The sequence below is a fragment of the Eubacterium ramulus ATCC 29099 genome, from assembly GCF_000469345.1.
In the GTDB taxonomy this organism is placed as follows: domain Bacteria; phylum Bacillota; class Clostridia; order Lachnospirales; family Lachnospiraceae; genus Eubacterium_I; species Eubacterium_I ramulus.
In genome coordinates this window covers 53,371-94,267 of the sequence record NZ_KI271092.1, presented here as the reverse complement: position 1 = coordinate 94,267, position 40,897 = coordinate 53,371, and the positions used below count along the sequence as shown (strand labels likewise).

At 46.0% G+C, this 40,897-nt stretch carries 31 protein-coding genes, 1 other RNA gene, 1 pseudogene and 1 riboswitch; of the genes and pseudogenes, 26 read left to right on the top strand and 7 right to left on the bottom strand.

The window, feature by feature from the left end; genetic code table 11:
* Nucleotides 1-299: 299 nt before the first annotated feature.
* Together HMPREF0373_RS02785 and HMPREF0373_RS02780 are read right to left on the bottom strand one after the other, a co-directional pair.
* Nucleotides 300-842, bottom strand: a complete 543-nt coding sequence (locus tag HMPREF0373_RS02785; RefSeq protein ID WP_021738063.1) for an NADH peroxidase — start codon at nucleotides 840-842, stop codon at nucleotides 300-302.
* Between the two features lie 80 nt (nucleotides 843-922).
* Nucleotides 923-1,312, bottom strand: a complete 390-nt coding sequence (locus HMPREF0373_RS02780; RefSeq protein WP_021738062.1) for a Fur family transcriptional regulator — start codon at nucleotides 1,310-1,312, stop codon at nucleotides 923-925.
* 207 nt (nucleotides 1,313-1,519) lie between these two features.
* On the opposite strand from HMPREF0373_RS02780, the gene HMPREF0373_RS02775 reads away from it, so the two are divergent.
* On the top strand, nucleotides 1,520-2,572 hold the full coding sequence (locus HMPREF0373_RS02775) for a DUF6128 domain-containing protein (RefSeq protein ID WP_044962628.1): 1,053 nt from the start codon (nucleotides 1,520-1,522) through the stop codon (nucleotides 2,570-2,572).
* Nucleotides 2,573-2,742: 170 nt separating this feature from the next.
* On the opposite strand, the gene HMPREF0373_RS15925 is transcribed toward HMPREF0373_RS02775, so the two are convergent.
* Both HMPREF0373_RS15925 and HMPREF0373_RS02765 read right to left on the bottom strand, forming a co-directional pair.
* Nucleotides 2,743-4,638, bottom strand: a complete 1,896-nt coding sequence (locus tag HMPREF0373_RS15925) for an NlpC/P60 family protein (protein WP_021738059.1) — start codon at nucleotides 4,636-4,638, stop codon at nucleotides 2,743-2,745.
* Nucleotides 4,639-4,871: 233 nt separating this feature from the next.
* Nucleotides 4,872-5,669: a hypothetical protein gene (locus HMPREF0373_RS02765; RefSeq protein ID WP_022036366.1), complete on the bottom strand. Its 798-nt coding sequence runs from the start codon at nucleotides 5,667-5,669 to the stop codon at nucleotides 4,872-4,874.
* A 325-nt stretch (nucleotides 5,670-5,994) separates the two neighbouring features.
* Here HMPREF0373_RS02765 and HMPREF0373_RS15920 point away from each other — a divergent pair, with 325 nt between their 5' ends.
* The 18 genes and pseudogenes from HMPREF0373_RS15920 to ribH all read left to right on the top strand — a co-directional run bounded on the left by HMPREF0373_RS15920 (nucleotide 5,995) and on the right by ribH (nucleotide 24,362).
* The gene (locus HMPREF0373_RS15920) at nucleotides 5,995-6,780 is read left to right on the top strand and encodes a MerR family DNA-binding transcriptional regulator (protein ID WP_167618616.1); all 786 of its coding nucleotides are present in this window, start codon (nucleotides 5,995-5,997) and stop codon (nucleotides 6,778-6,780) included.
* A gap of 370 nt (nucleotides 6,781-7,150) precedes the next feature.
* Nucleotides 7,151-7,912, top strand: a complete 762-nt coding sequence (locus HMPREF0373_RS02755; RefSeq protein ID WP_021738055.1) for a nucleotide-binding protein — start codon at nucleotides 7,151-7,153, stop codon at nucleotides 7,910-7,912.
* Between the two features lie 41 nt (nucleotides 7,913-7,953).
* Nucleotides 7,954-9,234, top strand: a complete 1,281-nt coding sequence (locus HMPREF0373_RS02750; protein WP_044962661.1) for a nitrogenase component 1 — start codon at nucleotides 7,954-7,956, stop codon at nucleotides 9,232-9,234.
* A gap of 4 nt (nucleotides 9,235-9,238) precedes the next feature.
* Nucleotides 9,239-10,276 (top strand): nitrogenase component 1, encoded by a 1,038-nt coding sequence (locus HMPREF0373_RS02745; RefSeq protein ID WP_021738053.1) that lies wholly within the window; start codon nucleotides 9,239-9,241, stop codon nucleotides 10,274-10,276.
* Nucleotides 10,277-10,333: 57 nt separating this feature from the next.
* Nucleotides 10,334-12,715: a carbamoyltransferase HypF gene (gene hypF, locus HMPREF0373_RS02740; protein WP_021738052.1), complete on the top strand. Its 2,382-nt coding sequence runs from the start codon at nucleotides 10,334-10,336 to the stop codon at nucleotides 12,713-12,715.
* Between the two features lie 446 nt (nucleotides 12,716-13,161).
* A complete protein-coding gene (locus HMPREF0373_RS02735) occupies nucleotides 13,162-13,371 on the top strand; it encodes a HypC/HybG/HupF family hydrogenase formation chaperone (protein ID WP_021738051.1) in 210 nt (69 codons plus the stop codon).
* Nucleotides 13,371-14,426, top strand: a complete 1,056-nt coding sequence (hypD, locus tag HMPREF0373_RS02730) for a hydrogenase formation protein HypD (RefSeq protein ID WP_021738050.1) — start codon at nucleotides 13,371-13,373, stop codon at nucleotides 14,424-14,426. Before HMPREF0373_RS02735 ends, hypD begins: the two co-directional genes overlap by 1 nt.
* A 44-nt stretch (nucleotides 14,427-14,470) precedes the next feature.
* Entirely contained in the window at nucleotides 14,471-15,478 is a 1,008-nt protein-coding gene (hypE, locus tag HMPREF0373_RS02725; RefSeq protein WP_021738049.1) for a hydrogenase expression/formation protein HypE, read from the top strand.
* An 18-nt stretch (nucleotides 15,479-15,496) separates the two neighbouring features.
* On the top strand, nucleotides 15,497-15,769 hold the full coding sequence (locus tag HMPREF0373_RS02720; protein ID WP_021738048.1) for a TM1266 family iron-only hydrogenase system putative regulator: 273 nt from the start codon (nucleotides 15,497-15,499) through the stop codon (nucleotides 15,767-15,769).
* Nucleotides 15,769-16,518 (top strand): annotated as a pseudogene (locus HMPREF0373_RS02715) (nucleotide-binding protein); the annotation flags it as partial. The gene HMPREF0373_RS02720 and the pseudogene HMPREF0373_RS02715, both read left to right, overlap by 1 nt.
* 147 nt (nucleotides 16,519-16,665) lie before the next feature.
* The gene (locus HMPREF0373_RS02710) at nucleotides 16,666-18,003 is read left to right on the top strand and encodes a nitrogenase component 1 (RefSeq protein WP_021738046.1); all 1,338 of its coding nucleotides are present in this window, start codon (nucleotides 16,666-16,668) and stop codon (nucleotides 18,001-18,003) included.
* The gene (locus HMPREF0373_RS02705) at nucleotides 18,000-19,319 is read left to right on the top strand and encodes a nitrogenase component 1 (protein ID WP_021738045.1); all 1,320 of its coding nucleotides are present in this window, start codon (nucleotides 18,000-18,002) and stop codon (nucleotides 19,317-19,319) included. The genes HMPREF0373_RS02710 and HMPREF0373_RS02705 overlap by 4 nt, the downstream gene beginning before the upstream one ends.
* 79 nt (nucleotides 19,320-19,398) lie before the next feature.
* Nucleotides 19,399-19,902: a tRNA adenosine(34) deaminase TadA gene (gene tadA, locus HMPREF0373_RS02700; protein WP_021738044.1), complete on the top strand. Its 504-nt coding sequence runs from the start codon at nucleotides 19,399-19,401 to the stop codon at nucleotides 19,900-19,902.
* 47 nt (nucleotides 19,903-19,949) lie between these two features.
* An RNA gene (gene ffs / locus HMPREF0373_RS16295) (signal recognition particle sRNA large type) lies at nucleotides 19,950-20,211 on the top strand.
* A 55-nt stretch (nucleotides 20,212-20,266) separates the two neighbouring features.
* A riboswitch (FMN riboswitch) is annotated at nucleotides 20,267-20,424 on the top strand.
* 295 nt (nucleotides 20,425-20,719) lie between these two features.
* Nucleotides 20,720-21,823: a bifunctional diaminohydroxyphosphoribosylaminopyrimidine deaminase/5-amino-6-(5-phosphoribosylamino)uracil reductase RibD gene (gene ribD, locus HMPREF0373_RS02695; RefSeq protein WP_081695189.1), complete on the top strand. Its 1,104-nt coding sequence runs from the start codon at nucleotides 20,720-20,722 to the stop codon at nucleotides 21,821-21,823.
* Between the two features lie 38 nt (nucleotides 21,824-21,861).
* Nucleotides 21,862-22,524, top strand: coding sequence for a riboflavin synthase (locus tag HMPREF0373_RS02690; RefSeq protein ID WP_021738042.1), 663 nt, complete (start codon nucleotides 21,862-21,864; stop codon nucleotides 22,522-22,524).
* A 115-nt stretch (nucleotides 22,525-22,639) separates the two neighbouring features.
* A complete protein-coding gene (locus HMPREF0373_RS02685; protein ID WP_022036381.1) occupies nucleotides 22,640-23,845 on the top strand; it encodes a bifunctional 3,4-dihydroxy-2-butanone-4-phosphate synthase/GTP cyclohydrolase II in 1,206 nt (401 codons plus the stop codon).
* Nucleotides 23,846-23,900: 55 nt separating this feature from the next.
* Nucleotides 23,901-24,362, top strand: coding sequence for a 6,7-dimethyl-8-ribityllumazine synthase (gene ribH / locus HMPREF0373_RS02680; RefSeq protein ID WP_022036382.1), 462 nt, complete (start codon nucleotides 23,901-23,903; stop codon nucleotides 24,360-24,362).
* Nucleotides 24,363-24,425: 63 nt separating this feature from the next.
* Here the strand turns inward: ribH and HMPREF0373_RS02675 are convergent, their stop codons facing one another.
* Nucleotides 24,426-25,088, bottom strand: coding sequence for an HAD family hydrolase (locus HMPREF0373_RS02675; RefSeq protein ID WP_021738039.1), 663 nt, complete (start codon nucleotides 25,086-25,088; stop codon nucleotides 24,426-24,428).
* Nucleotides 25,089-25,318: 230 nt separating this feature from the next.
* Here HMPREF0373_RS02675 and HMPREF0373_RS02670 point away from each other — a divergent pair, with 230 nt between their 5' ends.
* The 3 genes from HMPREF0373_RS02670 (at nucleotide 25,319) to HMPREF0373_RS02660 (ending at nucleotide 26,903) form a co-directional block, all read left to right on the top strand.
* A complete protein-coding gene (locus HMPREF0373_RS02670) occupies nucleotides 25,319-25,627 on the top strand; it encodes a PadR family transcriptional regulator (protein ID WP_021738037.1) in 309 nt (102 codons plus the stop codon).
* Between the two features lie 176 nt (nucleotides 25,628-25,803).
* Nucleotides 25,804-26,496: a DUF2812 domain-containing protein gene (locus tag HMPREF0373_RS02665; RefSeq protein ID WP_021738036.1), complete on the top strand. Its 693-nt coding sequence runs from the start codon at nucleotides 25,804-25,806 to the stop codon at nucleotides 26,494-26,496.
* A 17-nt stretch (nucleotides 26,497-26,513) separates the two neighbouring features.
* On the top strand, nucleotides 26,514-26,903 hold the full coding sequence (locus HMPREF0373_RS02660; protein ID WP_021738035.1) for a hypothetical protein: 390 nt from the start codon (nucleotides 26,514-26,516) through the stop codon (nucleotides 26,901-26,903).
* 62 nt (nucleotides 26,904-26,965) lie between these two features.
* Here the strand turns inward: HMPREF0373_RS02660 and HMPREF0373_RS02655 are convergent, their stop codons facing one another.
* Both HMPREF0373_RS02655 and HMPREF0373_RS02650 read right to left on the bottom strand, forming a co-directional pair.
* Nucleotides 26,966-28,492 carry a sodium/proline symporter gene (locus HMPREF0373_RS02655; protein ID WP_021738034.1) on the bottom strand — a complete coding sequence of 509 codons (1,527 nt, stop codon included), beginning with the start codon at nucleotides 28,490-28,492 and terminating at the stop codon, nucleotides 26,966-26,968.
* 198 nt (nucleotides 28,493-28,690) lie between these two features.
* Nucleotides 28,691-29,284 carry a TetR/AcrR family transcriptional regulator gene (locus tag HMPREF0373_RS02650; protein ID WP_021738033.1) on the bottom strand — a complete coding sequence of 198 codons (594 nt, stop codon included), beginning with the start codon at nucleotides 29,282-29,284 and terminating at the stop codon, nucleotides 28,691-28,693.
* A gap of 131 nt (nucleotides 29,285-29,415) precedes the next feature.
* On the opposite strand from HMPREF0373_RS02650, the gene HMPREF0373_RS02645 reads away from it, so the two are divergent.
* From HMPREF0373_RS02645 to HMPREF0373_RS15910, 4 genes are all read left to right on the top strand, one after another.
* A complete protein-coding gene (locus tag HMPREF0373_RS02645; RefSeq protein WP_021738032.1) occupies nucleotides 29,416-30,117 on the top strand; it encodes a hypothetical protein in 702 nt (233 codons plus the stop codon).
* A gap of 3 nt (nucleotides 30,118-30,120) precedes the next feature.
* Nucleotides 30,121-31,023: a cytidylate kinase-like family protein gene (locus HMPREF0373_RS15915; protein WP_021738031.1), complete on the top strand. Its 903-nt coding sequence runs from the start codon at nucleotides 30,121-30,123 to the stop codon at nucleotides 31,021-31,023.
* A 17-nt stretch (nucleotides 31,024-31,040) separates the two neighbouring features.
* Nucleotides 31,041-32,261: a helix-turn-helix domain-containing protein gene (locus HMPREF0373_RS02635; RefSeq protein ID WP_021738030.1), complete on the top strand. Its 1,221-nt coding sequence runs from the start codon at nucleotides 31,041-31,043 to the stop codon at nucleotides 32,259-32,261.
* A gap of 148 nt (nucleotides 32,262-32,409) precedes the next feature.
* Nucleotides 32,410-40,897: family 43 glycosylhydrolase (locus HMPREF0373_RS15910; RefSeq protein WP_021738029.1), on the top strand; the 8,488-nt coding region annotated here is incomplete at its 3' end.

Here is a 40,897-nt window from a genome sequence, read left to right as displayed (position 1 = left end):
GCTGACGCTACTTCCTCATGGACGGCTGTCGCTATTGAGGCTGCGCCGAGCCATTCATAGCCCTTGCGGGCTATTTCATGGAGGGCTGTCGCCCAACACGTCTAAAAAGAAAAGCAAGCCGAGGAGTGAATAAATTCCCTTGCCGCTAATATACGTATACAAGCCATGCACCATTCGGAATCCGCTGACGCTACTTCCTCATGGACGGCTGTCGCCGTATAATAAAAAAGAAGATATCACATCTTGGTGAGCAAGCTCCCCCGATGTGATATCTCCTTTTCTATTGCATGGCTTGTAGCTTAGCCAAAGTATCTCTTAAGCAGTCCTTCGAATGCTTTTCCGTGTCTTGCTTCGTCTCTTGCCATCTCATGAACGGTATCATGGATTGCATCTAAGTTTGCAGCTTTTGCACGTTTTGCAAGGTCAAATTTTCCTTCTGTTGCGCCATGCTCAGCATCTACACGCATTTCAAGGTTTTTCTTTGTGCTGTCTGTTACAACTTCACCAAGTAATTCTGCGAATTTTGCAGCATGCTCAGCTTCTTCGTAAGCTGCTTTCTCCCAGTATAATCCGATTTCCGGATATCCTTCTCTGTGAGCAACTCTTGCCATTGCCAGATACATACCAACTTCAGAGCACTCGCCTTCGAAGTTTGCTCTTAAGTCTGCAAGGATATCTTCGCTAACGCCCTGTGCAACACCTACTACATGCTCAGCAGCCCATACTTTCTCGCCAGTCTGCTCTTTGAATTTCTCAGCAGGAGCTTTACAGATTGGACAGACTTCCGGAGCTTTCTCGCCTTCATAAACATAACCACATACTGTACATACAAATTTTTTCATAATAATTCATTTCCTTTCTTTTGAAATAAGTTTAAATATCATTTTTATTAAAATCAGTCGTTTTCGGCTGGTTTATTCATTTATTGTTGTTCTTTTTTCAGACATTCCGGGCAAATGCCATAGAATAAAATGGAATGTCCTTTGATTAATCCGTCAAATGTCTGGGCGGCGATCTCATCTACATGATCAATACTGTTCATTTGTAAATCTATCATGCTGCCGCATTCATCACACAGAAAATGGTTGTGAGGTTCCGGTCGGCCGTCGAAGCGGTCCGGGCCGTTTCCGGTAGGTATTTTCTGAATATTACCTAATTCGGCAAGCAACGACAGATTGCGGTAAACAGTTGCCAGGCTGATCTTTGGATAGTCTTCCCGCAGATTCAGGTAAACGGTTTCTGCGGTGGGATGATCGTATCTGGTAGCCAGAAATTGTTCAATGGCATCTCGTTGTTTGCTGTGTTTTAACATCTATCTCCTTTTCGAAAATGATAATGATTATTGTTGTTGAAATTAATATAGCATGTGACATCCTGTTTGTCAACAGAATTATCAGAAATTTTCGAAAAAAATTGCAATGATTCAGTGCACCGGATAAGAATAAGCGGGTTATTTCTGAATAATTGAAAAGGAAGTTCATACATTATAGAAAGAGTGTGTTATATGAGGAGTGAACGTATGCCCGGATATCAGAGGTTTGTTACATACATGTTTCGGTACAAAGATGAGAAAAAGCAGGAGAATTGCGGATTTGCCAAAATAGAGATCAGGCAGGGTCACTGCCGGGTGCAGATTCAGATTACGGGAATGAAGGGGAGCGAAGCGGAAGTTTATTTCCTGTCTAAGGATGCGTATGTTCCGGTGGGCATTTATCTGGGAAAATTGCGGATTCAGGAGGGAATTGCCCGCCAGTTTTTCCTGTGCGATGCGGATCATGTCGGGGAGACGGCACATTCCATGCAGGAAATGCGAGGTCTCTATATCTGTCAGCAGGAAGAGCCGGACAGATTCGTTGCCAGTCAGTGGGATGATGTCGGAACGGTGTGGCGGAATTTGAAATTGCAGAAAGGAACAGAGTCAGAAGCAGAAAACCGTGCGGAAAAAGAACCGGTAGAAAATGATGTGGAAAATGAAGAAATGATAAATCAGATTGATCCGATTGGCGGACAGAAGGAAGCTGATACAGAAGAAGAGGGACAAGGAGACTCCGGGGAACCTGCGCAGGAACAGAAAAATCAGTTAACCGGGGAACTTCATGCAACCCAGACGGCAGAGGCGATATCCATACCGGCAGAAAACCGAGATGCGTTATATCAGAAAAATCAACCGTTTCCGCGGACACAGGAGAAGAACCTCTGTCCGGCGGTCGGTGCCTGGGAAAAGCAGTGGGAATGTTTCTGTGCAGCACATCCGTTATGTTGTCCTTTTGATGAGGACGGGAATGTGTATGCCGTGAAGCTGCAGATGCAGGATTTTAAAATTTTGCCAAAGGAATATCAGTATCTGGCAAATAACAGCTTTCTGCTGCATGGCTATTTTAACTATAAAATGGTGCTGTTCGGATATATGGAGGCGGAGCAGCGGCAGTGGTTTCTTGGGGTTCCGGGCGTGTTTTCCAATCAGGAACAACTGATGGCAGGGATTTTCGGATTTCCGGAATTCCGGACAAAACAGATGACCAGGCAGAAGACGGGAGAGTTTGGTTACTGGTATCGATTTATCGAGATTTAGCAAAGAAAGTCAGACCACCTGTTTCTACTACGTAAAATAGTAAGAAGCAGGAAGTAGGAGTCTGTTTTTGACTGAGATAAAAAGATCCCCTGTTTTACCCGGTGCTGACAGAAGCAGGGGATAAAAAATCATTGTGTTAAATTTGATGAATAATGTACCTATGCCGGTATTTAGAAGGCACGTCTGATTTTTACAGTATGGTAACCGCTGATATTTAAGGAGCGGTAGGAAACACCGATGCCCGGCCAGGAATCATAGATGCATCCGTTTCCGGCATAAATAGCAATGTGGCACACGCTGCTTTTACCATTTTTGGCATAAAATACAAGATCGCCCGGTTGCAGATCGTAAGATGCAACTTCAATGCCGAGTCTGTTATCGGCAGCAAGGTTTGCGGATGTATATTCGTAGATGGCAAGGGCATGATCTACAATGTTGGAAGCCGGGTTGATACCTGCTGCGTACAGACACTGGTAGATCAGACCGGAGCAATCTACATAGGTTCCCGGTGTTCCGGAACAGCCGACTTTGTATTTTGTGCCGGCAGATGCATATTCGGCAGCAGTCTGGAGCATCGCATTGATGCGGTACTCACGGGTGGCACCGTTGAATACTTTGATCGGTGTGCGGTAAGTGCCGAGGTTGTACCAGTCATATTCGGAGTACCCCATTGCTTTCCATGTGGTGATGTCTACAATTCCGGTGACACCAAGCCCATGTGTACGCTGGAATGTCTTTACAGCAGATGCGGTGGAAGAAGTATAGCGCTCGCTGCTGTTTCCACATACGGCCTGATTTACTTTGATAACTTTCAGTCCGATATTTGCGGTGGACAGGTTGTAACCGCCGTCCGGCAGAATGATGGATGTCTGTGGCAGGTAGAAGTTGCAGCCGATGACTCTGCCGTTGGAAACATTGTAAGTGCGGATGCCATCCACATAGTTTCCGGTAATAGAAAAATCAAGAAATCCGTTCTGGATATACCACCATCCGTTTTCATTTTCAGCAACACCGGTAAAGCCAAAGTCAACTTTTCCGCCGTTCAGGTAGAACCATCCATGCTCGTTGGATGCAATGCTGTTAAAACTGAAGTCAATCTGACCATTTTTCACACGCCACCAGCCATATTCATTTGGTGCAATTCCTGTGTAATCAAAGTCAACTTTTCCGCCGGTGATCTTCCACCAGGTATCAAAGTAACACATCAGTCCATTATAGGAAAAATCAATCTGACCGTTACGGACATACCACCAGCCAACTTCATTGTTTGCAAGACCGGTAAAACCAAAATCTACTTTGCTGTCGCGGACGTACCACCATCCATATTCATTTTGAGCAAGACCGGTAGCATTGAAATACAGACCGCCGTTTTCGATATACCACCATCCGTACTCGTTTTCTGCGAGGCCGGTGTATTCGAAATCAATCCGTCCGCCGCGCAGATACCACCAACCATATTCACTGTCTACAAGACCGTTGCAGGAAAAATCAACTTTTCCGTCAACGATACGCCACCATCCGGCACCGTTTTCTGCAAGACCGGTGTAGTCTTTTTGAAATTTGCCGTCCACGATATAAAGCCAGCCATTTTCTGTGTCATACAGACCGTTGCATGGCTCAGCCAGTTCGCCGTCTTTGTAAATGTTCCAGGTATCGGTATCTTCATCATAGCAGACACCGTTTTTTACCGTGGTATCCGGTTTTTCCGGATTGGATGGCTCTGTCGGATCTGTTGGTTCAGATGGATCTGTTGGCTCTGTCGGCTCAGATGGCTTCGTTGGATTCGTTGTATCGGTCGGGTCTTCAGACCTTATCGGAGCAGTTTGAACCGCCTGTTCCGGGAAAATAGTTGTATCAGTGGAATCTGTGCTGTTCTGATTTGCGGAATTGCTTTCGGAATCTGTGGCTGTGCCATTCTTCTTAGAGGAGCTGGTCTGCGTGTCAGAAGTGGAATTTGCTGACATGGAAATACCGGTGCCAGTCTGTGCTGCTGACACCGGAGATGTAATTCCTGTTAAAGCAAGTCCGGCAGCCAAACATAATGCTGCAAGTTGCTGTTTTTTCATGAATGTTACTCTCCTTTGTGTATGATTAAACGATATGCTATTCATTTTATCACAAAATGCGGGCAACAGTAAATTATTAATGAAATTTAAGAAAGTATTCTAATAAGCTGTCTTAGAAAAATACGACCTGTCCGTTTACATAGTAGTGAATGTCTAGTGACCCGACAGGATTCTTCCTTTTCGTATTAAATATAAAAAATTAAATTATGCCAAAATCAGTTCCGTCAGGCACACTAGAAAATGCAGCCATCATAGTGTTTCAGCATATTCTGATCCGGCCGTTCCAGAAGGCTTGTGCATACGAAATCTTTCATCGGCTCTACGAATGGGAAAGTATCGCGTGTTGCCCAGGATGGAACCGTCCATGCCGGTGGATTGTTGATAAATGCATTTGTCCATGCAGAGTTGTTCTCAAACCAGAGTTCGCAGACACGATCCCAGCGATGGAAGAAGATATTGTCCTCGCTGACATCTACGAATTCCGGAGTACCGTCGCCTTCCGGAAGCGGAATCGGAGAATACTGTTTGTCATATGCTTTGTGTGAAAAGAAACGAAGCAGTCCCGGCAATTTGCATGCCTCCGGTGCAAAATGATTTAAGAACCAGTCTTCGCCCTCTTCGCGGGAAACGCCCTTTGGATAGGACATCATGTATACAAAACGGATGAATGTTTTTCCGGCGTGATTCATTGTCTGACCAAAGAAATCCTCTGTCGGCTCAGCCGGAATATTTGCAATTGCAACTGTCATAGCGTTTTCTACCGGTTCCGGTGTCATACCAAGAAGTCCGCGCAGGCTTCTTCTGCCTTCTACGTCAAGTCCGAGATTCTCATGTACACGGTAATTGAAGAATCCCATGGTTTCCATGCCTTTTGCCGGCGGCATTACACGGTACATAACGTAACGCGTCAGCCATGGCTCCTGAGCCATTACTTCCGGACAATGATGGTGTACGAACCAGCGTTCCATTGCCGGAATGTTGTCGATGTCGTTAATGTGGTGGATGATCAGTGTTTTGTTCATTACTGCCATTAGAAATACCTCCATAAATGATATTTTTACTCTGCAAAAATCCAGTTATAACGGAAGACCAGCTCAAGTCGAACATATGTGGGACCGGGTGTGTGATTCGGCTCAGTGCAGACTTGACATATTCTTCATAGAAAATGGGAGTTTCTTGCAGAAGCTGTCTGTTTTTGATAAAATAATTGTAAACCTTGCCCTAAGGGCAGAGTCAAGGAAAAAGAAAATGTATACAAAAATTATGATGTAGAATTGTGGGAGTACGAGGTACGGAACAATTCGTATGGTATCTTTTGAACACAACATCAAATTATATAAAAATGTGGAGGTATACATGGATGGATATATGACGATCGGGGAAGTGGCGAAGGTAAAACAGATTTCCATAAAGGCCCTGCGTTATTATGAGAAAATCGGAATTCTGAAACCGGCCTATTGTGATCCGGATACGGGGTATCGCTATTATAAAAATGAGCAGATGCTGGCCATTGACATGATTAAATTTTTACAGATTCTGGATATCCCACTGAAAAACTGGAATCAGTATGTGGAACCGACAGGCGAGTTTGACCTGAAGGGGTTACTGCGGGATGGACAGATCCGTGCCTATGAAAAAATCGGCGAATTGCAGAGCTGCCTGAAACGGCTGCAGCTGGCAGAACGGGGTATTCAGGATACGGAAAAATACCGGGATTGCGATGGATTTTACAGGAGAGAGATACCGGAACGGAATATTTTAAGAAGAGAAATCAAAGAAGGTCTGTCTTCTGTGGAATTTCACAAAAAGCTGAGTGAACTGTTTGAACTGGCACAGAAGCATCAGCTGTCGGCAAATTATCCGTCCGGAATGATGCTGGATGTGGAAGATGGGACGTTTACTTATTTTGTATATGTGGAAGTGTATGAAAACTGCGAGGAACTGGCGGAGTATAAGTGCATACCCGCAGGAACTTATGAGTGTCTGCGTTGTCCGCCGAAAAGTATTATGAGGGCGGCAGAATTGTATCCGGAGTATTTTGCGAAACATGCGAAGTTTACGGTTGTGGAATCAGACTGTATCACATCGCCGGTTTATTTTCAGGAATATCCGGTAGAATTGCAATTGACTAACTTGCATTAAAACAAGTACAATATGTCTACTGAGATGAAAAATGCAGACGGAGTGATTCTATCTATCTGAATGCGAAATAACATGTTAACATTGTAGTTAAAGTGTAATAAGTATAATAAAGAAAACTCTGACGGCAAGGAAAATCCGAGCTGGAATAGTTGGTTGATACAGGTAAAATTATAAAATATAACGTTTTTGCTGAATGGCAGGTTGATGATATCTGTTATAATGTGATATTTATTTTTGCAGAAACATATATTTTTTATTCAGGTTAGTCGTTCTGATCAGATAGAAGTAAGACCTGATATGATTGGATTTACAAAACCATTTTTCCGACGGATTGCCGGGGAAATGGTTTTTTTAGGTTCAGGAGGAGATTATGTTAAAGGTAGCGATTTACGGAAAGGGCGGCATCGGAAAGTCTACAGTGACTTCCAATCTGGCAGCCGCTTTTGCAAATATGGGAAAACGTGTCATTCAGATCGGCTGTGATCCGAAAGCGGATTCCACCATTAATTTACTGGGAGGAGAACCGCTTCGCCCGGTGATGAATTTTATGAGGGAAGAGGACGAGGAGCCGGATGAGCTGGCGCAGATTTCAAAGGAAGGCTACGGCGGGATCCTCTGTATCGAGACCGGTGGACCGACACCGGGACTTGGCTGTGCAGGCCGCGGTATCATTGCGACATTCCAGCTTCTGGAAGACATGGATCTGTTTGCGCATTACAAGCCGGATGTGGTGTTGTATGATGTGCTGGGTGACGTGGTCTGTGGCGGTTTTGCAGCACCGATCCGAGAGGGGTATGCAGAGAAAGTTCTGATCGTTACGTCCGGAGAAAAGATGGCGCTGTATGCGGCAAACAATATTTCCAGTGCGGTGCGCAATTTTGAAGACCGCAGTTATGCCCGGGTGTTTGGCATCGTGCTGAATCACCGGAATGTTGAAAATGAGATGGAAAAAGTGCAGGCATTTTCTGAAAAAATCGGTGTGCCGATTGTGGGCGAAGTGCCGCGAAGCGATGAAATTATCCGCTGGGAAGATCAGGGAAAAACAGTGATCGAAGGAAATCCGGATTCTGAGATCAGCAAATGTTTCTTTGATCTGGCGGAATTATTACTAAAAGAAGAGGAAAATGCATAAGGCAGCAAGTATTCTGACTTATGGAAAGAAGAGGAAAATATATGAGACAGGAAGCATATTTTTGTACGATAGAAGAACTGAACAGCCTTGGAAAAGAGAATATTCCGCAGCAGCTCATTTCTCATACGCATCTGATCTACAGTTCCCCGGCAACGCTGGCATTCAACTCCCCGGGAGCGGAAGGATTTGGCGTTAAACGTGCAGGTCTGGCGGTTCCGGGTTCTATTATGCTGATCGTGGCTCCGGGATGCTGCGGCCGAAATACATCGGTTCTGAGTTCTATGCGGGCGTACCATGACCGTTTTTATTATCTGCTGATGGATGAGACGGATATCGTAACCGGTCGTCATTTGAAAAAAATCCCAAAAGCGGTAGCGGAGATTTGTGAGGGACTGGAGAAAAAGCCATCCGTTGTGATGATCTGTATCACCTGTGTGGATGCGCTGCTGGGAACGGATATGGAGCGTGTCTGCCGCAAGGCGGAGGAAGTTGCGGGACTTCCGGTAAAACCATGTTATATGTATGCATTAACGAGAGAGGGACGCAAGCCGCCGATGGTGCATGTGCGACAGTCGATTTATTCTTTGCTGGAGCCAAAGAAGAAAAAAGGAAATGTGGTGAATTTATTAGGATATTTTTCCCCATTGGTGGATGACTGTGAATTATATGATCTGCTTCATGATGCCGGTGTGAAAACGATCCATGAAATTTCAAGATGTAAGGATTATGCGGAATATCAGACCATGTCTGAGGCAAATTTTAATCTGGTGCTTCATCCGGAGGCAAGGTTTGTGGCAGAGGACTTTCACGACAGACTGAAAATCCCGTACATCGAACTGCGCAGACTGTATCAGATTGATAAGATTGCCAGTCAGTATCGTGCTTTTGGTGCAGCTCTGGGAGTAACATTTGATGACGAAAAACCACGGAGAGCAGCGGAAAATGCGGTCGCAAAATTTAAGGAAAAACATCCGGAGGCATCCTTTGCCGTGGGTGAGTGGATGAACGGAGATTCGTTTGAACTGGCACTCGCATTGGTGCGTTACGGTTTCCGGGTGCCGGAGATATATGGTACGTTATCCGGTGAAAATTTTATCTATGTGAAACAACTGGCAGCATTGAGTCCGGAGACGAAAGTGTTTTCCAATCTGGAACCGACGATGCTGTATTACGACGGAACAGATTCCGGGGTAACTCTGACCATCGGAAAAGATGCCGGTTATTATCATAAAAACTGTCCAAACGTGCTCTGGAACGGGGAACGGCAGCCGTACGGCTACGCCGGCGTGCGCAGACTGTTTGAGGCACTGGCGGAGGTATAGAGCAATGAGAGGACTGAGAAAATATCTGACACCTTTTGCACCGGATCAGTCCGGCGCAGTATCTGTATTATATGAATTTGGCGGGATCATCGTCATCTGTGATGCCGGTGGCTGTACCGGAAACATCTGTGGATTTGATGAGCCGCGCTGGTTTGAGAGCAAAAGTGCACTGTTCAGTGCGGGTCTTCGCGATATGGATGCGATCCTCGGACGGGATGACCGTCTGGTGGCAAAACTTGCAGATGCAGTGACAAAACTGGATGCAAAGTTTGCAGCGATCATCGGAACACCGGTTCCGGCCGTTATCGGGACGGATTATCATGCCTTAAAGCGTATGACGGAGAAAAAAGTGGATCTGCCGATTCTGACGGTGGACACCGATGGCATGGAATTATATGACAAAGGCGAAGAAAAAGCATGGCAGGAGCTGTTCCGGGTGTTTGCCGGTGAAAAAGAAGATGTGATTCCGGGAAATATCGGAATTCTGGGCATGACACCGCAGGATATCAGTGATCTGCGCGCGGCTGACCGTATCCGGGAGCATTTTGCAGCAGAAGGGAAAACTGCTATTTGCTATGGTATGGGAAACGGATTGGACGATGTGAAATCTGTTTCCAATGTGGAAAAACACATCGTGGTGGCACCGGCGGCACTGGAAGCGGCGAAATATCTGGAGCGGACTTACGGAACTCCGTATGAGATCGGTTATCCGCTGGTGGACGAACTGGTTTCTGATCTGGATTACAACGGTAAAAAAGTGCTGGTTGTACAGCAGCAGGTGATGGGAACCGCCATCCGGGAAGAAATTTTGAAACAGGCGCCGGATGCACAAGTGACGGTGGCAAGCTGGTTTATGATGAAACCGGAGCTGAGACAGGAGGGCGATCTGCATTTACGGGATGAGGATGATTATGTCGAACTGGTGGAAAAGGGCGGTTTTGACGTGATCTATGCGGATCACTGCATGGAACGGATGACACCGAAGTTTGCGGAAATCTTTGTAGATACGGTGCATTTTGCAGTGTCAGGGCGTCTGGCGTAACAAAATGCTGTGTATCAGGGATATGTGAGGAAAGCAAATTAGGAGAAGAAGAGAGATATGAGCGAGATTACGAAGCGGATCCGGGTGTATGGTATCGTTCAGGGCGTTGGTTTCCGCCCGACGGTGAGCCGCCATGCCACAGCAAACGGGATTCGTGGAAATGTCTGTAATAAAGGGCCGTATGTGGAGATTTATGCACAGGGAGCGGTAGAACAGGTGGATGGTTTCTTGAAAGATCTGGAGGAACGTCCACCGAAACGTGCGGCGATTTTAAAAATAAATATGGAAGAGGTTCCGGCAGAGGAGGCACCGCAGTTTTCGGATTTTGACATTATAGAAAGCGAAAAAACAAAGGGGGAGATCTTTGTTTCGCCGGATATTGCGATCTGTGATGAGTGTAAAGAGGAACTGTATGATCCGAAGAACCGGCGGTATCTGCATCCGTTTATCAACTGTACCTGCTGCGGTCCCCGGCTGACCATACTGGATGCGCTGCCCTATGACCGGGAGCGCACCAGCATGAAAGAATTTCCTATGTGTCCGGATTGTGCGAAAGAATATTATGATCCGGAGACGCGGCGGTATGATGCACAGCCGGTGTGTTGCAACGATTGCGGACCGGAAGTGTATCTGATCGGCAGAAGCGAACGGGGCAGGGATGCCATTACTTATACACGGCAGGTGATCCACGACGGCGGAATTGTGGCGATCAAAGGAATCGGCGGTTTTCATTTGTGCTGTGATGCGACAAACGAAGAAGCAGTCAGCCGTCTGCGCACATTAAAATGCCGTCCGGCGAAACCTTTTGCAATCATGGCAAAGGATGAAACGGTGGTAAAACGGGAATGCATCGTGACACCGGAGCAGGAAGCGATCCTGACCGGTCATCAGAAACCAATTTTACTATTGGACAGACGATCAAAGGAACATAGAAAAGAAAGCCAACCACAGTCGGAAAATATATCTGAAACACGGCTGGCACCTTCTGTGGCACCTGGAAATCCAAAAGTCGGTGTGATGCTTCCGTATGCACCGGTGCAGCTGCTGATTTTTCAGTATGATGATGGGATCGAAATGCCGGATCTGCTGGTAATGACAAGCGGAAATACATCAGGAGCGCCAATCTGCCGTGATGATGAGGAAGCGGTTGCCGAATTGTCTCATTTATGTGATGCTATTTTATCACATGATCGGAAAATCCGGATCCGTGCAGACGACACGGTCATGGATTTTTATAAAAATGAGCCGTATATGATCCGGCGTTCCAGAGGTTATGCACCACTGCCTTTTATGACATCTGTGGACTGGAAAGGGCAGGTGCTTGCTGTGGGCGGTGAATTGAAAAATACATTCTGCATCGGCGTGGACAGCCGGTTTTATCCGTCTCCGTATGTGGGGGATCTGGAAGATCTGCGGACAGTAAAAGCTTTGCAGGAGACAATTCATCGGTTCCGGACGTTACTGGAAGTGGAACCGCAGGTGGTGGTCTGTGATCTGCATCCGAAATACAATTCCACGGTTGTCGCGGAAAAACTTGGTTATCCGATGCTTCAGGTGCAGCATCATTATGCACATGTTTTATCCTGTATGACAGAAAATGACTGTCAGGAACCGGTGATTGGTGTTTCCTTTGACGGAACCGGATACGGTACGGACGGTACGATCTGGGGCGGAGAGATTCTGCTGGCGGATTATCAGGATTTTACAAGATTTGGCAGCATTACCCCATTTTTACAGATCGGCGGAGACGCCTCTGCAAAAGAGGGATGGCGTATTGCCGTATCCATGATCTACGGATATACCAAAGACCGGGAAAAAGCGTGGGAGATCATTGAGAAACTGGGACTATGCAGTGAACAGGAAAGCAAGGTGCAGTTTACAATGGCAGACCGTAAGATCAATGCAGTGATGTCCACCAGTGCAGGCCGGCTTTTCGATGCAGTCAGTGCGATCCTCGGAATCCGGCGGCAGTCGAGTTTTGAAGGTGAGGCATCCACAGCACTGCAGTTTGCGGCAGAAGCCTTTGAGCAGAAACAAACATCTGATTTAAGTGAAAGGCATAATATACGTCAGGAGTTAATATTTGAATCAGAGGAACATTGCATTTTGAATACAGAAGCACTGGTGCAGCAGATCGTGGAAGCAAAACTGCAAGGCGCTGACAGCGGAGCATTGGCTTATCTGTTTCACCGGACGCTGGCGGAACAGATCGTGGCTGCCTGCAAGGCGGCACGTGAGCATTCAGGCAGAGCGAAAGTGGCTTTGAGTGGCGGTGTATTTCAGAACCGATTACTTCTGCGTCTGACAGAAGAAGGTCTGGAGCAGGAAGGTTTTGAAGTGCTGCGGCATCATATGATTCCGCCAAACGACGGTGGAATTGCCATTGGACAGGCGGCTTATGGATTGTATTATTTACAGAATGTGAAAAAAGAGATTTAACATTTGACATAAATTAAGCGAAATGATAGTATAAATTTGAAAGAAAAAGGTGCTACCGATAGACGGTTAGTCACAAAATATACTATTACAAAAAGTAATCGCTTAGTTTTGCAGACTGTGGGCGGTTACTTTTTTGTTTGATTTATATATGCAATCAATATCATTACGATAATATTTAATATCATCATAATAAGGGAAAGCAGTTCGAAATCACTCATAAAGAAAACCCTCTTTCATTAAATTTCCTGATAACAGGATTTCTATGTAATCAGAGAGGTGCTGAGTGCCGGTGGCACTCGTTTAGCACCGACCGGAACGGAGTGTAGAATCAGTCCCTCTGTTGAAGGACTAACCGCCTACCGTTTAAGGTAGCACCCAAAGATATTATAGCAAACGTGTGTTCTGCGCGCAATAACAAATAACTGCATTTTCAGGAGGGAAAAGAAATGTGTGTAGGTTTATCAGCAAAGGTAGTAAAAATCAGTAACGGCACAGCTGTCATTGATGCAGGCGGAGCAAAAAGAGAAGTTTCTTCCCAGCTTCTGGAAGATCTGGAGCCGGGAGATTACGTCATGGTTCATGCCGGTGTGGCAATTGCAAAGATTACCGATGAAGATGACAGCGAGACAGATCAGCTTATGGAGGAATTTTTGTAATGGGAGAGACAAACGGCGATAATAAAAAGAAAACGGCCCGGGAAATCATTGAGAACTATAACGGTCCGAAGGTGCGGATCATGGAAGTGTGCGGTACGCATACCCATGAGATTTTTCGTCTGGGAATCCGCAAATTGCTGCCGGAACAGGTGGAGTTGATCTCCGGTCCGGGATGTCCGGTCTGCGTGACGCCGGTCAGCTTTATCGATGAAGCGATTTATCTGGCATTGGAAAAAGGAGTGACGATCTGTACGTTTGGTGATCTGGTGCGCGTGCCGGGTACAAAGATGAGCCTTGCGGGAGCCAGAGAACAGGGAGGAAAGATCCACATCGTTTATTCTCCGGCAGATGCTGAAAAATATGCGAAAGAACATCCAAAGGAGCAGGTAACCTTTCTGTCGGTGGGATTTGAGACAACGACACCGGCCGGTTGTCTGTCCGTAAAATCTGCAAAAGAGGACGGCCTGGATAATTATTCCCTGCTGGTTGCGAACAAAACCATGCCGCAGGCTTATGAGGCATTAAAGGGCAGTGCGGATGTGTTTTTGTATCCGGGTCATGTCAACGCCATCACCGGAACACGTTTGTGCGAGGCACTGACCGAAGAAGGTGTCAGCGGTGTTGTGGCAGGATTTACCGCAAAAGAACTGATGACAGCGCTGGCAGTTTCCCTGGTGAAGTTTCAGGAGGGCAAACCATTTTTTGTAAACTGTTATCCGCGTGTGGTGACACAGGACGGAAGCAGAGAAGCACAGGTGCTGGTGGATGAAATGATGGAAGCCTGCGATTCTGAATGGCGCGGTCTGGGCGTGATTCCGGCATCCGGCATGAAATTGAGACCGGAGTGGCAGGAGTTTGATGCCCGCATCAAATATCAGATGCCAAAGATAGAAGGCAGACCAAATCCGGCCTGTCGCTGCGGAGATGTGCTTCAGGGAAAATGCAAACCGTCCGACTGCAAAGTGTTCGGCAAAGGCTGTACACCGCAGCATCCAATTGGGGCATGCATGGTATCCGGGGAGGGAGCCTGCTCCGCATACTATCAGTATTCATGAATCGTTACCATAAATTTAAATGAAACAGAAAGAAGGAAAACATAATGGAAAATAAAACAGTCACAATGGCACATGGTGCCGGAGGAAAACAGACATCCGAATTAATTGACCAGGTGTTTAAGGCACATTTTGCAAATTCCGATCTGACAGCAGATGATGCGGCAGTGCTGGTTCCGCCGGCAGGAAGAATGGCTGTATCTACCGATGGATTTATCGTATCGCCAGCATTTTTCCCGGGTGGAAATATCGGAAAACTGTCTATCTGCGGTACGGTCAATGACCTTGCATGCATGGGAGCAAAACCATTGTACCTGACCTGCGCCTTTGTCATCGAAGAAGGATTTCCGATGGAAAAACTGGAAGAAATTGCCGCTGCAATGGAAAAAACGGCAAAAGAAGCCGGTGTACATATCGTGTCCGGTGATACAAAAGTGGCCGGAAAAGGTCAGGTAGACGGAGTATTCATCACCACCACCGGAATGGGTGAGATTCAGGAAGGGGTCACTGTCGGCGGTGAACTGGCAAAACCGGGAGATGCCATTATCGTGACCGGTGATATCGGCCGCCACGGCTGCACGATCCTTCTGGAAAGAGAAGATTTCGGTATTGATGCAAATGTAACCAGTGACTGTGCACCATTATGGGGAACCGTAAAAGCAGTCATGGACACGACACACAATCTGCATGTGATCCGTGACGCCACAAGAGGCGGTGTCGGAACGGTTTTATATGAGATCGCCGGACAGAGTAATGTAGGTATCCGTCTGAATGCAGCAGCCGTTCCGGTGCAGCCGGAAGTAAAAGGCGTCTGCGGTATGCTGGGACTGGAGCCGCTGTACCTTGCCTGTGAGGGCCGACTGGTCATTATGGCACCGAAGGAAGAGGCAGATGCCATCGTGGAAACACTGCATAAATGTCCGTATTCCGCAGATGCAGCCATCATTGGTGAAGTCATTGCAGAAGAACCGGGCAGAGTCGTAATGGAAACAGAGATCGGTACGCAGGCATTGCTCCCGCAGCCAGGCGGTGAACTGCTCCCGCGTATTTGCTAGAAAAGGAGGACACCGGACATGGATACCAGAGTGGCGGTTATTTCAATTATTGTGGAACAGGAAGACGCCATCGAAGAACTGAATACCCTGCTTCACGAGGCACGACAGTACATTGTCGGCAGGATGGGCATTCCGTATCGACCGAAGGGAATCAGCATTATCAGTATTGCCATTGATGCACCGCAGGATGTCATCAGTGCACTTTCCGGAAAAATTGGGCGTTTAAAAGGCGTATCTGCAAAAACGGCATACTCGAATGTTATTACTCCGGCAGAGGGAGGAACAAAATAGTGATCAAGATAGCAGTTTACGGAAAAGGTGGAATCGGAAAATCCACCACGGTTTCCAATGTGGCAGTGGCTCTGGCAGAGATGGGTCTGACGGTGATGCAGATCGGCTGTGATCCGAAAGCAGATTCCACCATACAGCTGCGTCACGGAGAGGCGGTTCCTACCGTGCTGAGTTTATATAATGAAAAAAAACAGGCGCTGCGGCTGGATGATATGATCCGTATCGGTTACCACCATGTCATCTGTGTGGAGGCCGGCGGACCGACACCGGGGCTTGGCTGTGCCGGCCGTGGTATTATCACAGCACTGGAAAAACTGAAGGAAACCGGCGCATATGAAGTATATAAGCCGGATGTGATTCTGTATGATGTTCTTGGAGACGTAGTCTGCGGTGGATTTTCCATGCCGATGCGAAACGGCTATGCGGACAAAGTATTTATCATCACTTCCGGAGAAAACATGGCGATCCATGCAGCGGCAAACATTGCCATGGCAGTGGAAAATTTTAAAAACCGTGGTTATGCGGAACTTGGCGGCATCATTTTAAACCGCAGGGATGTTCCGCGGGAAGCGGAAAAAGTTGCGGAACTGGCAGATGATTTTCATACCGCTGTCATTGGTACATTATCCCACAGTGAACAGGTGGCGCTGGCAGAAGAACAGGGTATGACATTGATGGAATGTTATCCGGACAGTGCTATGGCAGGGGAATACCGTGCCCTTGCAAAACAGATGTATACGATATGTGGTGGCATTTTGCCGGAAAATGCAAAGTCTGATATGACGAAGAAGAAAGATACTGCAGAAGTACAGAGTGGGTATGAAAAAAACGAAGCGGTGTCACAGAAAAATCAGAGCGAAAACACAGTCGATACGGTTGTGCAGGAGGAAAACTAGATGTTGCAGCGTGTAGGTGAAACAGTAGATCCACAAGATGCAGTGGTAAAAATAAAAAATGCATCTTTTCCGGCACCTTTTGCATCCGAGCTGGAATATAATTCTCCGGTGCATGGCAACTGGAATATCGTGCATACGGGAATGTTGGTTCCGGAGGCAATTCAGATCTATGTCTGTGCGGATAATTGTATGCGCGGCGTTGTACTGACAGCAGCGGAGATGAATGCGGCAGATCGTTTTTCTTTTGTCATTGTGGAGGAACAGCATGTTTTAAATGGCAATTTGGAGGACATCACCATTGAAGGTGTGACAGATATACTGAATAAGCGCAGCGACCATCCGAAAGCGGTATTGCTGTTTACCGTGTGTCTGCATCATTTTGTGGGAAGTAATCTGAATTATATTTATGAAGAGCTGGAACATCGTTTCCCGGATATCTGTTTTATACGCTGCTATATGGATCCGATTATGCAAAAACATGGTCTGACGCCGGATCAGAAGTTGCGGAAAGCCATGTATGATCCGTTGTCGGAGTGTGAGCCGGATGCGAAAACGGTGTCGATATTCGGCAGTGACTTTGCATTAGATGAGAGCAGCGATATCAAACGGTTATTGAAACGATATCACTATACGGTGCGGGAGCTTCCCACCTGTGAGAACTGGCAGGATCTGTTGGCTATGAGTCGGGGACGGCTGTTTCTCGATATTTATCCGGCCGGAAAATACGGGATGGAGACGCAGGCGCGGCGGTTAGGCCGGGAGCATCTGTATCTGCCGGGCAGTTTTGATTATGATGAGATTGAGCAGCAGATGCGGCAGCTGACAACTGCTCTAGGACTTCCGGAATTAAGCAGAGAAACACTGGATGCGGAACGGTCTGCCTGCGAAGCAGCTTTGGCAAAGGCAAAGAAACTGATTGGAGATATGCCGGTCACATTGGACTATCTGTATCATCCGAGACCATTAGGGCTGGCAAAAATACTTTTGATGCATGGATTTAAAGTAAAAGCAGTGTATCTTGACGGTATCAGCCCGGAGGAAAAGGAAACATTTGACTGGCTGCGGGAGCATGCACCGGAACTGGAACTGATCGCAACGATCCAGGTGAAAATGCGGGTGTTGCCAAGGGGTGGTGAAGAGGAAGTGCTTGCCATCGGACAAAAGGCAGCCTATTTTTGCCGCAGCCGCCATTTTGTTAATCTGGTGCAGGGGGAAGGCCTGTACGGATTTGACGGAATCCGCAGAACTGCGGAACTGATGATGGATGCATACCGGGAAGAAAAAGATACTGAAAAACTTGTGATACAAAAGGGATGGGGGTGTGAGTGCTGCCTATGAGACAATCCTATCGAATCATACCGATTTATACGGCAGATGTGTCCGGAGTCTGCTCTGCATTGTACGAGCTGGGCGGAATGACCGTCATGCATGATCCTTCCGGTTGCAATTCTACTTACAATACTCACGACGAGATCCGCTGGTACGATCAGGACAGTCTGATCTTTATTTCCGGTCTGACAGAGATTGATGCAATCATGGGAAATGACCGCAAATTTATTGATGATATTGAACATGCAGCCCGGGAACTGCGGCCGAAATTTATTGCTCTGGCGGGTTCTCCGATTCCTTTTATGAATGGAACAGATTTTCCAGCGATCGCCCGGGTCATTGAGGCAGAAACCGGAATCCCGACATTTTCCGTGCCTACCAATGGCATGCATGATTATGTGTATGGTGCGGGCATCGCATTGGAGAAAATTGCGGAACGGTTTGCCGGAAAAACAGAGATAGAGAATGATACGCAGAAGCAAACATCTGCAAATAAAAGTGCTGAAACAGAAACGACAGATGATAGCAGGTTTCCGGATTCGGTGGTGAACGTGAATCCAAAGAAAAAGGAAAAGCGATCTGGCCGCAGTGTAAATCTGCTGGGTGTGACGCCGTTAGACTTTGGCCCGCAGAAAAACGTGGAAATTATGAAAGAAAATCTGTATAACTATGGTTGGAATGTTCTTTCTGCCTGGGCGATGGGAGATACGTTGGAAACGCTGCAGCAGGCAGGAACGGCGGATGTCAATCTGGTGGTATCGGCAGTGGGGCTGCGGGCAGCAAAGGTGCTTCAGGAAAAATTCGGAACGCCGTATGTGATTGGAACACCGAATGAATGGCTGGCAGAGACTATTTCAGAAGCACTGGAAGAGGCGGCAGAACAACAAACGGAGCAATTATCAGATGTGAAATTCACGGGCACAGCATCCGGGACACAGGTAATACAAAAATGCGGCAGCACAGAGAATACGAAGCTGGAATCCGGAAAATCTGATCGGAAAATGGTATATCTGCAGAATCGCATGCAGAAAGAAGCGGAAATTACCCTGATCGGGGAACCTGTAACTATGGGATCTCTGGCAGCAGGTATTGAGAAAAAATACGGACATTCTGTACGCGTGTTTTGCCCATTGAAAGAATGTGAAAATCTGGTCGGAGAGAAAGATGCTATTGTACTCGGAGAGGAAGCGATGGAGGAAGCTCTGAGAGATGCAAAAATCATTGTGGCAGATCCGTTGTACAAGCCCATCTGTCCGGCAAAATGTACGTTTTATGAATTGCCCCATGTGGCATTTTCCGGCAGACTATGGTTTGGCGCTGACTGAAACAAAGGGTAGCGTGCAGTGGTTCTGAAGAGAATATGTCCGCTTTACAAAATATCAACTGGTAAAGGATATAACAGTAATGACGACAGATGAAAAATATATGAAACAAGCGATAAAACAGGCAAAAAAAGCATATGCCATCGATGAAGTCCCCATCGGCTGTATCATTGTGCGGGACGAGGATGGCAAGGTGATTGCCCGTGGATATAACCGCCGGAATACGGATAAAAATACACTGTCCCATGCGGAGCTGAATGCAATTCGCAAGGCAAGCAAAAAACTGGGTGACTGGCGGCTGGAAGGCTGCACGATGTATGTGACGCTGGAACCTTGTCAGATGTGCGCCGGTGCCCTGGTGCAGTCACGGATCGACCGCGTGGTGATCGGGAGCATGAACCCGAAAGCCGGCTGTGCCGGATCGGTATTGAATCTGCTTCAGATCGCAGGATTTAACCATCAGGTGAAGATCGTGCAGGGCGTCTGCCAGGAAGAATGTTCCGTGATGCTGAGTGATTTTTTTAAAGAGTTGCGGGAAAAGAAAAAGCGGAAGAAACATGCACCGGAGCAGGTTGGAGAGAAATGAGCGAAAATTTATTGACAGTTACCGAGATTCAATGATATACTTAAAACTCGAGCAGCCGGGGTGGTAGCGGTACCTTGTACCATCAATCCGCTAGAGTTGGGGTGATATCCCGCAGAGGGTTGTTAATTGTAGAGCTGCCTCTTATAAGCGGCGTAGATTTTTGGGTCTCACGCAACAGGAACTTACGAACCGGGTCAGGTCAGGAATGGAGCAGCCCTAAGTAGGATCTCTTGTGTGCCGTGAGGGTGCCTGGGATGAGTTGGCTGTAGGAGTAACGTCTGGGATTGCAATTCGAAGCGGGATGCTCGTAAAAAAAGATTGCATTTACAAAAAGTCTGTGCTATCATATGTGCAGAAAAAGCAAAGAAATCTTCAGGGCAGGGTGATCTGAACAGAATGAACTTCGAGTCAGAGAGTCCCGACCGGCGGTAAAGCCCGCGAGCGTGAAAGCGTTGATTTGGTGATTCTGATCAGCAGAAGATTCCAAAGCCGACAGTATAGTCTGGATGAAAGAAGAACAAGCGAAAATAAAAGTTAAACAGAATCAGAAAATGATGTTTGGCAGAGAAACTTAACCAGTTCAATGGAAAACAGATTTTGAGATTCCTTTAATAAAAGATTTTCACTCCCTGAGATTTATGTCTCAGGGATTTTCTTTTACCATAAATTTTTGATCCGAAAGAATTTATCGAAGCCGGGATGTTAATGTTATATAAAGCTAACATAAGCATCAGGCAAAGAAAAGCAAAAAATTCAGGAAGCGCAAAGATTTATGGAAGAGGAAAATCCCTGGAAGCTTGGAGGGAGTGATTTTTTTATGCAAAAAAAAGAAGAATATATGAGACGGGCGCTGGAGCTGGCGCGAAAAGGGGAAGGCCATACATCACCAAATCCTATGGTCGGCTGTGTAGTAGTCAAAGACGGACGGATCATCAGTGAGGGGTATCATGAGAAATACGGAGAGTTCCATGCGGAGCGCAATGCACTGACCCGCTGCACGGAAGATACTGCCGGTGCGGATCTGTATGTAACTTTGGAGCCGTGCTGCCATCAGGGCAAGACACCACCGTGTACGGATATCATCATTGAGAAAAAAATCGCCAGAGTATTTGTGGGAAGCATGGATTCCAATCCACTGGTGGCAGGAAAAGGTGTACAGATCCTGCGGGATCATGGCATTTATGTAGAGACCGGGATCCTGGACGCAGAATGCCGGAAGTTAAATGAAGTATTTTATCATTACATTGCGACAAAGACCCCTTTCGTGGTGATGAAATATGCCATGACACTGGATGGAAAAATCGCCTGTGCCACCGGAGACTCTAAATGGGTTACCGGGGAAATTGCCAGAACGCAGGTACATCGGATGCGGGGACGTTACCGTGGCATCATGGTAGGAATCGGAACGGTGCTGGCGGATGATCCAATGTTGAACTGTCGTGTGGAAGGCGGTGTGGATCCGGTGCGGATCATTTGTGATTCGAACCTGCACATTCCGACAGAAAGCCAGATTGTAAAAACTGCATCAGATATTGAGACGATAGTAGCCTGCAGTCAGGAAGCCTTGGAATCGGAACGAAAGCAGGAAAAAATCAGAAGATTAAAAGAAGCCGGGATTCAGATCATTGGAACGGAAGGTGCACACGGAGTCAATCTGGTGGAATTGATGAAGAAGCTTGGCGGGCAGAACATTGACAGCATTCTGCTGGAGGGCGGCGGAACCCTGAATGCTTCTGCACTGGAAGATGGTATTGTGAATAAAGTATATGCCTATATCGCCGGAAAGCTGATCGGCGGTATGGATGCCCGTTCTCCGGTGGAAGGAATGGGAATTGACCGGATGGCAGATGCGATCACATTGCAAAATGTGGAGATTGAGAAGCTGGGCGATGACTTCTGCATCGTGGGATATGTGAAATAATAAAAAGGCAGAGATAAAGTGAAAAGAAGGAATGAAACATGTTTACAGGATTGATTGAAGAGGTAGGAACCATTCAGAGTGTACGGCATGGTGCCCGGTCCTGTGTGCTGACGATCGGATGCAGGACGGTGTTGGAAGGCAGCCAGATCGGAGACAGTATCGCAGTGAACGGTGTGTGTCTGACGGTGACAAGTATGGGTGGCAGTTACTATACCGCAGATGTTATGGCAGAGACGATGAACCGCAGTTCTCTGGGACAGTTAAGCACCGGGGCGAAGGTTAATCTGGAACGGGCGATGCCTGCAAATGGCAGATTTGGGGGACATATCGTATCAGGTCATATCGATGGGACAGGAACCGTTCAGAGCATTGAACCGGATGATAATGCCGTGTGGTATACCATTGCGGCGAAAGCGGATTTACTGCGTTATATTGTGGAAAAAGGTTCTATCACCATTGATGGCATCAGCCTGACGGTGGCTTATGTAGATGATCATTGTTTTAAAGTGTCCATCATCCCGCATACACAGCAGGTGACGGCGCTGCATGACCGGAAGGTGGGAGATATCGTGAATCTGGAATGCGATATCATTGGAAAATATGTAGAAAAACTGATGCGTCCGGCGCCAGCGGCAGAAGAGCAGGAAACAAAAAAAGAAAGTGGAATAACCGAAGACTTTTTAAAAAAATATGGATTTTAAGTTCACTCGTCACATACATTCAGATCATGATCACGCTTGCATGAGGAGTTATCTAAATGCATAGTGAGGAATGGCGCGTGTGAACCGTACAGGAAAATTTTTGGAGGATAAAAAAATGGCAAAGAAAATCGGAACAGTAGAAGAAGCATTACAGGATTTGAGAGATGGGAAAGTAATTCTGGTCATTGATGATCCGGACAGAGAGAATGAAGGAGATCTGATCTGTGCAGCTGAATTTGCAACACAGGAAAATGTAAACTTTATGGCATGTGAAGCGAAGGGGTTGATCTGTATGCCGATGAGCGGTGAGCTCTGCGACAAACTGGGACTGGATCAGATGGTAAATGTAAATACCGATAATCATTGTACGGCATTTACCGTATCCATTGACCATGTAGACACCACAACCGGTATTTCCGCAGCAGAGCGTTCTTATACTGCACTGAAATGCGTAGAAGATGGAGCAAGACCGGCGGACTTCCGCAGACCTGGCCATATGTTCCCGCTGCGTGCAAAAGAGGGCGGTGTGCTGGTGCGTGACGGTCACACAGAGGCGACAGTGGATCTGGTAAAACTTGCCGGACTGAAACCATGCGGACTCTGCTGTGAGATCATGCGTGAGGACGGAACGATGATGCGTACCACAGAACTGTTACAGTTTGCGGAAAAACATGATCTGACCGTTATTACGATTGCAGATATCATTGAATATCGTTTGCAGCATGAGAGCCTGATCCGCAGAGAAGCGGATGCAAAACTGCCGACAAAATACGGTAACTTTGAAATTTACGGATATGAAAATATTTTAAACGGAGATCATCATGTAGCGCTTGTGATGGGCGATGTAACAGACGGTGAGCCGGTGCTCTGCCGGGTACATTCCGAGTGCCTGACCGGTGATGTGTTTGGATCCAGCCGTTGTGACTGTGGAGAACAGTTAGATGCGGCCATGAAAGCGATTGCAGAAGAGGGCAGAGGAGTGTTGCTGTATCTGCGTCAGGAAGGACGCGGCATCGGCCTGATCAATAAATTGAAAGCATACGAACTGCAGGAGCAGGGTTACGATACCGTAGAAGCAAATATCAAACTTGGTTTCCCGGCAGATATGCGTGAGTATGGCGTAGGTGCACAGATTCTGCGGGATATCGGAGCAAAACGTCTGCGTCTGCTGACAAACAATCCAACCAAGATCACAGGACTTTCAGGATATGGTATTACCATTGAAGAGCGTGTGCCGATCCAGATCAAAGCACAGAAATTTGACTATTTTTACCTGAAAACAAAACAGGAAAAAATGGATCATATGACAAACTATAAATAAAATGTAACGCTTCAGAACAGTTGCAATGAAATTAAAAAATCAGGAGGATAAGAAAATGAGAATTTTAGAAGGAAATGTAGTAGCAGAGGGCATTAAAATCGGTATTGTAGCAGCGCGTTTTAACGAGTTTATCGTATCAAAACTGGTTGGCGGTGCACAGGATGCCTGTGTACGTCACGGTGTAAAAGATGAGGATATCGATCTGGCATGGGTTCCGGGTGCATTTGAGATTCCGATCGTTGCAAAGAAAATGGCAGCTTCCGGAAAATATGATGCAGTGCTTTGCCTGGGTGCTGTAATCAAAGGATCCACAAGCCACTATGATTATGTATGTGCTGAGGTAAGCAAAGGAACTGCTATGGTTGGTCTTGAGACCGGCGTACCGACACTCTTTGGTATCCTGACTACTGACAATATTGAGCAGGCTATCGAGCGTGCAGGTACAAAGGCCGGAAACAAAGGATATGATGTAGCCTGCTCCGCAATTGAAATGGTAAATCTGATGAAAAACATCTAATAAAATGATGGTGCCAGGGTCAAAAGCCTGAAACCATTCTGCCAGAGTTTCTTCACAGAAAACTTAACGGAATAGCGAAATTACATCTGCGGCGGTCGACACGATTGCCGCAGTTTTTTTTGCTGTTTCTTCGGATGGTACTTTCAAATCCGGGATACAGACTACGGGAATATTTCCATTCGATGCGGCTAAAATACCGTTTTCGGAGTCTTCCAGCACAAGTGCAGCTTCCGGTCTGATGCCCGCCTGCTGACATGCTGCCAGAAAAATATCCGGGTTTGGTTTGGAACGCGGTACCTGATCACCGCCAATAACAAATGCAAAATAGTTGTCGAGGTTTGCCAGACGCAGATATTCCATGACAAGGTCATGCTTTGTGGAAGATGCCACGCAGCATGGAATATGATTATCTGTGAACCATGCGAGAAGTTCCGGGATTCCCGGTTTTGTGGGAGGACCGTCACGGCGGATCTTTTCAGTGACCAGTGTACGGCATTTCTGACTGATCTCTTCTGCCGGGTAATCGTCCCCGTAAAGTCTGTGCAGAATATCCAGTAATTGTTGACCGCAGGTTCCAATGGTATGGATGTAATCGTCTTTTTGCTGCGTATAGCCGTATTCTTTCATGACACCATCTTTGGTCGTCATAAAAAGGCGTTCGGTGTCAAAAATCAGGCCGTCCATGTCAAAAATTGCAAGTGCGGGAAGTTGAAGTTTTGAACTCATGATATATGGTGATCCTTTCAATGATTAGATATGTAAGTTGCTGCAATTATTTTTCAGTATACATGAAATCAGCCTGAAAGGAAATAAAAAATAATAGTGTGAGAAGGTATTGACAAATTCTTTCCAATATCATATATTGATATCAATAAATGATATTGGAGAGATATATCTTAGATACGTGAAAAGTATTTTGTATCATTTTGAATTATGCATAATGGAGACAACTTAGTATGGCAAAAAAGTCACTTGAAACTTTAACAGAATCAATGTTTTATGTATTATTGGCATTATCTCAAGGAGACAAATGTGGTACCGAAATAACAGATTTTATTTGCAATTTAACGCGACAAAGAGTGAAAATTGGTCCGGCAACATTGTATACTATCTTGGGGAAATTCGAACATGAACATATTATATGTGAAATTGCTGTGGAAGGGAGAAAACGTACTTATACACTGAGTGACAAAGGCCAGCATCTTTTACAAATGGAAATTCGCAGACTGGAACTATGTCTGGCAGATGTAAAAGCCTTATTTTGAACGCAGAATAAGCATTTCCCCGCTTCAAGTGTGTAGAGCACTGAGCGGTGGGTAAGGGGGATGCTTATGTCAGGGGGGAGTTAAAAGTTCCCACTGACAGGTCGTAAAGCGACTGCGTTTATGAGCAAATAGCGAAAACGGATTGCGAATGTCTGCTTTACACGGAGGGAGTACTCATGGCTATATGTAAACAAAAAGTGTGGAGATATTGTCCTTTTTCCTGGTATGATACCTTTTTTTTAGAAAACTGGTTGGAAAATTTGGCAAAAAAAGGTCTGTTTCTGTCAACTACTGGATTTATAGGACCGTTTGCAAAATTAGAAAAAAGAGAATCTGGAAATATGCATTATCAGATAATTTCATCTCTTCCAAGAACGAAAAACGATAATGATATGTTGCAAATGATTCGGGATGTGGGGTGGCATTATGTTTGCACAGAGGGATTAGCAGATATTTATGCAACAGATCAAATAGATCTTGAGGATTTGCATTCAGAGGCAGATATACAGTGGATGGATGTAAAAAGTATGTTCAAATATCGGATTGTAAGTTTGATTCTACTTTTTCTGGCGGGACCAGGTGTCACTTTTTTTCAATTTTGGAAAGAATGTCATTCTGGCTTGGATAATCTGGGTGCTCACTATTATATGAATGTAATATGTGGCGTGCTGATGATTATATTCTATGCTATCTCGTGTGTGCTTTTGATGTATAGTTATCATGTTACAAAAAAGTATTTGATCTGTAATCATGATATAAGTCATCAAAATTATAAAAAATATGGAAATCAAAAAATTTTTTTCAGAGTTTGTAGCTGGGGGTCAGTAATAGTAATGATTTTGTTATGTGTTATTATGAACATATTTTGAGCAGGAGGAGAAGACGTATGTGTAAATGGAAGAAACTGGTTATGGTAAGTTTGGCTTTGGTGATAGCATTTACAGTTAATGTGCCTGTTTGTTATGCAAATACAGTTTCGCAAATAGAAACAAGAGCGGTATCCAGACAGGTTATTGCACGATATAATATTTCTGCAACTGACTGTAAAAAGGCATATAATAAAATGACTGGATACAATTCTTGGACGGCTGATATTGCAGCAGCTGTGGTAGGGTGTATAAGTATGCCTACAGGTGCTATTACAACTGTCGCCGGATGGATACAAAAAGCCAATTATAATCGTACGAAATCGGCTTTTTATTCAGGGTGGAAAAGCGGAAATGGTTGTGTAATGCTTGTCTATGATAATGAAGCACCTTGTGTTTATGCAAAATAATTAAAACAAATCTGCGACAGTCGCTATGATTGTCGCAGATTTTTCTTTTTATAATATAAAGGTTATACGCTTTCGAATTCATCGATGATCTCCTGTGACGGCGGAGCGGTCAGCAGGCTGACGATTACGATGGCAGCTGCGGAGCACAGGAATGCAGGCAGCAGTTCGTAAATACCAAGGAGTCCGCCGTGTGGTGCGATCAGGAATTTCCAGATAAATACCATGGCACCGCCGACGATCATTCCTGCCAGGGCACCGTTTCGGTTGGAACGTTTCCAGAACAGTGCAAAGAGCATAACAGCACCGAAAGTGGCACCAAATCCTGCCCATGCGAAGGATACGATACGGAAGACAGAACTGTCCGGATTACGGGCAAGGAATACACTGATGGCGGCAATGACCAGAACAGTGATACGAGCCATCAGCATGGACTGTTTTTTTGTACATTTGATTCCGAAGCAGTCCTGCAGCAAATTTTCTGAAATACTGGAAGATGCTGCCAACAGCTGGGAATCGGAGGTGGACATGGTGCTTGCCAGGATTCCGGCAAGGATCAGTCCTGCCATCAGCACGGCAAGGAATCCGTGATTGCTCAGCAGTACAGCGGTTCTGACGATCAGTGTTTCAGACTGGGAAGAGTTCTCCAGAACATCCATAGCACCTGCTTTTGTCATGGCATTTCCGATAATACCGATAAAGATGGCGATAAACATGGAAATAACGACCCATACAGAGGCGATGCGGCGGGATGTTTTTAATTTGTTTTCATCTTCAATACCCATGAAACGCAGCAGGATATGTGGCATTCCAAAATAGCCCAGTCCCCATGCCAGAGTGGAGGCGATGGTCAGCCCGTTGTACGGTGTGGTTCCGCCGGTTGCTGCATCATGAGACATTGTCATGCTTAAGTAGCCTTTCAGTGACTGTGCATTTGTGATAACAGCATCCATGCCACCAGCCATATGTACGCCGTAGATCAGTACGACGACCAGGGCACCGGTCATGATAATACTCTGGATCAGATCAGTGGTACTTGCGGCCAGAAATCCGCCCAGAGAAGTGTAAGCAACGATAATGATGGCACTTATGATCATGGCAGGCATATACGGAACACCGAAGAGTGTGGCAAAGAGTTTGCCGCAGGCAGCGAATCCGGACGCAGTGTACGGTACAAAGAAAATTACGATCATGATGGCAGAAATTGCCAGCAGGGAATTGCTTTTATCCCGGTAGCGGTTTGCAAAAAAAGATGGGATCGTAATGGAATTATTTGCTTTGTGGGAATAGCGGCGCAGACGTTTTGCGACGATGAGCCAGTTCAGATAAGTTCCGATAGCAAGTCCGATGGCAGTCCATCCTGCTTCGGCACAGCCGGACAGATATGCGACACCCGGCAGACCCATCAGAAGCCAGCTGCTCATGTCAGAGGCTTCGGCACTCATAGCAGTCACGATCGGACCAAGCTTTCGTCCACCCAGATAAAAATCACTGGTGTCGTTGTTTTTTCTGGAAAAGAGAATACCGATCAGGACCATGGCACCCAGATAGATGATCATGATGATCAGCATTCCAATTGTGTTTGCATTCATAAAAATCAATCTCCTTTATTACGTTACTTCAACAAATTTCTGCCAGTATACCATGAATAAAAACAGACTGCAATACAGAACGGAGTATAGACTAAAGTACAGAAAATAAACATAAAAAGTGATATAAACCTGCTGAAATAAAGGAAAAACAGAAATAGACTAAGATATGGAATGAAATATAGAATAAAAATAAATCGCTCAGATATCCCGGATCCGGATCTGTGACAGATAGATGGGCATCGCCGTAGAGCCGTACGTTTTTAAAGAATATTCTCCATTACAGATGCACCAGTCATAGAGCAGGGCGCGTTCCGCAATCGCATACAGCTTCACCATTTCATTTACGGAGAGATCTGTGCGGAATTCCCCGCCGTCCTGCCCTTCCCGGATGATACGGCGCAGCAGTTTATAGTAATAGCGGTTGCGGTCCAGCAGATGTTTTTCTCCTTTGGTAATGAGCTGTGTGGACAGCAGCCGTGCCAGCAGATCCAGGGAAATGCTGTTTTCAATCATGGAAAAAAGCTCCTGGTTCAGATAAATCAGCTGTTCATAGCGTGTCGCAAAGCCGGAAAGCTGTGCTTCCAGTTCCATATATTTTTCGTCAAACAGAAAGGAAAGAGATCCGAGCAGAGCATCTTTTCCTTCAAAATAATGATAAAAGGAGCCTTTTGAGGTAGCGGATTCCGCAATGATCTCATCGATGGTGGTGTCATCGTATCCCTGTTCATAAAAGAGTTTCCAGGCAGCGGAAATAATTTTACCCTTGGTGTTGCGTGGTTGTTTTTTGCTCATAATAAGGCACTCCTTCCATAGTGTTACAAACTTACTGTAACACTTGTGAGAAGTGTCGTAAAGTGGTAAAATAGAAATACTCAGAGTATGGGAAAATCTCTGGAGAGACAGTTATTGGAGGAACATTTATTATGAAGAAACACACCGGAAAACTACTGGGAGTACTGTTGCTTGTTATGGTCGCTCTGGCAGGATGCGGAACAAAGAATGCGGGAACCGCAGATGGAGGCAGTGCAGCTGCCGAGACAAAGCTGGATTCTGTAAAATCAAAAGTGAAATTTGACGGAGTCTATACAGCAGGGGATACTCTGAAGATACAGATGACACTGGATAAAGACGGTAATTGTGATTACGGTTATACCGGGATTTATCAGCTGAGCACCAGTGAAGCAGGTTACCGGGTACTGAACCTGATCTACTATGGTCAGGAAGGGGAGGATGATGCCCAGACGCAGCTGGCTTATGATTCTTATGCGATTCAGCAAAATGAAGACGGCACTTATACGCGGTGCAAACTCACAGAAGGTGAGGAACCAGATTTTGCCGGCGGGACACAGATGAAGTTCGAGAGCGGATCAGACACAATCTTTACAGATACAGCACTGGAAGCTTCCTATACAGCAGATGGCGGATCTTATATTGAACTGCATGAGGATGGCTCGTTTGTGTTTGGGGCACATATGAAATATGCAGCAGATAAAGATAATTTTGAGCTGATCGGAGGCAGCAGCTCATCGGTATATACTTATGAGGCAGATGAGAATCAGGATTCACTGATACTGAAAAATTCAGATGGACAGACAGTTATGAAGTTGCAGCGAAAGGAGAATTGATTTATGAAACCAGAGGGAAGCAAGGTAAACTATCAGGAATTGGCAGAACGTTTTTACACATTGGATACAGAAGTATATGAAGCATCCGGAAGTGAACTGGGAAAAGTGTTTCCTGGACCAAAGCATATTTCTGTAAAGCAGATTTTGAAGGATTTCGAGCGTGAGGATACAGAAAAGCTGAAAGATGAGCTGATTCTGATCGGAAATATGATTAAGATCATTGAGGAAAACGGTGGCAGATATGAGGAACTTTTTATCCGTTATGAGCATCTGTGCAACGATATGATGGCTGTGATGGAAGATGATGGATTCCGGGATCAGATTTCAAAAGATTTTACAAAGGATCGTCATGGGCTGATGTATAAGACCGAAAAAGATCATGTTGTAATCTGCATTGCCCGTGAGACCGGCGCCGGTGGTCATGAGATTGGTTCCCGTCTGGCAGGACGGCTTGGATTCTCTTTTTATGATGATTCGGTTCTGGATCTGATGATTGATGAACTGGATGAAAAGATGCCGGGAATCGGTGGAAAAGATTTGCATTTTATCAAACAGAGCCATGTGATCAAAGAGATTGCAAAAGCAGGTGACAGCGTCATTGTCGGAAGAAGCTGCGGTCATGTGCTGATGACGGGCGGTATTCCGCGTCTCAGTGTATTTATCGGTGCACCATATGAGAACCGTGTCCGCAGAAAAATGCTGCTCAACAATCAGGATCGTCGGGAAGCAGAAGAGTTTATCCGTAAGACAGATAAGCGCAGAAAGACATCTTATGATTATTATACCGGTAAGAAATGGGGTAATCCGGCAGATTTTGATATCTGCATTAACAGCGCATGCTACGGTATCGATGGAACGGTAGATCTGCTGGAGCGTCTCGTGCAGTATTCGCTGGATAAGAAATAAGAGCGGGCAGTCATTCGATGCAGGAGATATTTTTGGGGACAATGCTGGTAAATCTGATGCATATTTCTGTGTGCAGATATGACGGGGCTGGCGCACAGTGTCAATGCTTTGGAGAATCAGCAGGTAGTAAGATACTTTCGGAGGCGGAGACATCGTTTCTGAAGAATATATTTGAACTGAAACAAAGGAAGTATCCTGGAATTTATGCTCTGGAGCCGGATATTCTTGCCGGTGAAATACGGGATCCGGCACAGGAGGATAGCTGGATTCTGTTCGGACCGATCCTTCTGGCACCGGCGAATGCAGCGCGGTTTCAGCACGCAGGCAGGAAATTCGGCAAGTTGGAAGATATAGGGCTGCATCTTCAGATCTGTGAACTGAATACACTTGTAGCCGGTATGATCCTGTATTATGGATACCTGACGGGAAAAGAACTGTCCCTGGCAGAGTTTCTCGAATACAATAAGGAAGAATTTCCAAGCGTTCAGAAGATTCATGAACGGTTGGGCAGGGATTTGTTTGCACATCAGGAGCAGGCAGGGATTCATAATCCTTATGAACAGGAGCGCAGAGAGCAGGATGCAATCCGACATGGCGATGTGGCGGCATTGAATAGGAGTATTTCTGAGACCTATGAGGGAAAGATCGGACAGCTTGCAAAGGATCCTCTGCGCCATCACAAAAATGTGGCAATCGGAAATATCACACTGGCATCGCGGACCGCAGTGGAGGCGGGAGTCAGCGTGGAAAAATCTTTTACTATGGCGGACAGTATGATCCAGCAGATTGAAGAAATTGACAATGTTACCGAAGTGGAAGCATTCAAGCGGATGGCACAGCGGATGTACGCAGATGTCGTGGCGGAAGAATTGCAGGCGAATGAGGGCGGTTATAAGAATCCGTTGATTGCTGCCGTGAAGGATTATATATTTCAGCATTTCCATGACAGTATCCAGATTACAGATATTGCGAAATATCTGAAGGTTAATCCGGATTATCTGTCCCATCTTTTCAAGGAGCAGGAACACATTACCATCAAACGATATATTTTGCAGGAAAAAATCCGCCGAAGCCGGAATCTGTTACAGTATTCGGATTACAGTATTCAGGAAATCAGTTTCTATCTGGGCTTCAGCTCTCAGAGCCATTTCTGTAAGGTGTTTCAGGAGATCACAGGGGAGACACCGGGGCATTATAAGAGGCAGTTTGCCAATCGGAAGAAATGGAAGATTCAGTAAAATAAAACTAAGAATTATGCAAAACAGCTAAGAAATTTGATATATCTTAGCTGTTTTTTATTTTATACTAACACCATAACGTGATGTTTGTCTGAATATCCCGGAAGACATCTGCATCACAGCATGAGGAAAAGAGGAGGAGAGAATCATGAGGAAAATGAAGAAATTCATTAGTCTTATTGCAGCAGCCGCAATGGTTGTGACCAGTGTTCCGATCAGCGCATTGGATGTACATGCAGAAGAAGCACAGACCGTTGCAGTGGATTCCACAGTAAGACTGAAGCCTTCTGAGGCATCGACATTTAATGACACAAATAGTGACGGACTTGGCGAGTTTCAGGGCTGGGGTACATCGCTTTGCTGGTGGGCAAACCGCATTGGTTACAGTGAAAAACTGACGAATGAAGCAGCAAAGCTTTTCTTCAGCGAAGACGGATTAAACATGAATATCGGACGCTACAATGTAGGTGGCGGTGACGATATCGGAGACACAACTTCCGAAGAAGTAAAAGTCAATGAAAAAGCAAGCTTTTATGATCTGACAGAAGGCACTTATACCTATGCAGGAACCAGCGGAAAGGTTGAGACTTACAGTAAAATGGCAGGTATGACCTATTCTGCATCCGATGCAGATTTTGGTATTACAAAAGGCACCACAGTTGGAGAATTCTCCAAACTTGGATGGATCAACAAATTGGGTGATACTCCCGGCAGCGGAGATAATCTGCAGTATAAGGTAAATGCAAACGAAGCAGGAAACTATACCGTAAAACTGCTTCTTACTTTGGAAGGTACGAATACCCGTGACGTGGCAATCCGCGTGAATGCAGGGACAGACAGCCAGGCTGATTATGTGGCAGACGCAGATACCATCAACAACAGCATTATTGCTGAGGGTAACAACAATTCCAGCCACTGCATGCTGTTCTGTGTAACACTTTCTGATGTTGCATTAAATGCAGGGGAAAACACCATTAATATTGCAGGTCAGGCAGACTGGACACTTGATTTTGTAAAAATGGCAGTGATCAAATCCGGTGAGGAAGGTGTTCTTCCGGAGACAGATCCATTTAAACATGCTGCACATATTATCCGCTCAGACAGCGGAGTTCCGGGATACGCAGTAGACGTAACAAAGATTGATGAGAGCAAACATGACCTTACATGGTATACAGAAAACTTTGACCGTGCAGATGCAGAATGCGGCTATGCATGGAACTATGACTGGGATGCAGACAAGAATCAGATGAACGTTCTGAAAGCAGCTGCAAAAGCCAGTGGAGAGGATTTCCTTGCGGAAGCATTTTCCAATTCGCCGCCATACTTTATGACAGTCAGCGGCTGTTCGTCAGGAAATACAAATTCTAACACAGACAACTTACGTGCAGATTCCTACCATGCATTTGCTGCTTATATGGCAGATGTGATCGAGCACTGGAACAAGGAAGGTGTGATCACATTCCAGAGTACTGATCCGATGAATGAGCCGGCAACCAACTACTGGGGTGCAAACAGCAACAAACAGGAAGGCTGTCACTTCAGCCAGGGCGAATCTCAGTCCAAGATCCTGGTTGCACTGAATGAGGAGTTAAAGAACAAAGGCATCAACATCATTATTTCCGGTACAGACGAGACAAACAGCGGATATAATGGCGGACAGGGTGGACAGATCGATTCCTACAACAAGCTCAGCGATGAAGCAAAAGCCGTTCTGGGAAGAATCGATACCCATACATACACAAGAAGTTCCTTATCAGATCTGAGTGCACTGGCACAGTCTGAGGGTAAAAACCTGTGGATGTCCGAGGTTGACGGATCTTATACCGCAGGTACAAAGGCTGGCGAGATGAGCGCAGCACTTGGTCTGGCCGGTGCAATGATGACAGAAGTAAACGGTCTGAAATGCTCCGCATGGATTCTGTGGAATGCCATCGATATGCATGCAGACAGCAGTGAATATGGTCAGTCCTGGGTAAACAAAGGAAGTGCGAATGATTTCCTTTCTATGGAAGCCCTGGAGAAATCATGGAAATCCACGACATCCAACGGATATTGGGGACTTGCAGCAGCAAATCATGATGATGAAACCATCACTGTAAGTATGAAATATTATGCATACGGACAGCTTTCCAGATATATCCGTCCGGGATATACCATTATCGGCACCAACAAGACAGGTACGACACTTGCTGCATATGATAAGGCAGGTAAGAAAGTAGTCGTTGTTGCATCCAATACATCTGATTCTGACAAGACATGGAAATTTGATCTGTCCAGGTTCGAGACTATGGGCAGTAAGATTACAGCCATCCGTACCAGCGGAACACTGGCAGACGGTGAACACTGGGCAGATGTAACAGATTCCGACAACATTGCAGTTGATACACAGAACATGTATTTTACTGCCACTATGAAAGCAAATTCTATCACAACATACACAATTGAAGGTGTGGATGGAATCAAAAAAGTGCCGGAAGTACAGCCAATCGATGTTGAGCAGATTATCGTAAACAAAGATCAGGTTACATCCAGTGCAGCATGGAACAACGGAACCACAAATGTGGGAACAAACGTTGTTGACAATAATTTTTCCACATTCTTTGATGGTGTTGCAAACGGATATGTTACGTTGGATCTCAAGACAGAGATGCCGATTGCAGCTGTAAGCTACGCACCGCGTGCAGGCTATGAGAGCCGCTGCGAGGAAGCTGTAATCTATGGATCCGCAGACGGTAAAAACTGGACAGCGTTATATACCATTGAGTCCACACCGGCTGCAAACAAAGACACCATGGTATATTACAGCGAGTTCAATACTTACAAAGAAGGCGCAGAACCGGTTTCCTACCGCTATATCAAATACGCAGTAGATGCAAACGGATCCTGCAACCTTTCCGAACTGAAAGTATACAAGCCGGCATCTGACTATACGGTAGAGCCGGTATCCGGTCTCGCTTATCCGGATGGAACATTATCTCTTCCTAAGACTCTGACACTGACAGAGAAAGGCGGAGAAGGAGCCAAAGAAGCAAACGTTACATGGAACACTGAGGGTGTTGACTTTGGTGTAACTCCATATACTTACCTGAATCTGACTGGTACCGTAGAGGGATACAGCGATGTACAGGCAAACGCAACTGTTCAGGTAGTGCCGAAATACATCGAGTATATGATCGATTGTAACAATAACGATTCACAGACATTCAAGAATCTGCAGGCAGCAGGTATCAAATCCATGGTAAATACGGTTGCAGATCAGAAGAAGACAGACGACAATACCTGGGGTTACCTGGGAAGCTATAATGCTTATAACAGTGAAAATGCATCTGATTCCTATGCAGCTGCATGGTATCAGGCAAGTGTACAGTACACTGTGACACTTCCGGCAGGTACACATACCATCATGGTAGGTTCCAACGAACTGTGGGCACAGTGGAATGCAACCAGACAGAGTGCGGTATACTACACTGTAGATGGTGAAGAACAGAAACTCGCAGATCTGAATCTGACAGGTGCAAAAGGTGTTGCATCCGGTGAGATTACTCTGGATGAAGAAAAAGAAGTAACCATCACTGTTAAGAAAGTAACAGGAAACGAGGCAATCGTAAACTGGATTACCGTATGCGGCAAGTCCGGCGGAAAGAAATTCAGCGATGCTGAGATCGCAGCAAACAATTATGTGCTGTATCTGGCAAACGCAGGTACTTCTGATGTGACCTCTGTTCCGGCTGATTCCAACATGGGATTATACCAGGGCAGTCTGGATCAGGCTTATGCAGAAGATTCTGACACAGGATATAGCTGGGGTTATGTGGAGGATGCTGCTTATACTGCAACAGCAAGAGGCGGTGACACTACATTAAAAGGCTCTTACCGTTATCAGTCAGATAAAATCACTTACGAAGCAGGAAAATCCGGTATTGATTATCGTTTCGAGCTGCCGGAAGGCAATTATGAAGTAACCGTAGGTATCGACAATCCATGGCATCAGTGGGGAACCAAGACAGAAGACATCCTTCTGGAAGGTGAAAAAGTAGAATCCGGACTGACAGCCAAAGATTTTGAAGGCACTTATAAGGTGACCGTAACAGACGGTGAACTGAATGTATTTGTTCAGGCAACCAGTCGTTCCAAAGCCGGTGACGACCCGATCGTAAACTACATCATTGTAAAAGCGATTCCGGGCAGTGAGGCAGATGCACTGGCAGTTCTGAAAGTAACCGTTCAGAAATATCTTGAAAAAGTAGCGGGTAAAGATTATACCACTACAACAAAAGCAGCATTTGATCAGGCAATTGCAGATGCACAGAAACTCATTGATGAAAATTCTGCGGACACAGATGCAATTGCAGCAGCAAAGAAAGCCATTGAGAAAGCATACAGCAGTCTGGTAGAAGCTCATTTTGAGACCTATGATTCCATCACAGGTACCAATGCAGCAAGAATCTACGATAACAACGGTGCAAAGGTTCAGGCTCATGGCGGACAGATCCAGAAGATCGGTGATACTTACTACTGGATCGGTGAAGACAGAACCAACGGTTACAGACCGATGCCGGGTGTACATATGTACTCCTCCAAAGATCTGTACAACTGGAAAGACGAAGGCGTTGTTTTAAGAACGATGGACAATTATGATCAGTTCGAGACAGACAATTACTTCAAGAATCTGTACGGTGATCTCAGCGATGATGAGAAGAAAGACATTTATGTAGATCTCTGGGCAGAGGGATGCGTTATGGAACGCCCGAAGATGCTTTATAATGAAAAAACAGACAAATATGTGATCTGGTTCCATGCAGACGGAACAAGTCCGTATTCTGATGACAGCGGTTCCAACTACGCAAAAGCAAAAGCAGGTATCGCAATTGCAGACAACATCAACGGACCGTACAAACTGGTAGGCAGCTATATGCTGGCGAGTGATTATGGCAATCATGGATTTGATTCCGTGGGCGGACATGTACGAGACATGAACCTGTTCCAGGATGACGACGGAACCGCATATGTAATGTACTCTTCCGAGGGCAATGCGGTAATGTACATCGCAAAACTGAATGACACTTACACAGGTCTTGCAAAAGACGCAGATGAGATGGTTCTGGGAGAAGACTTCTGCATCAGCAGTACCGATTCCAGAGAGGCTCCGGCAATGTTCAAATATCAGGGTAAATATTACCTGATCACATCCGGCTGTACCGGATGGGCTCCGAACCAGGCACGTTATGCAGTCGCAGACAGCCCGCTGGGACCTTGGACCAACATGGGTAATCCGTGTGTCGGAGATACCTCCAACAATACCTTTGAGACACAGAGTACATGCGTGATTCCGGTAGATGCCGAGAACGGCAAATTCATCTACATGGGTGACCGTTGGTACAATCCGGATAACGGAAAAGATCTGAGCGATTCCAGATATGTATGGCTTCCGATTGAATTTGGTGCCAACAATACCATCGCAATCAAGAATTACAAAGACTGGACGCTGGATGAACTGGAAGATAAAGGTGCAATCTCTATCAATACAGCGCTTCCGGAGACCGTTGAAAATATGACTGCACTCAAAGCAGCATTACCGAAAACCATTGATGTAACAATCGGTACAAAAGTAGTAAAAGATGCAAAAGTAACCTGGAGCGTAGACGAGTCCGCAGGTGAGACGGCACTTGGCTATGTAACAGTAACAGGTACACTGAAAGATCTGAACAGAGAATTTACCATTCAGGTATTCTGCTGTCCGAAATCGCTGGTATACTTCGCAGACTGTTACACAAACGGAGATAATACATCTTCTATTTATGAAAAATTTGCAGCAACAGCAACTGACCTGAAGAACATGGTATCCGATCAGGCATACGGTGATGACAATGGCGTAACCTGGGGTTACACAAGTACACCGGGTGCATCCGGCGGAAGCAGTTCCCAGGATATGGGATCCAAAGGATCCGGCGACTTCTTCGATACCGGCTGGTGGGCAACCAGCGGCGGTAAGATCGAGTACGGTTTTGAACTGACACCGGGTACTTATACAGTAGCAACCGGATTCCATGAGTGGTGGAGCAGCTCCAGAAATATCAAGATCACAGTTTCTTCTGTAGATGCTGATGGCAAAAAGACAGAGCTCGGCACAGGCAGCGCAAGCCTTTCCTCCGGTAAGACAGAGGACAGAAGCAGTGTGGATGTAACCGTTCCGGAAGGTTCTGATCATATCCTTGTAACTATCAGCAAAGCATCCGGAAGTGATCCGGTATTAAGCTGGATCGGTATCATTTCAAATGATGCACAGAGCAGTGAACTTGACTGGACAGATTTCGATGCAGTTATCGCTGAGAAAGACCAGCTGAATGAGGCTGACTGGACAGCAGACTCCTGGAGTGCATTCCAGGCAGTTGTAAAAGAAGCAAAAGACTTCAAAGCAAATGCAACAAGTGAAACAAAACAGCGCGATATCCGCGAGATGATCGCAAAAGTAAACGCAGCTGAAGGCGAACTGATCTCCATTCATGAGCCAACGGGTGATGTAACATACTACGTAGACGCTGTAAACGGTGATGATGCAAACGATGGTACCACACCGGAGACAGCATGGAAGACACTGACAAAAGCGTCCTCCATCCGTCAGCTGAAAGCAGGCGGCAGCATCTTACTGAAAGCAGGCTGTGTATGGAATGGTGAGCAGCTGTTCATCGACAATGCCATCGGCAGCGCAGACGCTCCGATCGTGATCGGAAGCTACGGTGAGGGTGCAAAACCTGTCATCAACGGAAACGGAGCAAACTGGTCCGCTTCTACCAAGGAAGATCTGGCAGCTGTTCATATCAGAAACAGCCAGAATATCGTGATCGAAAACCTTGAGATCACAAACTGGGATCTCTCCGCAGGAGAAATCGGAAGCTACAAACAGAGCAGCAAACTGTTATCCGGTCTCGTAGTAGAGAACCGTGACGGCGGCGAACTGACAAACGTAACCATCCGCAACAATAAGATCCATGATGTCAATGGTAAGATGGCCGGTGGCGCAGACAAAGGAGCAGGCGGACTGATCGTTCTTGTGACAGGAAACGGCAGAAATCATACCGGTACCGTAGAGTCTTACTACACAGGACTTGCCATTGAAGGAAATGAAGTATACAATGTATGCCACGAAGCAATCTACATGGAGAGCGTATGGGCAAGCCGCAAACTGGTAGGTGGAACAAGCAGTGATACCGGATATCAGAATGCAGGAAACAGCAAATGGATCGGCAGCAGCAATGTGACGATCAGCAACAACTATGTACATGACGTAGCAGGTGACGGTATTGTACCGATCAACACCACAGATGCAATGGTAGAGTACAACCTGGTTGACAACTCTGCAGACAGCAGCTGGAATTACAGTGCAAACCAGAACCATGCAGCAATCTGGTCATGGGACAGCAACAACGTAACATTCCGTTATAACGAAGCTTCCAACACATCCAGACATTCCGTTGGTTCTGCAGTTGGAAACGACAGCATGGCATTTGATTTTGACTATGGTGTACAGAACTGTGTATACGAGTACAATTACAGCCATGACAACCTGGGTGGATTCCTGATGCTCTGCCCGGGACCGGGGGCAACCGTAAATAACATTGCTCGCTACAATGTCAGTGTAAACGACGGTAAGTACGACGGTGCACCGGTGATCCGTATGGGAACCGGTAAATATGGTTCTCTCGGTGTTCAGATTTACAACAATACCATCTACTGGGAGAATAACGGTGGCTATACAATGTCACTGACACCGGATTCTTACTGGGAAGGTCCGAATATCAAAGAAGTATCTGTATTTAACAACATCTTCTACGGACCGGCAAAAGCAGACAGCATGAGCACAAAAGAGGGTATCACTTACTCCAACAACCTGGTATACAGCAGCGACGGAAGTGCTGAGGCAGTATACGAGGCTCTGGCAAACGATGCACATGCAGTTTATGCAGATCCGCAGTTTGCAGATGTGACAGATTACACAGCAGGAAGCTGGGCAGATGGCAAGACAACGCTGGGAACCGCAGAAGGATTCCGCATTGCAAAGACATCACCGGCAGCAGATGCAGGTATGGCAATTCCGGAAGCTCCGTCCTACACCGACGATACACTTGGCGGCGAGCTGGCAGCAAACAAAGCAGAAATCCCATCTGTTGACTACTATGGAAATGCACTGACAGACGGTACACCGGATATCGGAGCAAACGAAACTGTTAAGAAAGCAGATGAAGATGCAAAACCGGCAGATGGTCTCGGTATGGACAAAGACGGCAACTGGTTCTACTACAAAGACGGTAAAGTAGATACTGCTTATACCGGACTTGCAGCAAATGAATATGGCTGGTGGTATGTAGAAGCCGGTCAGATCAACTTCAATGTAACAGGTCTTGTAAATGACAGTACTTATGGCTGGTGGGATGTAGAAAACAGCCAGATTAACTTTAATTACACAGGACTGGTACAGAATGCATACGGCTGGTGGTATGTAGAGAACGGTGCGATCAACTTCAACGCAACCGGACTTGCACAGAATGAGTATGGCTGGTGGTATGTAGAGAATGGTCAGGTCAACTTCAACTACACAGGACTCGCAGCAAACGAGTACGGCTGGTGGTATGTAGAAG

What these genes read in the sequence shown, in the direction of transcription:
- HMPREF0373_RS02785 (WP_021738063.1), bottom strand. Translation starts at nt 842, where the DNA reads ATGAAAAAATTTGTATGTACAGTATGTGGTTATGTTTATGAAGGCGAG.
- HMPREF0373_RS02780 (WP_021738062.1), bottom strand. Translation starts at nt 1,312, where the DNA reads ATGTTAAAACACAGCAAACAACGAGATGCCATTGAACAATTTCTGGCT.
- HMPREF0373_RS02775 (WP_044962628.1), top strand. Translation starts at nt 1,520, where the DNA reads ATGCCCGGATATCAGAGGTTTGTTACATACATGTTTCGGTACAAAGAT.
- HMPREF0373_RS15925 (WP_021738059.1), bottom strand. Translation starts at nt 4,638, where the DNA reads ATGAAAAAACAGCAACTTGCAGCATTATGTTTGGCTGCCGGACTTGCT.
- HMPREF0373_RS02765 (WP_022036366.1), bottom strand. Translation starts at nt 5,669, where the DNA reads ATGGCAGTAATGAACAAAACACTGATCATCCACCACATTAACGACATC.
- HMPREF0373_RS15920 (WP_167618616.1), top strand. Translation starts at nt 5,995, where the DNA reads ATGGATGGATATATGACGATCGGGGAAGTGGCGAAGGTAAAACAGATT.
- HMPREF0373_RS02755 (WP_021738055.1), top strand. Translation starts at nt 7,151, where the DNA reads ATGTTAAAGGTAGCGATTTACGGAAAGGGCGGCATCGGAAAGTCTACA.
- HMPREF0373_RS02750 (WP_044962661.1), top strand. Translation starts at nt 7,954, where the DNA reads ATGAGACAGGAAGCATATTTTTGTACGATAGAAGAACTGAACAGCCTT.
- HMPREF0373_RS02745 (WP_021738053.1), top strand. Translation starts at nt 9,239, where the DNA reads ATGAGAGGACTGAGAAAATATCTGACACCTTTTGCACCGGATCAGTCC.
- hypF (WP_021738052.1), top strand. Translation starts at nt 10,334, where the DNA reads ATGAGCGAGATTACGAAGCGGATCCGGGTGTATGGTATCGTTCAGGGC.
- HMPREF0373_RS02735 (WP_021738051.1), top strand. Translation starts at nt 13,162, where the DNA reads ATGTGTGTAGGTTTATCAGCAAAGGTAGTAAAAATCAGTAACGGCACA.
- hypD (WP_021738050.1), top strand. Translation starts at nt 13,371, where the DNA reads ATGGGAGAGACAAACGGCGATAATAAAAAGAAAACGGCCCGGGAAATC.
- hypE (WP_021738049.1), top strand. Translation starts at nt 14,471, where the DNA reads ATGGAAAATAAAACAGTCACAATGGCACATGGTGCCGGAGGAAAACAG.
- HMPREF0373_RS02720 (WP_021738048.1), top strand. Translation starts at nt 15,497, where the DNA reads ATGGATACCAGAGTGGCGGTTATTTCAATTATTGTGGAACAGGAAGAC.
- HMPREF0373_RS02710 (WP_021738046.1), top strand. Translation starts at nt 16,666, where the DNA reads ATGTTGCAGCGTGTAGGTGAAACAGTAGATCCACAAGATGCAGTGGTA.
- HMPREF0373_RS02705 (WP_021738045.1), top strand. Translation starts at nt 18,000, where the DNA reads ATGAGACAATCCTATCGAATCATACCGATTTATACGGCAGATGTGTCC.
- tadA (WP_021738044.1), top strand. Translation starts at nt 19,399, where the DNA reads ATGACGACAGATGAAAAATATATGAAACAAGCGATAAAACAGGCAAAA.
- ribD (WP_081695189.1), top strand. Translation starts at nt 20,720, where the DNA reads ATGCAAAAAAAAGAAGAATATATGAGACGGGCGCTGGAGCTGGCGCGA.
- HMPREF0373_RS02690 (WP_021738042.1), top strand. Translation starts at nt 21,862, where the DNA reads ATGTTTACAGGATTGATTGAAGAGGTAGGAACCATTCAGAGTGTACGG.
- HMPREF0373_RS02685 (WP_022036381.1), top strand. Translation starts at nt 22,640, where the DNA reads ATGGCAAAGAAAATCGGAACAGTAGAAGAAGCATTACAGGATTTGAGA.
- ribH (WP_022036382.1), top strand. Translation starts at nt 23,901, where the DNA reads ATGAGAATTTTAGAAGGAAATGTAGTAGCAGAGGGCATTAAAATCGGT.
- HMPREF0373_RS02675 (WP_021738039.1), bottom strand. Translation starts at nt 25,088, where the DNA reads ATGAGTTCAAAACTTCAACTTCCCGCACTTGCAATTTTTGACATGGAC.
- HMPREF0373_RS02670 (WP_021738037.1), top strand. Translation starts at nt 25,319, where the DNA reads ATGGCAAAAAAGTCACTTGAAACTTTAACAGAATCAATGTTTTATGTA.
- HMPREF0373_RS02665 (WP_021738036.1), top strand. Translation starts at nt 25,804, where the DNA reads ATGGCTATATGTAAACAAAAAGTGTGGAGATATTGTCCTTTTTCCTGG.
- HMPREF0373_RS02660 (WP_021738035.1), top strand. Translation starts at nt 26,514, where the DNA reads ATGTGTAAATGGAAGAAACTGGTTATGGTAAGTTTGGCTTTGGTGATA.
- HMPREF0373_RS02655 (WP_021738034.1), bottom strand. Translation starts at nt 28,492, where the DNA reads ATGAATGCAAACACAATTGGAATGCTGATCATCATGATCATCTATCTG.
- HMPREF0373_RS02650 (WP_021738033.1), bottom strand. Translation starts at nt 29,284, where the DNA reads ATGAGCAAAAAACAACCACGCAACACCAAGGGTAAAATTATTTCCGCT.
- HMPREF0373_RS02645 (WP_021738032.1), top strand. Translation starts at nt 29,416, where the DNA reads ATGAAGAAACACACCGGAAAACTACTGGGAGTACTGTTGCTTGTTATG.
- HMPREF0373_RS15915 (WP_021738031.1), top strand. Translation starts at nt 30,121, where the DNA reads ATGAAACCAGAGGGAAGCAAGGTAAACTATCAGGAATTGGCAGAACGT.
- HMPREF0373_RS02635 (WP_021738030.1), top strand. Translation starts at nt 31,041, where the DNA reads ATGCAGGAGATATTTTTGGGGACAATGCTGGTAAATCTGATGCATATT.